39 protein-coding genes and 5 pseudogenes are annotated in these 44402 nt (G+C 63.7%); 24 read left to right on the forward strand and 20 right to left on the reverse strand.

Going from position 1 to position 44402, the window contains the following annotated elements; translation table 11 throughout:
- Positions 1-212: 212 nt before the first annotated feature.
- Positions 213-1127, forward strand: a pseudogene (locus DSD28_RS25115) (methyl-accepting chemotaxis protein); the annotation flags it as partial.
- A gap of 89 nt (positions 1128-1216) precedes the next feature.
- Here the strand turns inward: DSD28_RS25115 and DSD28_RS25120 are convergent.
- The 4 genes from DSD28_RS25120 to DSD28_RS25135 all read right to left on the reverse strand — a co-directional run bounded on the left by DSD28_RS25120 (position 1217) and on the right by DSD28_RS25135 (position 5260).
- The gene (locus tag DSD28_RS25120) at positions 1217-1591 is read right to left on the reverse strand and encodes a DUF779 domain-containing protein (protein ID WP_119259214.1); all 375 of its coding nucleotides are present in this window, start codon (positions 1589-1591) and stop codon (positions 1217-1219) included.
- A 136-nt stretch (positions 1592-1727) separates the two neighbouring features.
- Positions 1728-3236, reverse strand: a complete 1509-nt coding sequence (gene adh / locus DSD28_RS25125; RefSeq protein ID WP_119259176.1) for an aldehyde dehydrogenase — start codon at positions 3234-3236, stop codon at positions 1728-1730.
- Between the two features lie 151 nt (positions 3237-3387).
- Positions 3388-4347 (reverse strand): helix-turn-helix domain-containing protein, encoded by a 960-nt coding sequence (locus tag DSD28_RS25130; RefSeq protein WP_119259177.1) that lies wholly within the window; start codon positions 4345-4347, stop codon positions 3388-3390.
- A gap of 118 nt (positions 4348-4465) precedes the next feature.
- Complete coding sequence (locus DSD28_RS25135; protein WP_119259178.1) at positions 4466-5260, reverse strand: ABC transporter permease; 795 nt, start codon at positions 5258-5260, stop codon at positions 4466-4468.
- Between the two features lie 113 nt (positions 5261-5373).
- Here DSD28_RS25135 and DSD28_RS25140 point away from each other — a divergent pair, with 113 nt between their 5' ends.
- Together DSD28_RS25140 and DSD28_RS25145 are read left to right on the forward strand one after the other, a co-directional pair.
- Positions 5374-7488 (forward strand): 4Fe-4S binding protein, encoded by a 2115-nt coding sequence (locus DSD28_RS25140; protein ID WP_119259179.1) that lies wholly within the window; start codon positions 5374-5376, stop codon positions 7486-7488.
- Positions 7485-8360, forward strand: coding sequence for an FAD:protein FMN transferase (locus DSD28_RS25145; RefSeq protein ID WP_162911553.1), 876 nt, complete (start codon positions 7485-7487; stop codon positions 8358-8360). The genes DSD28_RS25140 and DSD28_RS25145 overlap by 4 nt, the downstream gene beginning before the upstream one ends.
- Before the next feature lie 18 nt (positions 8361-8378).
- On the opposite strand, the gene DSD28_RS25150 is transcribed toward DSD28_RS25145, so the two are convergent.
- Both DSD28_RS25150 and pedF read right to left on the reverse strand, forming a co-directional pair.
- Positions 8379-9275, reverse strand: coding sequence for a transporter substrate-binding domain-containing protein (locus DSD28_RS25150; RefSeq protein ID WP_119259181.1), 897 nt, complete (start codon positions 9273-9275; stop codon positions 8379-8381).
- A 6-nt stretch (positions 9276-9281) separates the two neighbouring features.
- Positions 9282-9968: a cytochrome c-550 PedF gene (gene pedF, locus DSD28_RS25155; protein WP_119259182.1), complete on the reverse strand. Its 687-nt coding sequence runs from the start codon at positions 9966-9968 to the stop codon at positions 9282-9284.
- Between the two features lie 245 nt (positions 9969-10213).
- Between pedF and DSD28_RS25160 the strand changes: the two genes are divergently transcribed.
- From DSD28_RS25160 to DSD28_RS25185, 6 genes are read left to right on the forward strand one after another with little or no spacing between them, the layout of a single operon-like run.
- Entirely contained in the window at positions 10214-11305 is a 1092-nt protein-coding gene (locus DSD28_RS25160) for an ABC transporter substrate-binding protein (protein WP_245424930.1), read from the forward strand.
- Between the two features lies 1 nt (position 11306).
- Positions 11307-12272 carry a YVTN family beta-propeller repeat protein gene (locus DSD28_RS25165; protein WP_119259184.1) on the forward strand — a complete coding sequence of 322 codons (966 nt, stop codon included), beginning with the start codon at positions 11307-11309 and terminating at the stop codon, positions 12270-12272.
- A gap of 21 nt (positions 12273-12293) precedes the next feature.
- Positions 12294-12752, forward strand: a complete 459-nt coding sequence (locus tag DSD28_RS25170; RefSeq protein ID WP_119259185.1) for a hypothetical protein — start codon at positions 12294-12296, stop codon at positions 12750-12752.
- Between the two features lie 5 nt (positions 12753-12757).
- The gene (locus tag DSD28_RS25175; RefSeq protein ID WP_119259186.1) at positions 12758-13471 is read left to right on the forward strand and encodes an ABC transporter ATP-binding protein; all 714 of its coding nucleotides are present in this window, start codon (positions 12758-12760) and stop codon (positions 13469-13471) included.
- A complete protein-coding gene (locus DSD28_RS25180) occupies positions 13468-14310 on the forward strand; it encodes an ABC transporter permease (RefSeq protein ID WP_119259187.1) in 843 nt (280 codons plus the stop codon). Before DSD28_RS25175 ends, DSD28_RS25180 begins: the two co-directional genes overlap by 4 nt.
- Before the next feature lie 14 nt (positions 14311-14324).
- The gene (locus DSD28_RS25185; protein ID WP_119259188.1) at positions 14325-14870 is read left to right on the forward strand and encodes a tetratricopeptide repeat protein; all 546 of its coding nucleotides are present in this window, start codon (positions 14325-14327) and stop codon (positions 14868-14870) included.
- Here DSD28_RS25185 and DSD28_RS25190 read toward each other — a convergent pair.
- Positions 14810-15490, reverse strand: coding sequence for an ABC transporter ATP-binding protein (locus tag DSD28_RS25190; protein WP_119259189.1), 681 nt, complete (start codon positions 15488-15490; stop codon positions 14810-14812). The two genes, DSD28_RS25185 and DSD28_RS25190, sit on opposite strands and share 61 nt — an antisense overlap.
- On the reverse strand, positions 15462-16436 hold the full coding sequence (locus tag DSD28_RS25195; protein WP_119259190.1) for an ABC transporter substrate-binding protein: 975 nt from the start codon (positions 16434-16436) through the stop codon (positions 15462-15464). Before DSD28_RS25195 ends, DSD28_RS25190 begins: the two co-directional genes overlap by 29 nt.
- Positions 16437-16627: 191 nt before the next feature.
- Between DSD28_RS25195 and DSD28_RS25200 the strand changes: the two genes are divergently transcribed.
- The 10 genes from DSD28_RS25200 to pqqE all read left to right on the forward strand — a co-directional run bounded on the left by DSD28_RS25200 (position 16628) and on the right by pqqE (position 26372).
- A complete protein-coding gene (locus DSD28_RS25200; protein ID WP_119259191.1) occupies positions 16628-18394 on the forward strand; it encodes a PQQ-dependent methanol/ethanol family dehydrogenase in 1767 nt (588 codons plus the stop codon).
- 77 nt (positions 18395-18471) lie between these two features.
- Positions 18472-19194: a response regulator gene (locus DSD28_RS25205; protein ID WP_119259192.1), complete on the forward strand. Its 723-nt coding sequence runs from the start codon at positions 18472-18474 to the stop codon at positions 19192-19194.
- Positions 19195-19289: 95 nt separating this feature from the next.
- Positions 19290-20441, forward strand: coding sequence for an FIST N-terminal domain-containing protein (locus DSD28_RS25210; protein ID WP_119259193.1), 1152 nt, complete (start codon positions 19290-19292; stop codon positions 20439-20441).
- On the forward strand, positions 20438-22630 hold the full coding sequence (locus DSD28_RS25215) for a hybrid sensor histidine kinase/response regulator (protein ID WP_119259194.1): 2193 nt from the start codon (positions 20438-20440) through the stop codon (positions 22628-22630). The genes DSD28_RS25210 and DSD28_RS25215 overlap by 4 nt, the downstream gene beginning before the upstream one ends.
- Before the next feature lie 83 nt (positions 22631-22713).
- Complete coding sequence (locus tag DSD28_RS25220; protein WP_119259215.1) at positions 22714-23154, forward strand: pseudoazurin; 441 nt, start codon at positions 22714-22716, stop codon at positions 23152-23154.
- Positions 23155-23251: 97 nt separating this feature from the next.
- On the forward strand, positions 23252-23353 hold the full coding sequence (pqqA, locus tag DSD28_RS25225) for a pyrroloquinoline quinone precursor peptide PqqA (protein WP_069063320.1): 102 nt from the start codon (positions 23252-23254) through the stop codon (positions 23351-23353).
- Positions 23325-24248 (forward strand): pyrroloquinoline quinone biosynthesis protein PqqB, encoded by a 924-nt coding sequence (gene pqqB, locus DSD28_RS25230; RefSeq protein ID WP_119259195.1) that lies wholly within the window; start codon positions 23325-23327, stop codon positions 24246-24248. Before pqqA ends, pqqB begins: the two co-directional genes overlap by 29 nt.
- The gene (pqqC, locus tag DSD28_RS25235; protein ID WP_119259196.1) at positions 24245-25015 is read left to right on the forward strand and encodes a pyrroloquinoline-quinone synthase PqqC; all 771 of its coding nucleotides are present in this window, start codon (positions 24245-24247) and stop codon (positions 25013-25015) included. Before pqqB ends, pqqC begins: the two co-directional genes overlap by 4 nt.
- Positions 25012-25284 carry a pyrroloquinoline quinone biosynthesis peptide chaperone PqqD gene (pqqD, locus tag DSD28_RS25240; protein ID WP_119259197.1) on the forward strand — a complete coding sequence of 91 codons (273 nt, stop codon included), beginning with the start codon at positions 25012-25014 and terminating at the stop codon, positions 25282-25284. The genes pqqC and pqqD overlap by 4 nt, the downstream gene beginning before the upstream one ends.
- Positions 25281-26372, forward strand: coding sequence for a pyrroloquinoline quinone biosynthesis protein PqqE (pqqE, locus tag DSD28_RS25245; RefSeq protein WP_119259198.1), 1092 nt, complete (start codon positions 25281-25283; stop codon positions 26370-26372). The genes pqqD and pqqE overlap by 4 nt, the downstream gene beginning before the upstream one ends.
- Before the next feature lie 689 nt (positions 26373-27061).
- Here pqqE and DSD28_RS25250 read toward each other — a convergent pair.
- Both DSD28_RS25250 and DSD28_RS25255 read right to left on the reverse strand, forming a co-directional pair.
- The gene (locus tag DSD28_RS25250) at positions 27062-27793 is read right to left on the reverse strand and encodes an SDR family oxidoreductase (protein WP_205536237.1); all 732 of its coding nucleotides are present in this window, start codon (positions 27791-27793) and stop codon (positions 27062-27064) included.
- Positions 27793-28299 (reverse strand): VOC family protein, encoded by a 507-nt coding sequence (locus tag DSD28_RS25255; protein ID WP_119259200.1) that lies wholly within the window; start codon positions 28297-28299, stop codon positions 27793-27795. The genes DSD28_RS25250 and DSD28_RS25255 overlap by 1 nt, the downstream gene beginning before the upstream one ends.
- Before the next feature lie 398 nt (positions 28300-28697).
- Between DSD28_RS25255 and gcvA the strand changes: the two genes are divergently transcribed.
- Positions 28698-29606, forward strand: a complete 909-nt coding sequence (gene gcvA, locus DSD28_RS25265) for a transcriptional regulator GcvA (RefSeq protein WP_119259201.1) — start codon at positions 28698-28700, stop codon at positions 29604-29606.
- Between the two features lie 47 nt (positions 29607-29653).
- On the opposite strand, the pseudogene cysG reads toward gcvA, so the two are convergent.
- The 7 genes and pseudogenes from cysG to DSD28_RS25300 form a co-directional block, all read right to left on the reverse strand.
- Positions 29654-30718: pseudogene (cysG, locus tag DSD28_RS25270) on the reverse strand (siroheme synthase CysG); the annotation flags it as partial.
- The gene (locus DSD28_RS25275) at positions 30690-33347 is read right to left on the reverse strand and encodes a nitrate reductase (protein WP_119259203.1); all 2658 of its coding nucleotides are present in this window, start codon (positions 33345-33347) and stop codon (positions 30690-30692) included. The gene DSD28_RS25275 and the pseudogene cysG, both read right to left, overlap by 29 nt.
- A gap of 1 nt (position 33348) precedes the next feature.
- Positions 33349-33678 (reverse strand): nitrite reductase small subunit NirD, encoded by a 330-nt coding sequence (gene nirD / locus DSD28_RS25280; RefSeq protein ID WP_119259204.1) that lies wholly within the window; start codon positions 33676-33678, stop codon positions 33349-33351.
- A 10-nt stretch (positions 33679-33688) separates the two neighbouring features.
- Positions 33689-36139 (reverse strand): nitrite reductase large subunit NirB, encoded by a 2451-nt coding sequence (gene nirB / locus DSD28_RS25285; protein ID WP_119259205.1) that lies wholly within the window; start codon positions 36137-36139, stop codon positions 33689-33691.
- 15 nt (positions 36140-36154) lie between these two features.
- Positions 36155-37381, reverse strand: a complete 1227-nt coding sequence (locus DSD28_RS25290) for an MFS transporter (protein WP_119259206.1) — start codon at positions 37379-37381, stop codon at positions 36155-36157.
- A 325-nt stretch (positions 37382-37706) separates the two neighbouring features.
- The gene (locus tag DSD28_RS25295) at positions 37707-38921 is read right to left on the reverse strand and encodes a CmpA/NrtA family ABC transporter substrate-binding protein (RefSeq protein WP_119259207.1); all 1215 of its coding nucleotides are present in this window, start codon (positions 38919-38921) and stop codon (positions 37707-37709) included.
- Positions 38918-39520 carry an ANTAR domain-containing response regulator gene (locus DSD28_RS25300; protein WP_119259208.1) on the reverse strand — a complete coding sequence of 201 codons (603 nt, stop codon included), beginning with the start codon at positions 39518-39520 and terminating at the stop codon, positions 38918-38920. The genes DSD28_RS25295 and DSD28_RS25300 overlap by 4 nt, the downstream gene beginning before the upstream one ends.
- 472 nt (positions 39521-39992) lie before the next feature.
- Here DSD28_RS25300 and DSD28_RS26345 point away from each other — a divergent pair.
- A pseudogene (locus tag DSD28_RS26345) lies at positions 39993-40169 on the forward strand (VOC family protein); the annotation flags it as partial.
- A gap of 140 nt (positions 40170-40309) precedes the next feature.
- Here the strand turns inward: DSD28_RS26345 and DSD28_RS25310 are convergent.
- A pseudogene (locus DSD28_RS25310) lies at positions 40310-40848 on the reverse strand (NapC/NirT family cytochrome c); the annotation flags it as partial.
- Positions 40849-40955: 107 nt separating this feature from the next.
- On the opposite strand from DSD28_RS25310, the gene DSD28_RS25315 reads away from it, so the two are divergent.
- Together DSD28_RS25315 and DSD28_RS25320 are read left to right on the forward strand one after the other, a co-directional pair.
- Positions 40956-41402 carry a DNA-binding protein gene (locus DSD28_RS25315; RefSeq protein WP_119259210.1) on the forward strand — a complete coding sequence of 149 codons (447 nt, stop codon included), beginning with the start codon at positions 40956-40958 and terminating at the stop codon, positions 41400-41402.
- Positions 41392-41970: a PIN domain-containing protein gene (locus DSD28_RS25320; RefSeq protein ID WP_119259211.1), complete on the forward strand. Its 579-nt coding sequence runs from the start codon at positions 41392-41394 to the stop codon at positions 41968-41970. The genes DSD28_RS25315 and DSD28_RS25320 overlap by 11 nt, the downstream gene beginning before the upstream one ends.
- Before the next feature lie 40 nt (positions 41971-42010).
- Here the strand turns inward: DSD28_RS25320 and scpB are convergent, their stop codons facing one another.
- Together scpB and DSD28_RS25330 are read right to left on the reverse strand one after the other, a co-directional pair.
- Entirely contained in the window at positions 42011-42694 is a 684-nt protein-coding gene (gene scpB / locus DSD28_RS25325; RefSeq protein ID WP_432430882.1) for an SMC-Scp complex subunit ScpB, read from the reverse strand.
- A 2-nt stretch (positions 42695-42696) separates the two neighbouring features.
- Entirely contained in the window at positions 42697-43662 is a 966-nt protein-coding gene (locus tag DSD28_RS25330) for a DUF1403 family protein (protein ID WP_119259213.1), read from the reverse strand.
- A gap of 112 nt (positions 43663-43774) precedes the next feature.
- Between DSD28_RS25330 and DSD28_RS25335 the strand changes: the two are divergent.
- A pseudogene (locus DSD28_RS25335) lies at positions 43775-44293 on the forward strand (integrase); the annotation flags it as partial.
- Positions 44294-44402 lie beyond the last annotated feature (109 nt).

Genomic DNA, 44402 nt, shown 5'->3' on the forward strand with positions numbered 1-44402 from the left:
TTTCGGCGATAGCAAGGAAATTCGCGACGAGCCGGCAGACCATTATGCGGGTTCGCGACGAGAGTTCACGGTCCGTTCGACCTTAGCGTGTCTGGGGGAACAAATCTTGTTCTGACCCCGGAAAGCTCGATCTGCTTGAAGCACGCATCGTCGGAGGGGCGTGATGTCATCGAGATTGCGTCAGAGCCCTTATTCCATGCCGAAACACAGCTGAGGTGCGGGCGCTGTCGCTGGAGACCTCCAGCACGACGGCCGCGATCCAGAAGACCCTGCAGGACCTGCGTGCCCGTATCGACCGCCTGGGAGCGGCGGGCGAGGGCGCGCGGGTTTCCGCAGAGGGCGTGAAGGTCACAGCCTCGGCCGTACAAGGCTCCTTTGCCGGCGTCGAGGAGGTGATGTCGAAGATACTGGACAGCGCCTCCACCCTTGCTGGGACGACAGGCGCGGTGGACCGCGAATGCAGCGAATTCGCCCGTTCTATCGGCGCGGCCTCGGCGGAAATCATCCGCTCGAACGAGGTGCTGCAGGACGCCTCCGGCAAGGTCGGTGAGGTAGTCGCGATCTCAGAGCGTATCATCCAGGTGACGGCGAGCGCCGGCATCGAGACACCGGATACGCCTTATATCCTTCTCGTGCAGCAGCTTGCCGGCGAGGTCTCCGACCGCTTCTGCGTGGCCGTGCGTAGTGGCGAGATCGCGCTCGACGCGCTGTTCGACAGGCAATATCGGCCCATTCCGGGAACGGACCCGGTGCAGATAACGACACGCTTTACCGATTTCACCGACCGTGTGCTCCCGGCGATCCAGGAGCCGGCGGTCACGGTGGACGACCGCATCGCCTTCTGCGCCGCCGTCGACGAGAACGGTTACCTTCCAACCCACAACCGTAAGTTCTCCCAGCCGCAGCGGCCGGGAAACTCGGCGTGGAACACCGCCAATTGCCGTAACCGCCGTATCTTCGACGACCGCGTGGGCCTGGCAGCTGGCCGCAATACCGAGCCGTTTCTTCTCCAGACCTACCGGCGCGACATGGGCGGCGGGCAATTCGTCATGATGAAGGATTTCTCCGCCCCGATCTTCGTTGATGGGCGGCACTGGGGCGGGTTCAGGCTGGCGATCAGGGTGTGACAACCCGGTTTCCAACCTGCGGGCGGCGCGATGCCAAACCTCCGGCGGCTACCGAATTGTGAGCGCCAAGGCCTGATTGATTTTGCCACTCAGGACCCCGGCAGCGGACACGTCCCGCTGCCTTCGAAGAGGCGCGAGCGAGTGAGGAAGCGCTTCTCCCGCCCGTTGTCGAGCGAGAACATGCCGCCGCGACCCGGCACGACGTCGATGATCAGCTGCGTGTGCTGCCACACGCCGAACTGGCTCTCGCTGATATAGACGGGCACACCGCCGATCTCCCCGAGCCTGACGTCCCGGTCGCCGACGATGTAGTCGTCAGCCGGATAGCACATGGGGGACGAGCCGTCGCAGCAGCCGCCGGACTGGTGGAAGAGGATATCGGGATAATCCGCCTGGATTTCCCGGATGAGCGCAAGCGCCGCATCTGTCGCGACGACCCGCGGCTGCGTGATGGCTTCTGGCATGTCTGTCATCGTGGCCTCCCGAAACAGGTTTCCCTCCCTCCGGAAAACGCGGAGAGAGGGGAAGGCAGGTCACGGAGAAAGCGCCCTGCCCTGCGGTTGCCTTCCCCGGGGGGGGTAGGAGAAGGCCGGCGGCGGCTCAGAAGAAGCCGAGCGCCTTGGGAGAATAGCTGACCAGCATGTTCTTGGTCTGCTGGTAGTGGTCGAGCATCATCTTGTGCGTCTCGCGGCCGATGCCCGACTGCTTGTAGCCGCCGAACGCGGCATGCGCCGGATAGGCGTGGTAGCAGTTGGTCCACACGCGGCCGGCCTGGATGTCGCGGCCGAAGTGATAGCAACGGTTGGCATCGCGGCTCCACACGCCGGCGCCGAGGCCGTAGAGCGTGTCGTTGGCGATGGCGAGCGCGTCCGCATCATCCTTGAAGGTGGTGACCGAAACGACCGGCCCGAAGATTTCCTCCTGGAAGATGCGCATCTTGTTGTTGCCGCGAAAGACGGTCGGCTTGACGTAATAGCCGCCGGCCAGATCGCCGCCGAGATCGTTGCGCCCGCCGCCGGTCAGCACTTCCGCGCCTTCCTGCCGGCCGATGTCGATATAGGAGAGGATCTTTTCGAGCTGCTCGGACGACGCCTGCGCGCCGATCATCGTCGCCGTGTCGAGCGGGTTGCCCTGCACGATCTTCTCGACGCGCTTGATCGCCTTTTCCATGAAGCGGTCGTAGATCTTCTCGTGCACCAGCGCGCGGCTCGGGCATGTGCAGACCTCGCCCTGGTTCAGCGCGAACATCGCGAAGCCTTCCAGCGCCTTGTCGAGATAGTCGTCGTCTTCGCGCATCACGTCTTCGAAGAAGATGTTCGGCGACTTGCCGCCGAGCTCCAGCGTCACCGGAATGAGGTTCTGGCTGGCATATTGCATGATGAGGCGGCCGGTCGTCGTCTCGCCCGTGAAGGCGATCTTGGCGATGCGCGGGTTGGAGGCGAGCGGCTTGCCGGCCTCGAGGCCGAAGCCGTTGACGATGTTGAGCACGCCGGCCGGCAGGAGATCGCCGATCAGCTCGGCCCAGACGAGGATCGAGGACGGCGTCTGCTCGGCGGGCTTCAGCACCACGCAATTGCCCGCGGCAAGCGCCGGCGCGAGCTTCCAGGCGGCCATCAGGATCGGGAAGTTCCAGGGAATGATCTGGCCGACGACGCCGAGCGGCTCGTGAAAGTGATAGGCGATCGTATCGTGGTCGACTTCGCCGATCGTGCCTTCCTGCGCGCGTACACACGAGGCGAAATAGCGGAAGTGATCGATGGCGAGCGGAATGTCGGCGGCCATCGTTTCACGCAGCGGCTTGCCGTTGTCCCAGGTCTCGGCGCGGGCAAGCAGATCGAGGTTGTCCTCCATGCGCTGGGCGATCTTCATCAGGATATTGGCGCGCTCCGTCGAAGAGGTGCGGCCCCACTTGTCCTTGACGGCGTGGGCGGCGTCGAGCGCCAGCTCGATATCGGCGGCGTCGGAGCGTGCGACTTCGCAGAGCTTGCCGCCGGTGATCGGCGTGATGTTGTCGAAGTAGCGGCCCGCGACGGGCTCCTTCCACTCGCCACCGATGAAATTGCCGTACTTCGCCTTGTACGGATTCTCGACGATCTTCTGATGCAGCATTGTCATTCCTCCCATGAAGGGCCCGGATGGGCCGTCGAGAAAGATGGTGCTGCGCTTCTGGCGGGTACGAAAGGGGCTGACCGGCGATGGCAGGCGCGACTGTTTCAGAATCGAGACAGGACAATGCGACAGGCTGTGCTGCGCCGCAGCATCAGTTGATCGAGAGCTTCTTCATCTTGCGATAGAGCGTCGCGCGGCTGATGCCGAGCAGGTCAGCCGCCTGGCTGATATTGCCGCCGGCGCGCGCCAGCACGCGGCGAAGCGCGGCGCGTTCAGCGACGTCGAGGTCCCGCCCCTCTTCCAACCGGTCCTCCTGCAGGAGATCGGATGCCGCGACGCCCGAGGCGATGCGCCGGTCGTCGAGGCCGAGCGCCAGCCGGGCGGCGCGGGTGGCTCCGACCACGAGGTCGTCGCGGTCGACGGCCAAAAAAGCCGGTGCCGTGCGCCCCTCGACAGGCACGAGCAGAATGCGGGCGGCGGAGAAGACACGGCGGAAGAGGCCCGCCTCGATGCGCGCCGCGGCATCCCGCACAGCTTGCGACAGGACCGCCATCGTCATCTCGTTCGCATCGTCTCGGCAGGTGGAAATGTCGAGGGCGGCGGCGATACGGCCGGTATGGTCGCGGATCGGCGCCGTGGTGCAGGACAGGCCGGTGTTCTGCGACAGGAAATGCTGATCGCGGAGGATCACCACCGACCGCTCGTCGGCCAGCGCCGTGCCGATGCCATTGGTGCCCACGCTCGCCTCGCTCCAGACCGTGCCGGACCAGAGGCCGACGCCGCGAAACTCTCGGTCGTCGCCCGCCGCCCCGCGCCGCTCGAGCGCGATGCCGTTCTCGTCGGTCAGCAAAAGGCAGCAGCCGCCCTTTCCCACAATTGCGAAGAGCCGGTCGATTTCGGCGCCTGCCTCCTCGATCAGGACACTCGCGCGAGCCCGGACCTGCCGGAACTCCGCCTCGGTCAGCCGCCAGGGCGTCCGGTGCTCTTCCGGGGAAAGACCGTAGAGCGTCAGGCAGCGGCGCCATGAGGCGGCGATGGGAGAACTGGCCGCCGCCGAGGCATGACCTGCAATGGTATGCACATGATCTGCGTGGTCAAAAGACATGGACATTCGCTTTCCTCCCGAATGATTCCGGCCCAGGGACCGACCGGAAAAGCCGCAGGGCTATAGCGACCCTGCTTCCGGCGGCCACCTCGGCCAGTCAACTGTGACTTGATGTGTGCATCGCCTACCCCCCGGCCTCGCCTGAAAGCGACTTTCGTTTCCAATGGGTCGCGCGGCTCTCCCAGGGCTGGATCAGGCCATGCTCTACCAGAAGCATCACGGCCACGAAGGCGAGGGAATATACGAGGATATGGGCGACGTCGAATTGCTGGAAATACAGATGGATCCGGAAGCCGATGCCGTTTGACCGACCGAGGAATTCGACCACCAGCACAATCTTCCAGATGACCGCGATACCGTTTCGCGCCGCAACCGCCAGCCAGGGCGCAAGCTGCGGAAAAACCAGATGCCGGAAACGCTCGCCCCGAGTCAGCCGGGCAACGAAGGCGAGGTCCGCGAGGGCGGGATCGAAGGTGCGCACGCCCTGCCGCACGGTGACCATGACCATGGCGGTCTTGTTGAGCGTCACGGCGGCGACCGCTGCCACTTCGTTGAGACCGATCCAAAGATAGCACAGGACGATCAGCACCAACGCCGGCAGGTTCATGAAGATCGTCACCCAGGGATCGGCCCAATGATTGAAGCGTCGGTAGCTTCCGAGAAGAATGCCGAGCGGCATGCCGAGCGCCATGGCGAAGGCGAAGGCCGCGGCAACACGGGAAAGTGTCGCCAGAAGATCGCGGATAAGCCGGCCGGACGCGAGCTCTGCCTGAAGCACGCGCGCGACTTCGAGCGGATCCGGCAGGACCGTCCGGTCGGCCTTCAGCGCCGAGAGCCCCGCCCAGAACACGACGAACAGGACAAGGGACAGGATGAACACGCTCCTGGGAGCGCGATCTTCTACACTCTTCTGCAACATGGGTCATCTCCCGAGCGCATTATAGCGGCGCGGACCGTTCACCCATCCACGACCTTGGTCGTATGGGCGCCCGCCCGCCCGCTGCATAGAAATCGGAGCGGGAGGAACGCGCGATGGGGAGAGGCTTTGGGCTATATGCAGCGCTGCAGCGCGTTTTTATTATCCTGGTCCTGACCGGCGGAAGCCTGATTGCCGGACTTCAGACCACTCTTGCCGCACCACTCGATCGCGAGGCGCTCCAGGCGATGATCGTGCCGCCCTATGCCCTTGGCGAAGCCGTGAACGACAAGGGTGTATGGACGCTTCTCAATTCCGGCGGCGCGGAGGCCGGTTATGTCTTCGAGACCGGTCCCCTCGCCCCGCTTCCCGGCTTTTCCGGCGCGCCCATCGATATGCTCGTGACCATCGACCTCGATGGCCGGTTTCTCGATGTCAGGCTTGTCTCGCACAATGAACCGATTTTCGTATCCGGCCTCGGCGAAGCACCCCTTCATGCATTTCTGAAGCAATACCGCGGCCATTCGATCCATGAGCCGCTGGTCGTCGGCACGCCCTATGGCGATGCCGGCAATGGCTCGGACCTCGTCTATCTCGACGGTGTGACCAAGGCGACGGCCTCGGTGCGTATTGCCCACGAATCGATCCTGGCCGCAACGCTCGCCGTCGCACGCGAGAAGATGCAGGGCGTTGCAAGCGGCCCGCCCGCTTACCCCGACCCGGCGATCGATGAGGCGCTCGACTGGGCGACGCTCGTCGAGCGCGGCTATGCCCGCAACCTCAAGGTCACCAACGCGAAACTCGACGCAGCCTTCCGAAAGACCATCTGGGCGCATGACGATCCCGACGCCGCGGCGGACCCCGAGGGCCTCTATCTCGATCTGTGGGCCGTCGACATCGGGCCTCCGGCCATCGCCAGGGCTGTGCTGAGCAACGACAGCCTTGCCGATCTTCAACGCCTTCTTCGGGTTTCGCCTGACGACGAACCCGTCCTCGTCATCGACGCAGGCCGCCACGGCCTCGTCTCGCAGGATTTCGTGCGCAATACGGCGCCGGACCGGCTCTCGGCAGAACAGGACGGCCTGCCCCTCGCGCTGCGTGACGCCGACATGCTGGTGGAGACGCAGGACGGCGTGCCCCACGGCACGCGCATGGTCCTGCGTATCGACCGCCGCCTCGGCTTCGACCCAACGCGGGAGTGGACGCTGGCGGCGCAGGCCGTGCGCGCGCATGGGATGCTGAAGCCGGAAAGCGGATCCGCCCATTTCCCGCTTACCCTGAAGGCCGACGGGCAGTTCTTCGGTCGCCCGCAGATCTCAGTTGCCCTGCCCGCATGGCAGGCGGCGATGGTCTCTCGCAAATGGGATCTCGCCCTTCTCTTTCTTTTGCTTGCCGGCCTGTTCGCCGCCGTCGGTCCGGGCATGCACAGACTTGCAAGGCCTGCGCAACTGCGCCCTGCGCGGCTCGGCTTTCTCGCCCTCGTCATCGGATTCGTCGGATGGTGGGGCCAGGGCCAGCTATCGGTCGTCACACCGCTTGCCGCGCTTCGGACGGCAATGGGTGGCGGCAACCTCGCCGTGCTGCTGTACGACCCGTTCTCGCTCATGATCTGGAGCGCGACCATCATCGGCTTCCTGCTCTGGGGGCGCGGCCTGTTCTGCGGCTGGCTCTGCCCCTTCGGCGCCATGCAGGAATTTGCCCACCACGCCGGCCGCCTGCTGCGACTGCCGCAATGGAACCCGTCCCCGGCGTGGGACGCCCGGCTCAAGGCCGGGACATGGCTATCGCTCGCGGCCCTCATCGCCATTGCCGTGTTCGCACCGGAAAGGGCGGAAACGGCGGCCGAGATCGAACCCTTCAAGACGGCCGTCACCACCGGGTTCCAGCGCGAATGGTACTATGTCGCCTATGCCCTCTTCTGGCTGGCCCTCGGTGCGATCACCTTCAAGGGCTTCTGCCGCTACCTCTGCCCGCTTGGCGCCCTGATGGCGTTGGGCGGCCTGCTCCGCACCCGCAGATGGATCCCGCGACGCGTGGAATGCGGCTCGCCGTGTCAGCTGTGCCGCGTGCGCTGCCCCTATGGCGCCATCAAGAAGACAGGCCATATCGCCTATTCCCAATGCTTCCAGTGTCTCGATTGCGTGTCGATCCATGACGACACGGCGCAATGCGTGCCGCTGGTGCTTGCAGCGAGAAAGCGCGCACCGCAGCCGGCGGGAGCCCAGCCATGAAGCGGCGGCGCTTTCTCTTCATCGCCGCGGCGGCGGCACTTGGCGGCCCTGCGCGGGCCGAGATCACGACATGGCAGGCCGATATGCTCGGCGGTACGGTGCGTATCGACCTGCGCGGCCCGCGCGCGCTTTCCGCAGATGTCGTGCGCAATGTCGGCGCCACCATAGCCGAGGTCGAGGCCGCAGCCAGTCTGTTCAAACCCGCCTCGGCGTTGAGCCGTCTCAATGCCGCCGGCCGTCTTGACGAGCCGCCCGCCGCCTTGCTCGATCTGTGCAGCTTGGCCGATGATCTCTACCGTCGTACCGACGGGCGCTTCGATCCGACGGTTCAACCGCTATGGCGCGCCCTTGCCGAAGGCCGCGATACCGCGGATGCAAGGGCCGCGATCGGCTGGAACCGCGTGCGGATCGGAACGCCCATCCGGCTCGACGACGGCCAGGCGCTGACCTTCAACGGGCTTGCACAGGGGTATGCGGCGGATCGGGTACGCGCCCTGCTTCGCAAGGCAGGCTATAATCAGGCTCTTGTCGAAATGGGGGAATACGCAACCATCGGCGGACCATTCACCGTCGCAGTGGAAGATCCGGCCATCGGTGAAGTTGCGGTCCGGCGGCTGACGGGAAATGCCATCGCGACCTCCAGCCCGGCCGCCATGCGCATTGGCGGCAGCTTCCATATCCTCGGACCGAAGCGTGAGGCCCCATGCTGGTCAACGATTTCGGTGGAAGCGGAAAGCGCGGCAATGGCAGACGGCTTTTCTACAGCCTTCTGCCTGATGTCCGCCGACGATATCCGCAAGGCAATTGGAAAGGCCCGCGATGTGATGCGGGTGACGGCGGTGGATTTCGCCGGCGACGTCTCCACTTTCTGAACGCTTGAGCCCGTTGGCTCAGCGTTGCGGCGGCGTGTATGTCAGGCCGTATCGTTCAAAAATACGGGCGATTTCACCTTCGGCAAGCGCATTCTCGATCGCCTCGTCAACCGCATAGGCGAGATCCCTGTGCTGGAAATTGATGCCGACGCCGATGGTCCAGTGTCCCCGCGCAAAGCCGACCAACGGTGGGGAATGCACCGCCAGTCCATCTTTAGGATGGCGTATCAACCCCGCTTCCAGTTCAGCGCGCGGCCCCATTGCCGCCTTTGTGTCGCCTTTGGCCAACCCATCCACGGCGGCGGCTGTGGAACGGAAGCGGTGGATCTTGTCGACGGCCCCGATCAGCGAGGTGAGATAGAAGTCGGCAATCGAGTCATTCTCGACAGCAACGGGGTCAAACCGGAAGAAGGGCGGTGTGGGGCCCTTCTCCTCGTAGTCGGTGGTGCGATAGGCAATCGCGATATTTTCCGCCGCATATTGCCCGGTGAAGACGACCTGCTCGACTCGACAGACGAGCGCGCTGTCATAGGGCACATGCAGCATGACATCGCTGACGCGGCCGCCGACGGCAGCCCCCTTCCAGACATAGTTGAGCAGATCGGCCTCGAGATTTTCGCCGGATGCCACGAGCCGGAACTTGGCCTCGACGCCGAGGGCCTTGGCGATCAGCCGGCCGATTTCGATATCGACGCCAGCCGCCTTGCCCTTTTCCTCATAGGACCAGGGCGCGTAGTCGTCATAGACCGCAAACTCGATCCATCCCTCCTCAACGATCCGGTCGAAGCTTCGCCCGACATCCTGCGCGAAGGTGTTCTGAGGCTTCGGCTGGGGTTTGTAGTCCTCGCAACGCGCAAAGGCGCCGCCCGGAAGGGCGGCGCCGATGATGAAGGCCAGAAGGGTTCTACGCAGCATGACAGTTTACTGCGTGGCGGAAAGGCCGACGGTCAGCACTTCCGCCGCCTTCTTCCAGGTCTCGGGCGCGTCGGTGAGGATGCGTGCCGCCTCATAGGTCACGCTGTCGGCGATCGGTGCGCCAGAGGCCGTCTTCACTTCGGCGGCGATCGTCTCCAGTTCCTTCTTGAGCGCGCCGGTATCGGCGACCTTGCCACTGCCCAGTTCATCGCGAATTTCGTGCAGGCGCTTGGCGTGCTCGTCGAGCGCACCGTCCTCCGGCCGCGTTTCCACATAGGTACGGATCGCCCAGGCCGCCTTTTGGCCGAGGATATCGCCAAAGGCCGGCATCTTGGTGGTGCCGTCCTGTGTATAGCCGTGGCGGAAGCGCTCGATGAACCACTCGTCACCCGCCTCTTCCGCTTCGAGGAAGCGCAGGTCCGGTGCAAGTCCGCCGGATACGGCTCCGAGACCATGACAGCGCGCGCAGTTCTGGTTGAAACCGGAGGAGCCGATTTCCACGGCCTTCAACCAGACGTCATGGCCGGCCTTCGCCTCACGATAGGGATTTTCTGTCAGCCACTCCTCGCCCACCTCTGGCAACGCGTCCGTATTGACCGGCTGCGGCGCCACATCGCCATGGGCGATCACCAGGCTCGTCGTTGCCAGAAGGATGGCTGCGGCGATCCCGCCGCGAATGATGTTGGCCGACATGCGGTCCTCCCTCGCATTTAAAACTGCCACTTTCTACGGCAGACCCCACACGCTGCGATATGCGACCTAGGTCGCTAAAGCTCATGGCACCAAGGTCGTATTTCCGTTGCGCCAGCCAGACGACATTCTGGCCAATGGGAGGAAATGATATGCTGGCAAGTCTCGCAGCGCGCCATCGAGGTCTATATCTCGCGGCAGCGGTCGTCTGTCTGGCGTCGCCAGCTGCGGCGGAAATCGCCATACCAATGACCTATCTCCGGCAGGAAGTCGCGGCACCGCCGGTGCTCTCCAATCTCGATCCCATCCCCGACGATCGCGGCCTCGCGGGAGCGGAGGTCGCCCTCACGGACACGAAGACGACCGGCAGCTTCATGGGCCATGCCTACAGCCTCGCCGTCGTCTCGGTCGAACCAGGCGGTGACTTCCTCAATACCGCGCGCAAGGTGCTCGCGGCCTCAAAAGTTCTGTTCATCGACGCGACACCAGAGGGCATGCTCGCCGTCGCGGATCTCCCAGAAGCAAAGGGCGCCCTGCTCTTCAACGTTGCCTCGGGCGCACGGCGGCTACGCGATGCGGATTGTCGCGCGAACCTGCTGCACACCATAGCCGAAGACGCGATGCGTACCGACGCGCTGATGCAGGTGCTGAAAGCCCGGCGCTGGACGCGGACCGTCCTGATCGTCGGTCCGAAGCCGGAAGACAAGGCCTATGCCGAGACGTTGCGTATCTCAGCCCAGAAGTTCGGCGTCGATATCCTCGCCTCCAAGAACTGGACCTTCGACACGGACCTGCGCCGCGCCGCCGGCCAGGAAATCCCGCTCTTCACCCAGGATTTCCCCGACCATGACGTCCTGCTGATCGCGGACGAGGCGGACGATTTTGCGCGCTATGTCCAGGACAACACCTGGCTCCCGCGTCCCGTTGCCGGCGCGGATGGTCTTCGTGGCGAGGGTTGGGCGCCCGTGCTCGAGCAATGGGCCGCCGTGCAGTTGCAGAACCGCTTCGAGAAGGCGACAGGCCGCGACATGGGTTCGCGCGACTATGCTGCCTGGACGGCGCTGCGCACCGTTGGAGAGGCGGTGACGCGCACCAATTCCGCCGATCCCGCGGTGCTTCGCGCCTTCATCCTTTCCGACAAATTCGCACTCGACGGCTTCAAGGGGCGCAGCCTCAGCTATCGCGCCTGGAACGGCCAGCTTCGGCAGCCGATAGCGGTCGTCAATGCCCGGGCGTTGGTCGAGCTGACACCGCTCGACGGCTACCTGCACCAGACCAATGAAATGGACACGCTGGGGCTCGACCGGCCCGAAAGCGCCTGCACTGCCTTTGGAGATTGAGATGAGATTCCTTCCTTTGTTGATCGCCCCCCTGCTGGCGGCCGCGCCCTTTCAGGCTTTTGCCGGCGAGATATGGGTGACGAACGAGAAGGACGATACGATCTCCGTGATCGACACGGCGACGCTGGAGGTGGTGCGCACTATCAAGACCGGGGAGCGGCCCCGCGGCATCACCTTCAATTCCGACGGCAGCCGTGTCTATATCTGCGCCTCGGACAGTGACACGGTGCAGGTGATGGATCCGGCGACGGGCGAAATCCTGCACGACTTGCCGTCGGGCGAGGACCCGGAGCAGTTCGTGCTCGCGCCCGATGACAAGCATCTGTGGATCGCCAACGAGGACGACGCGGTAACGACCGTCGTCGATGTCGAGACGCGACAGGTGGTAGCCCAGATCAATGTCGGCATCGAGCCCGAGGGCATGGCCGTATCGCCGGATGGCAAGATCGTCATAACCACCTCTGAAACGACAAACATGGCGCATTGGATCGACACGGAGAAGAAGACCATCTTCGCCAACACGCTCGTCGATTCCCGCCCACGGCATGCCGAATTCGCCAAGGGCGGCAGGGAGTTGTGGGTCTCCTCGGAAATCGGCGGCACGATCACCGTCTTCGACGTCGCAACCCAGGCGGAAAAGGCAAAAATCCGTTTCGAAATTACCGGCGTCAATGCCGACCTCATCCAGCCCGTCGGATTCGAATTCACGCCCGACGGCAAGAGGGCCTTTGTCGCGCTCGGCCCGGCAAACCATGTGGCCGTCATCGATGCCGAGACCTTTGCCATCGAGAAATACGTGCTTGCTGGCCGCCGCGTCTGGCATCTCGCCTTTTCACCTGACCACAAGCAGCTTTTCACCACCAACGGGGTCTCCGGCGACGTGACCGTCGTCGATGTCGCGACGCTGGAGCCCATGAAATCCATCAAGGTCGGGCGCTTCCCCTGGGGCGCGGCGACCCGGCCATGACTTTTCGAAAGGGAGGATAGAATGAAGAAAGCACTTTTCGCCGCCGTGGCGCTCGCCGCGATGCCATTCGCAGCGCTGGCAGACGACGATGACGACGCCAGGCCAGAGGCCGGCATGGGCCTTGCCGGCGTTCTCTCGAAATCCAACCGCGAGACTTTGCCGGAGCTGACACTCTCGGCCGGACAACCCATTGCCAAGGGTCCGCTGACGCTGAAATCCGGCAAATACTACACGCTCAAGATCGAGGCGGACGGCAGCCAGGAACTGGCGCTGGAGGGCGCAGGGTTCTTTCGCGCCATCTGGGTCAACGAGATCGTCATCGAGGGCATCGAGATCCGTCCGCTCGGCGTCGATTCCATCGAATTCGACGAGGCGGGTGAGGCCGAAATCAGCTTCGTCGCGATCAAGCCTGGTAGCTACCACCTGAAAATTCCCGGTAGCACCGGCGACACCCAGCAAGTCGCCATCACCATAGAGTGAGCACCATGAGCGGCTTGACGGTCGAGGGCATCAGCCATGACTGGGGCGCGCGGCGTGCGCTCGATGGCGTGTCGTTTACGGTTCAGTCTGGCCGCTTCTGTGCCTTGCTCGGTCCGAACGGCGCCGGGAAATCGACGCTGTTCGGCATGCTCACGCGGCTTTTCACACCGCGGGCGGGGCGCATCACCGTTGCCGGGCACGATATGGCCCGCAAGCCCCGCGCTGCACTCGCCCGTATGGGCGTCGTCTTCCAGGCATCGACGCTCGATCCGGACCTCACCGTCAAGCGCAACCTCCTCTATTTCGCGGCCCTGCATGGTCTGTCGGGGTCGGAGGCGGAGACGCGAGCAATGGCGGCGCTCGAACAGCTCGGCATGGCAGAGCGCGCCGGCGAAAAGGCAGCGAAACTGAACGGCGGCCACCGCCGGCGCATGGAGATCGCACGCGCCCTCCTCCACAGGCCGCAGGTCCTGCTGCTGGACGAGCCGACGGTCGGGCTCGACGCGGCCTCGCGCGCAGCAATCACCGCGCATGTGCATGATCTTGCCGCTGGCGGTTTGACCGTGCTCTGGGCGACCCATTTGGTGGACGAGGTACGGGAAAAGGACCGCCTCGTCGTTCTCCATCAGGGCCGTGTGCTCGCCGATGGCGAGGCCGGCGAGATCGGTGGCGACGATCTCACAGCCCGCTTCCTTGCATTGACGGGAGAGCGGAGATGACTGCGGAACCATTTCCAGCAATCGAAGAGAAGCTAAGCGACGTTCCGCGCACCCGTCCTTTCGTTGCGCTGAGAGCTATCCTTTACCGGGAGGCGTTGCGTTTCCTTGGTCAGCGCGGTCGGCTCGTCGCGGCGCTGGTGCGCCCGCTCGTCTGGCTGTTCGTCTTCGCAACCGGTTTTCGCGCGGCACTCGGCCTGTCGATCACACCACCTTACCAGACCTATATCACCTACGAGATCTACATCGTGCCGGGGCTTGTCGGCATGATCCTGCTCTTCAGCGGCATGCAATCATCGCTCAGCCTGGTCTACGATCGTGAAATGGGCTCGATGCGCCTCCTCCTCGCGGCGCCGCTGCCGCGCTGGTGGCTGTTGTTCTGCCGCCTGCTGGCCGGCAGCCTGATTGCCGTTCTGCAGGCCTATGCCTTCCTCGCCGTCGCCGCGCTCTACGGCATCCGATTCCCATGGGTCGGCTATCTCGCCGCCGCCCCCGCCATGGCCGCGGCCGCCATGATGCTTGGCGCACTCGGCCTGCTGCTGTCCTCCTTCATCCGCCAACTCGAAAATTTTGCCGGCGTCATGAACTTCGTGATTTTCCCGATGTTCTTCCTGTCCTCCGCGCTCTATCCGCTGTGGAAGATGGCCGAGGCCTCGCCGCGCCTACGTGATCTGTGTGCGCTCAATCCCTTCACCCATGCCGTCGAACTGATCAGGTTCGCCCTCTATGCCAAAGGCAATCTGACGGCGCTCGCCGTCACACTCGCCGCGTTCGTCGTCTTCGGTCTTGTCGCCATCTGGGGCTACGACCCCGCCCGCGGGCTCACCGCCCGAAAGGCCTGAACAGGAGAACCGCCATGCGCCTTGCCATCGTTACCGTCAGCCTGCTGATCTTCGCCTCTGACGCGATGTCCCAGACGGATGCCGACGCCGGCGGCACGCTCAATCCGGAGGAATTGACGTTGAACCGGGTCATGAAGGACGTTGCCGAAGGGCACACCGGTATGACGATCTGTGCGACCGGCTACTACATCACCAAATCCGGTCGGCACGAAATGGCACGCGAGCTCTTCGAGCGCTGTGCCGCCGCCGGCTGGACCGGGGCCATGACCTGGATGTCGCAGCTTGACGACAACGGCCTCGGCAGCGTGGAAAACCCAGATGCCGCCGCCGAATGGGATCGCCGCGCCGCTGAAGCCGGCGACCCGGTCGGCAAGCTCAACTACGGCCTGGACCTGATGCGCGGTCGCGGCGTCGTGGAAAACCGCGCGCTCGGTCGCCAGCTCGTCGATGAGGCTGCGGAGAGCGGCCTTCCCACGGCGCGGCGCCTGAAGGGAGCCGGTTACGACCTCGATGTCGTGACGCCTGACGCCGACAACTGGAAATACGCGCCGGCCTTCTGATCGTCCTCGATAAGCCGCGCCGGACGCCCTTCGAGACGCAGGATGCGCCCGGCAAGCCGTTCGGCTTCGGCCTGCACATGCGTAACGATGAGGGTTGCGCAGGGGCGTGCTGCCCTCAGGTCTTCGAAGACGCGCATCATATCTGTGGCAAGCACTGGATCGAGACTGACGAATGGCTCGTCCATTAACAGGAGGTCCGGTGCGCCGGCAAAGGCGCGCGCGAGCGAAAGCCGCCGCTGCTGGCCAAGGGACAGCGCGCCGGGAAACCGGTCACCGAAACCGGCAAGACCGACTTTCTCAAGCCAGACCTGCGCCTGGTCTTCGGTTATTCGGGCGATGATAATCAAATTCTGAAGGGCGGTGCGCCAAGGAAGGAGAGTGGGTTCCTGGAAGACGACGGCGAGCCGCTCCGTAGCCTCACGGTGCCCGCGAAAGGTCCCGTCAAGGCCAGCGGCGATCCTCAGCAGCGACGTTTTGCCGACGCCGGAAGGTCCCGTTAGTGCGACCGTCTCGCCAGGCAACAATGAAAGGGCGATCGGGCCAAGCACGCAGCCGGGGCCGCCATGGTCGAAATCGAGCCGTAGAACCGGCTCAACTGCCGGGACGATAGAAGATGCCATCGGGTAGTTCCCTGAGGTTCCCGACAAGATCCGCGCCGCCGAGTTCGGCCATGAGGGCGAGCATCCGGGCGGCAGCCTTCTCGTCCACCGCGCCACTCTTCGGCGTGCCGGCAAGAAAGCCTGCCTTCAGCGCTTCGAATTCGGCGTCGCTCTCCACCTTCATCATCGGTCGGATGCGTTCGAAGGCGGACGGATCGGAGGCAAGTTTCTCCTTGGCCGCGTGCGAGGCTTTGGCGATCGCCGCGCCGAGACCGGGATGCGCCTTGAGCACGGTACCGCGCACCACATAGCCGACGAGCGGCGTTTCCGGATCGAGCCCGAGCGCTTCCGCCGCCTTTTCGACCGGGAGCAGCACGCGCATGCCCGCCGCCTGCATGCGCGCACCGAAATTCCAGAAGTTGAGCGCGCCATCGACCTGGCCGTCGAGCGCCGCCTTGTAGATCAGCGGGGGCGCACCGAAGACCTGCTCGCTTTCAACGGCGAGATCAAACCCCTCCACCTTCTGGGCATAGGCGCGCATAATCAGCCAGCTCTTGTCGATGGGGCTGCCGGCGACACCGATCTTCCGCCCCTTGAGATCCGCAAGAGCCTTGGCGGAACTACCGGGCGCCACCATCAATCCGCCGACGGCGCGGGAATAGGGAATGAAGACCAGATCGCGACCAGCCGCGCGTTCCCGCGCCACCCAGAGCCAGTCGGAAACGATCATGTCCACTTCGCCGGCAATCAGCGCGATCTGCGCCGCCGGTGCACCGGCAATGTCCGTGACCTCCATCGAAAAGCCGTTCGCCTCGTCGAGGCGGTAGTGGCGGATCGTATCGGCTTCCCAGTTCACCGTACCCGAGAGCTGGAGCGCGGTGCGGACGATCGGTCGTTCGGCAAAAGCAGGCGCAAAGGAAAGGAGCGCGGCGACGAGCGCGCTCGTGAGCGATCTCATAAAAGTCATTGTTTCTCCTCCCGCAACCCCGACAGCCTACCGAGCGCCAGGACAAACGGAAATACGACCTATTGGTGGGGTCCCGAATGGCCGGTAACGGGTATTTTACGACCAAGGTCGAATTCATGCGTCGGGGAACTGCGCCGATCATCCGACTGTGAAGCCCGCGTCCTGCTGCGGGCATGGAGTGGGAGGATGCCATGAGGAAATTCATTCTGGCCGCAATCGCGGCCATCGCCTGTTCGAGCGCCGCGTATGCCGGCGTGACGGAGGCCGATCTTGCGAAGGATGCAGAAACCGTCGGCGATGTCCTGACCAACGGCATGGGCCGCAATTTGCAGCGCTTTTCGCCGATGGAGACGTTGAACACCAAGAACGTCAAGAATCTCGTTCCTGCCTGGGCTTTCTCGCTCGGCGGCGAGAAGCAGCGCGGCCAGGAAAGCCAGCCGATCATTTATGACGGCATCATGTACATCACGGGTTCCTACAGCCGCATCTACGCCATCGACGTCAAGACCGGCAAGGAAGTCTGGCAGTACGATGCCCGCCTGCCGGAAGGCATCCTGCCCTGCTGCGACGTGGTCAACCGTGGCGCGGCCATTTACGGCGACAATATCTATTTCGGTACGCTCGACGCGCGCCTCGTCGCCCTGAACCGCAAGACCGGCGACGTCGTGTGGAACAAGAAGCTCGCCGATTACAAGGAAGGCTACAGCTATACCGCAGCTCCGCTGATCGTGAACGGCCTCGTCGTGACGGGCAATTCCGGCGGCGAATTCGGCATCGTCGGCGAGGTGCAGGCGCGCAACGCTGAGACCGGCGAACTCGTCTGGACACGCCCCGTCATCGAAGGCCACATGGGCACCTTCAAGGGCAAGGAAAGCACGATGACCGGGACGCTCAACGCGACCTGGCCCGGCGACATGTGGAAGACCGGCGGCGGCGCGACCTGGCTCGGCGGCTCGTATGACGAGGACACAAAAACGCTCGTCTTCGGTGCTGGCAACCCCTCGCCCTGGAACAGCCATCTGCGCAATGCCGGCAAGCCAGTCGAAGGCAACAAGGGCGACAACCTTTATGCCGCCTCGCGCCTAGGCATCGACCCGGAGAACGGCGAGATCAAGTGGCATTTCCAGACGACGCCCCGCGAAGGCTGGGACTTCGACGGCGTCAACGAGGTCGTTCCCTTCGTCGACAAGGACGGCAACAAGCGCTTCGCCACCGCCGACCGCAACGGCTTCTTCTACGTGCTCAACCGCGAAGACGGCAAGTTCGTCTCAGCCCATCCCTTCGTGAAGGACATTTCCTGGGCCAAGGGCATAGATGAAACCGGTCGCCCGATCTACAATGAAGACAACCGGCCCGGCGATGCCGCTGAAGCAGCCGATGGTGCCAAGGGCCAGCAGGTCTTCGCCGTGCCGTCGTTCCTCGGCGGCAAGAACTGGATGCCGATGGCCTATAGCCCGAAGACCGGCCTGTTCTACGTGCCCTCCAACGAATGGGGCATGGACATCTGGAACGAACCGATCACCTACAAGAAGGGGGCTGCCTATCTCGGTGCCGGCTTTACCATCAAGCCTCTTTTCGACGATCACATCGGCAGCTTGAAGGCAATCGATCCGAACACCGGCGAGATCAAGTGGGAATACAAGAACGGCGCCCCGCTCTGGGGTGGGGCGATGGCCACCGCCGGCGGCCTGGTGTTCTTCGGTACCCCTGAGGGTGACTTCATCGCGCTGAACAACGAGACGGGCGAGGAACTCTGGAAGTTCCAGACCGGCTCGGGCATCGTCGGCCAGCCGGTGACCTGGGAACAGGACGGCGAGCAATATGTCTCGATCATCTCCGGCTGGGGCGGCGCCGTTCCACTCTGGGGCGGGGAAGTTGCCAAGAAGGTCAATTATCTCAACCAGGGCGGCATGGTCTGGACGTTCCGTCTGCCAAAGCAACTGGCCTCGCTGAACTGAGATCTGGAGCCGGGCGGAAACGCCCGGCTTTTCTGCTTTCGCCCTGAGCAATAGGCCGATGAAGACGGACGAATTCGATGCTAAGCTATCGCCAGCCCTATCGGGAATTTCGCATGTTACCAGTTGTGATGCCGGAAAAACCTGTGCGAGTGCTGAAATCGGCGCTGATCGTAGATGATCATCCGTTGTTCTGCGACGCGCTGGCGATGACCCTCACCGGGCCGGTGGGCATCCCCGATGTCGAGGCTGTCGGCACCCTCGAGGCGGCACTGACGCGGCTCAACGCCGGGCCACCGCCCGACGTCGTGGTGCTCGACCTCAACCTGCCGGACGTCAATGGGCTCGATGGCGTGGTGCGCCTGCGCCATGCCGCGCCGGACACGCCGATCGTCGTCGTGTCGTCCCTTGACGAGGTCCGCGTCGTGCGCGCGGCACTGAAAGCCGGCATCAATGCCTTTGTGCCGAAACACGCCTCGCGCGAAGAGTTCCGCGAGGCGTTTTCGGTCATCGCTCGCGGAGAGATCCACGCGAGCCGACTTGCACTTGAAGCTTCCGCGTCGAGCCCTTCCGAGGAGGCCGTCAAGCGGCTCGCGCTGCTGACGCGTCAGCAGGCGCGCATCCTGCAACTCGTTTGCGCAGGGCGTATGAACAAGCAGATCGCCTATGAGCTCTCTATCGCGGAGACGACGGTCAAAGCGCATGTGACGGCGATCATGCGCAAGCTCGGCGTGCAGACACGCATGCAGGCGGTGCTCTTCGCGCAGGAAGCCAGCTTTGCTACGATGGTGACGGACGTCTAAGACCATCGGCTAAGAACCTCATTCGACGCTGGCGCGGAGCCGAGCCGGATGCTTTAAAGTGGAGGACGGGGGAAAGGCGGAGGAGGCCGTCACCCGTGGATGAACGTTACATAGATCGCGCGCTGGTTTCCGCGCACGAGACCTGTCCGATCGAACGCTTGGCCGAGCGCCTGGGTGCCGGGCCGTTCTCGCTCGTGCTGCTTTTCGTTTCGCCCGAAGCGGACGTCTCCGCCGTCGTTGCCGAGGCTGAGAACGCCTGGCCGGGCGCGAAGATCGCCGGCTGCACCACTGCGGGCGAGATTTCTGGGGATGGCTACGGCGATGAAAGCATCGTCGCCATCGGCTTTCATGCACGCCACTTCGCTGCCGAGACGCTGCTCGTTCCCAACCTCTCGGAACTCGCCGCCGGCGAGCTTACCGATACCTTGCTGCATATCCGCCAGGCGCTCGCCCGTGACCATGGGCACCTTCCGGAAGAGTTTGCCCTGCTTTTCGTCGATGGCCTTTCTGCCCGCGAGGACGAACTCGCTTCGGCACTGGCCGCCGCCACCGGTGCGATGCCGCTGATCGGCGGCTCGGCGGGTGACGGCACGCATTTTCGCGAGACGCTGGTTTTCGACGGCACGCGGCTTCTGGCGAATGCCGCAGTGATTTCCGTCATCCGCGGCGCCTGTCCGTTGCGCCCGTTCAAGATGGATCACATCAAGCCGACCGAGCGGCGCATGGTCGTGACGGAGGCCGAACCCGCCGCCCGCATCGTGCGGTGCATCAATGCCGAGCCGGCCGTGCACGAATATGCCCGCCTCATCGGCATGGAACCGGAAAGCGTCAACACGCTGACCTTCGCCATCCATCCGTTGACAGTTCGCATGGGCGAGCGCCACCACGTCCGTGCGATCCAGCGGGTCCTGCCCTCCGGCGAGCTTCTGTTTTTCTCCGCGATCGACGAAGGCATGGTCCTGACCATTGCCGAGCCGCACGATCTGGTCGGACATCTCTCTGCTGAATTGCAGACACTCAAGGGACCGGCGGACCCGATCGCCGTGCTCGCTTTCGATTGCATTCTCCGGCGGATCGAGGCGCAGGAACGGCAGATGACCAGCCGTGTCTCCGAACTCCTTCGCCAGCACGGCGTGATCGGCTTTTCCACCTATGGTGAGCAGTTCGGCCCGATGCACATCAACCACACGATGACTGGCCTGGCTTTTTATCCGCCCGGAACCATCGTACCGGAAAGCGCCTCATGAGCAAACGGATATCCGAAGATTTGCTTGACAGAGGGGACGGCGAGGCACGCAATCTTGAAAAGATGCTCGTGATCGCTGACGCCCTCATGCGCCAGGTCGAGCAAAGCACAGGCGAACGAGGCGCCGCCTTCGAGCAGTTCCGCCGCGCCGCGGTGCTGGAGGATCGGGTACGTCAGCGCACACACGATCTGGAAGCGACTCTGAAGCTTCTGAATGAGGCCAATAGTGCCGCTGAGCGCGCGCGCCATGACCTGTCGCAGGCCATCGAGGCGATCGAGGAAGGGTTCGCACTCTTTGATCCGGCGGAAGTCCTTGTAATGTGCAATTCGCGCTTTTGCCGAGATCTTACGGATGTGCGGGAGAAGTTCCTTCCAGGCATCACCTTCACCGATTATGTGGAGGCGGCCAGCCGCTCGGCCGTTCTTGCTCTTCCGAAGGGTATGACAGCGAAAGCCTGGGCGGCTGAGCGTATTCGGCTGCGCCATACGCGTCAGGTATTCAATGTCGGCCTTAGGGGCGACCGCTGGCTCCAGGTCAGCGAGCAGCGCACTGCCGACGGCGGTACCGTGATCCTCCAGACCGATGTTACGGATATCATTCGCATGGAGCGATCAGAGCGGGGCAAGCTGCTGGACGATCAGGCCCGCATGATTCGTGCCACGCTGGAGCACATCAACCAGGGCGTCGGAATCTTCGACGCCAACCGGTGCCTCGTCGGATGGAACAGCCGCATCGCCCAATTGCTCGACATTCCCGCCCGCCTCCTGCGGCGCGGTATCTCATTTGAAATGCTGGCCAACCATATCCGACATGCCATTACGCTCGGCGACGGCTTTTCCAGCGAGATGCTGCGCCAATGGATCGATGGCGGATTGCCGCGCCGCCCCCTCTCCTTCGAGTTCACCCACGCGTCCGGCATCATCCTTGATGTCTTCGCGCAGGAGATGCCCGGGCGCGGCTTCGTGATGTCCTTTGCCGACGTGACGCGCGAGCGGCAGGCAATCCACGCCATGATCCGCGCCAACAACTCGCTGGAAGCGCGCGTCGCCGCCCGAACGGGAGATCTCGCAGCGGCATTGGCGGAGGCCGAGCGCGCGAATACCGCCCGTGTTCGCTTTGTCGCGGCCGCCAGCCACGACCTTCTGCAGCCGCTTTCGGCGGCCAAGCTGTTCGTTGCCGCGGCACGCGACGACGCGGAGCAGACCCCGCTGCGCGGGACGCTGGAAAAGGCGCACAACGCTCTTGTCAGCGTCGAGAACATTCTGGGGGCCCTGCTCGACATCTCGCGCCTGGAGGCTGGCGGCACGGCGATGGATGTCGGCCCCGTCTCGCTTTCGCTGCTTCTGCGCCAGCTCACCGACGAATTTGCGCCGATCGCAGCCGGCAAGGGGCTGCGGCTCGACATCCTGCCCTGCGCGCTCACCGTATCAAGTGATCCGACCTATCTGCGCCGCATTCTGCAGAACCTGATCAGCAATGCGATCCGCTATACGGCCAGCGGACGCATTCTTGTCGGTCCGCGCCGCGCTGGCGGGCAGGTGCGCATCGAGATCCACGATACCGGGCCGGGCATCGCACCCGACCAGCAGCAGGCGATCTTCCGCGAGTTCCATCGCGTGCAAGGCTCCGCCTCGGCGTCGGAGGGCATGGGGCTCGGCCTGGCCATCGTCGAACGTGCCTGTGCGCTTCTCGGACATCGGTTAGCCTTGATCTCGCGGCTCGGGGGCGGCACCTGCTTTTCCGTGGAACTGACCCCTATGGCGTATCACGCAAGCCCGACCTATCGTGAGGCGACGCCGGTCATTCCCGACGAGCCCGGCGACAACAGCGACCGTATCGCCCTTCTCGTCGAAAACGACCTCGATTTGCGCCGGGCGATCGCGCTGCTGCTCGAGCGACGCGGCGTCAGCGTTCTGGAGGCCGCAAGCGGTGAGGAAGCGCTCTCGCTGCTGGAGGAAATCGGCATCGTACCGGACCTCTATCTGGTCGATCAGCAGCTTGACGGCGTCATGACCGGCATAGAGACCGTCGAGGCCCTGCATGCGCAACATGGCGAACGTCCGACCCGCATTCTGACGGCCGATCGCAAACCGCAGACGCGGATGGCGGCCGAAGCGGCGGGCATCGAGATCATGTACAAGCCAATTGCCGCCGATGCGTTGGAGGCCTTCGTCCTGCATGCCGGGTAGGCCGCGAGGCTGGCACCAAGGTCGCATTGCGAGGCCAGCCGACCCGTGAGACACCCCTCCAAACTGACTTGGAGGAGATGGACATGAAGAATTTCATCACAATAGCAACCGTAATGGTCCTTGCAAGCGGCACAGCCCAGGCTGCCGAGCATGTGGTCAAGATGATGAACAAAGGCGACAGCGGCAACATGGTCTTCGAACCCGCCGCGATCGCCGCCGCCCCGGGCGATACGATCCACTTCATCCCGACGGACAAGAGCCACAATGTCGAGAGCATCAAGGGCATGCTTCCCGATGGCGTCGAGCCCTTCAAGAGCAAGGTCAACGAGGAATATGTCCTGACCGTGTCTTCCCCCGGCATCTACGGCGTGAAGTGCTCGCCGCATTTCAGCATGGGCATGGTCGCGCTCATCAAGGTCGGCGACAGCCCGGCCAACCTGGAGGCGGCAAAGGCCGTCAAGCTGCCGGCAAAGGCCGGCGAGCGCATGAAGGCGGCCTTCGAAACACTCGCCGCCGCGCAATAGGTCCGCCCCATATAGAGACCTTGGTCGCATTGTGGAGCGGGCCTGAGGTAGCGCAACCTGCTGCGGTGGCTGTTCCACAAACCTGGAGGAGAATTTCATGGCTTGGAAGAAACCCGTCATCAAGGACATCGCCTGCGGCATGGAAATCAACATGTATGGCCCGTCGGAAGATGACCCGCGTCCGGACCACCCGTTCTGAGGCAACGGTGCGTATCATCGTGCTCGGGGCAGGCGCCGGTGGTGGCCTGCCCCAGTGGAATTGCGGCTGTGTCCAGTGCGCGGCCGCACGCACGGGCGCGATCGCGCCCATGACGCAAAGTACGCTCGCAGTCAGCGTGGACGGTCGAAACTGGGCCTTGCTCAATGCATCGCCTGATTTGCGCCACCAGCTTGCCGCCTCGCCCGCCCTCCATCCGACCGGTCTTCGCGACAGTCCGATCAAGGCGGTTGTGCTGACCAACGGCGATGTCGACCATATCGCGGGGCTTCTGACCTTGCGTGAGAAGACGGGTTTTACCCTTTTCGCAACGGAAGCAACCCACCAGATCCTGTCGCAGAACACGGTCTTCGGTGTCCTGGACCCCACGTTCGTGCAACGCGAAACAATCGCTCTCGACACTGATTTTTGTCCGCTTCCGGGCCTGACCGTCGCCGCTTATGCCGTTCCGGGCAAAATACCACTCTATCTCGAAGGCGAGGCGCCCGACGTGACGATGATGGGTGAGCAGACAATCGGACTGCGGCTGCGGTCCGGCGATCGCGAGGTGCATTATGTGCCCGGTTGCGCGGCCCTGCCCGACTGGCTTGTGAGCCTCCTGGAACCGGCAGATGCGGTGCTGTTTGACGGTACGATCTGGCGCGATGACGAAATGCCGCGTTCCGGCACCGGCACGAAAACAGGAGCCCGCATGGGGCATCTGGCCATGGGCGGTCCCGATGGCTCGCTCGCGCGACTGCGGTCGCTGCGCGGGCGTCGCATCTACACGCATGTGAACAATACGAATTCGGCCTTGATGCCGGATAGCGCCGCCCGTGCGGCCGTCACCGCGGCGGGGTGGGAGATTGCTCGGGACGGCATGGAGATCGCGCTATGAATTCGATCGTGAACCACAACGAACTGCCGTTGAGCCGCGCTGAATTCGAGGCGCGGCTGCGGCGGGTCGGGGTCGAGCGCTATCACGACAAACATCGCTTCCATGATCGGCTGCATAGCGGCGGCTGCACGATGGATGAGGTGCAGGCCTGGGTCATCAATCGATGGCAGTATCAGTGCTCCATCCCGATGAAGGACGCCGCTTTCCTGTCGCGCTGCCATGACCCGGATCTGCGGCGCGTCTGGCGCTCGCGTATCGAAGACCACGACGGCGGCGTCGAAGACGGCGGCGGCATCCGGCGATGGTTGCGGCTCGCCGAAGGTGTCGGCCTCGACCCGGCCTATGTCGCCTCGGGCCACGGTGTCATGCCGGCGACGCGCTTCATCGTGGACGCCTACATCCGCTTCGTACGCGACGAGCCGCTCATCGCCGCCATGGCGAGTTCCCTGACGGAAATGTTTGCCCCCGCCATTCACACCCGCCGGATCGACGGTCTTCTGGAGCATTATGATTTCGCGGACCGCGAGACGATCGCTTATTTCCGTCATCGCCTGACCGAAGCCCCGAAGGATGTCCGCTTCACGCTCGACTGGGTGTTGACCCATGCTGTCACCCGCGCCGATCAGGAGGCGGCGATCGCAGCGCTGACATTCAAGACGGATGTGCTTTGGGCACAGCTCGACGCACTATGGAGCGCCTATGTCGACGGACATGTGCCGCCTGGAGCCTGGAAGCCCGGCGAGGCACAACTGGCAGCACGGCCATGACCGACGATCCCGTCCCCTGCCTTCCGCGAGGAACGCGCCTGCATCATGACCGCGTCCGCGACACGATGGTGCTTCTCGTTCCGGAACGGGCGCTGCTGCTCGACGAGACCGGCAACGCCATCCTTCGCGAGGTCGACGGTCGGTCCACGGTGAACACGATTGCCGCCCGGCTCGCCGAACGCTACGGCGCACCCGAGGCGGCGGTTATGTCGGACGTCCGCGATTTTCTGGGCGGCCTCGTGGCGCAAAGACTGGTGGATTATCGATGACGGAGCGACCTGCCCCACCCATTGCCCTGCTTGCGGAACTGACGCACCGTTGTCCGCTGTCCTGCTCGTACTGCTCCAACCCGCTTGAGCTGACCGCACGCGAGAAAGAATTGCCGACCGAAATCTGGGCGGATGTCTTCCGGCAGGCGGCGGACCTTGGCGTCCTGCAATTGCACCTTTCCGGCGGAGAACCGGCGTCGCGACGGGACCTCGAGACGCTTGTGGCGGTAGCGCGCGATGCGGGCCTTTACGTCAATCTCATCACGTCGGGCATTGGGCTATCCCCCTCTCGCCTCGATGCCCTGGAAACGGCAGGCCTCGATCATGTGCAACTTTCGCTGCAGGCGACGCGTGCCGAAAAGGCCGACTGGATCGGTGGCTACAAGGGTGGCTTCGCCCGCAAACTCGCCTTTGCCGATGAGGTTCACCGGCGCGGTCTTCCGCTCACCATCAATGCTGTCATGCACCGGCACACGATCGACGATATCGACGCGGCGATTGAATTCGCCGCAAGCCTCGGCGCCCGGCGCATCGAGGTCGCCTGCGTGCAGTTCTACGGCTGGGCGCTGGCAAACCGGTCGGGGCTGCTGCCCTCCCGAGACCAGGTTCTCCGCGCGAAGGAAGCAGTGCTCGCGGCGCGGCGTGCCTATGCCGGCCGGATGACGATCGACTTCGTACCGCCCGACTATTATGCGGACTATCCCAAGGCATGCATGGGCGGCTGGGGCACGACCGGCATCAATATCGCCCCGGACGGAACGGTTCTGCCCTGTCATGCCGCCGCGACGATCCCCGGCCTCGCTTTCGACCGGGTGACCGAGAAACCGCTCTCGGCCATCTGGTATGACGGATCCGCCTTCAACGCGTTTCGCGGCTACGCCTGGATGAAGGAACCTTGCCGCAGTTGCGCCCGCCGTGACAAGGATCATGGCGGGTGCCGCTGTCAGGCCTTGGCTCTTGCCGCCGATGCCACGGCGACCGATCCGGTTTGCCGCCACGCGCCCGGTCGTCCCGTCGTCGATGACATCCTTGCCCGCGAAGCCCCCTTCGAAACTCAACTGGTTTACCGAAACAGCAAAACCAGGTAACGGAATGAGCCTCTTGGCGACAATGGGGATTTCGTCGATGCCGACCGGCGGTCAGTTGCCAAGGGCGGCGCATCCAAAACTGCGGTATTCGAGCTACGCAAGATTCGTCGGTCGCTCTATTAGGATAGAGTTGACCTTCTAAAACCCTTCTTTCCCGGTTTACGGGGTCTATGCCAGCATGGTTCTCTCAATTTTGGGTGGGTGGGATTGCGCGAACGAGGCGGTATCTTGGCGCTGCTCTATAATGGACGCTGACCCGAGGAATGACTATGCTATTCTAACGCCTTCGGCGCGGTTCCAAGAACCACTTGCCACTGAGGATCCACCCGCGCGATCAGCGGAATCGTGCAGCAAATGGAGGAGCGCCGACTTACCGACGACCCCGCCCGCTCGCAGCCCATCGCGCTCGCCGGATTCTCAAACTGGCACACGCCCGCTGCCGCGAACGTCCGGACGTAGGATAGCCGCTTATCATTTCTGCAAGCTGCGCGGCCCGATGTGGTGCTCAAGCCGCATCGGTCACGCAGGGGACCGGTCGAGCGATACGAGGCGCTCCCGGGTCCTCATTCCCTCCAGGACAGCAAGCCTCCAGGGCTGCCTTGGTCAGGCGACAGAGACAGATTTGCGCGTCCGCAGATTCAAGCGAACCAGATACTTATGAGGGGATGAGCGGTCCGGTTGCCCGCCTATCAAATGAGGCTCTGGCCGCCATCGATATGAAGGGTCTGGCCAGTGGTAAAATCGCTTTCCATCGCGTGAACATAGGCAGGCGCGATATCGGCCGGCGTTGCAATGCGACCAACGGGCAAACGGGCGGCCATAGTGTCGAAATACCCTGCCTTCGCCTCGCCGGCCAATGCGTCGAACATGGGGGTGTCCACCCAGCCCGGTGACACGACGTTCACGCGGGTTGGCGCCAGTTCAAGCGATAGCGCGTGGGCCAGATAGCTGAAGGAACCAGCAATCGCCGCGACGACCGCGCCTCCCGGGACCGGTGGCTTGTCCTTGTTGATGCCCGAGGTGAACGTCATGGACCCACCGCGCGTCAATCGGCGAGCCGCGTGTTTTGCAAGAAGAACGGCACCGACAAACTTGTTCTCGATGAAGTCGCGAACGGCATCGATGTCCGTCTGATCGATCGGATCGCCCGGTGGAGGCGACCCGGCCGTCGAGACGAGATGATCGAATGTGCCCACGGCATCGAAAAGCCGGGCGATTTCGCGCTCCTGCGTCATGTCGGCGGCAAGGGCGGTAAGACGATCCTCAGCGGCGAGTGTCTCTCGCGCCACCTTCAGCCTCTCCATCGAGCGACCGACGATGACCACCTGTGCCCGGGCTTTCACCGCGGCGGAGGCGACGCCGAGACCGATACCCGAACTGCCGCCGACGATAATGACTTTCCTGCCCATAAGCGGTGCCATCAGGTTCTCCATATTCTGCGTTGAAGATAATTTTTCCGGTGAAGCGGAACGCGTCCGCCGCGATAGGCGTGCTCGAGATCGGCGATGACGATCTTCTTCATTTTGTACATGGCCTGCATCACGCGGTTGGCTTTCTCTTGGTCGGGATCGGCGAGCATGCGTAGGAGTACCCGCGGCGTGACCTGCCAATAGACGCCGAACTTGTCCGTCAGCCGCCCGCAGGGCTGTTCCTTGTCGCCGTCGGCGGTGAGCGCGTTCCAATAATAGTCCGTCTCCGTCTGATCGTCGGTTTCGACGAGGAAGGAGAAGGCTTCGTTGTACGGCACCCACGAGTTGGCGTTTAAAGCCGCAACCGGCAGCCCGGCAAGCGCGAACCGCACGACAGACAATTCCGGATCGGGCAATAGGATGCGTTCGAGGACCGTGGAATCCTTGAAGACGGACAGGTAGAACGCCATGGCCTCCTCGGCTTGGCCCTGGAACCAGAGATGAGGATAGATCTTCATTTGCCTTCTCCTTGACTGGCGGCCGCAGACCGGGGGCGGATTGTCCCGTCCCAGTCGCGTTCGAAGCCGATGTCATCAAGACGGCGGGCCGAAAAGCGCGGGATGCGCCGCATGGCAAGGTGTAGGCGAACCGCATTCCGTGGCCGGGCCGCCAGGCGTGCGACGAACGCGAACAATGATGTCAGCGCCTTTCGGGCGTCAGGCGCGGAAACCGGCACAAGGCTGCCGCACGGAGCGTCGTAGGTGTGAATGATACTCACAGCGTTTTTCCTTCTCAAATCGCGCCCCCCGGGGAGCGGCCGTTGAATTCAAATCGATGAGGAAAAACTGCGGCAAAACCGGCTGGACGACAAACGAGTAATCGTCGATGATTTGTGATCAAGGCTCACAGGTGATCCATGGCCCGCAAACTTCCTCCGCTGACGACGTTGCCAGCCTTCGATGCTGCTGCCCGGCATCTGAGCTTCACCCGCGCAGCCGCGGAATTGAACCTGACGCACGGGGCGATCAGCCGAGCTGTGCGCAATCTCGAGGGGATGTTGGGCGTCCGGCTCTTCGAGCGCGGCACGCGTTCGGTCAGGCTGACGCCGGAGGGAGCGGCCTACGCCGCCGAAATCGGCGCCGCACTTGACCGCATGGGTATCGCGACCATCGCAGCAACAGCCTCAAGATCGGCCGGTGTTCTCAATGTCAGCACCTCGGATGGCTTTGCCGGGAGGTGGCTTGTACCCCGCCTCCACAGGTTCCATCGGATTCACCGCGAAATCGACGTGCGTCTTTCGACGTCTGGAACGCTCACCGATTTCATCCGCGATGGCATCGATATCGCAATCCGCTACGGCGAGGGCAACTATGACAAGGTCGTATCGGAACTTCTGGCGGAAGAGGATGTCAGCCCCGTCTGCAGCCCGGAGCTGCTGAAGGCAGACCGCCCGCTGCGCAGCCCGGAGGACCTCCGGCACCACAGGCTCATTCACGACAATTTTCGCATCGACTGGGCGACCTGGCTCCAAGCCGCCGGCCTTTACGGCATCGATCACACCGCGGGCATAAAATTCGAATCCGCCGCCTATGCGGTCGAGGCGGCCGTGCAGGGCGAAGGCGTGCTTCTCGGCAGGAGCGCGCTCGTATCAGCGGACCTCGCAGCGGGACGGCTGGTGCGGCCCTTCGACCTGGCCCTCAAATCGCGCTGGAGCTACTACGTCGTCTATCCGGAAGGCGCGTTGCGGCACCACAAGATCAGGGCGTTCCGCGACTGGCTGTTTGATGAGATGGCGGCACACCCGGCAGCCCGAGTAAATCCGTAAACCCTATTGAAGGGAGTCGATCCAACCGCACTTCAACGGTTCACTTAAGCCGTGGTGTTGGCAGCCGTGACGCCGGGAATAACGTCGACGGGAATGTTTTCGCGATCGAGATGAGCGATCTCCTCGCCGGCCCGGCCGAATACCATGGGGTCGCCAGACTTCAACCGCACCACGCGTTTGCCCGCCCTGGTGAGGCTGACCATCGTGGCAGTGATGTCTTCCTGCCGGCAGCTCTCGCGGCGGCCGCGTTTTCCCACCAGCATGCGCTTGGCCTCGCGGCGGGCAAGCTCCAGCACGTCGGCGGAAACCAGATCGTCGAAGAGGATGACATCGGCCGCTTGCAGCGCGCGCACGGCCTTGAGCGTCAGGAGTTCCGCGTCGCCCGGCCCGGCGCCGACGAAGGTCACGCGACCGATGGCGGGGGCTTCCGCGAGCCGTTCGGCCTCAGCAAGAAGCTCCCCGCCCACGTCCTCCTCCGGCGTATCCAGCGTGGAAAAGACCCGGTCGCAAAACCGCTCCCAGAAGACGCGGCGCGGATGACCGGGCTTGAGACGCAGGTTGACCGCCGCACGAAGCGACTGTGCCAGTGCCGCCCAGGTCTTGAGGCTGCGCGGCAAAAGCGTCTCGATCTTGCGGCGGATCGTTTGCGCCAAGATGGGTGCCGCGCCGTCCGTCGAGATCGCCACGACCACGGGCGAGCGGTTGACGATCGAACCGAACTGGAACTGGCAGAAGGCCGGCTTGTCGATGACATTGACTGGCACGCCCGCGGCGCGGGCGGCGGCAGCGAACGTGTCCGCATCGTCCTCGCAATCGCCGATCGCCAGCACCGCGTCCGAGAGATCGGATGGTGTCCAGCACCGGGCATGCCGCGTCAGGCATGCAGCCGGATGATCCGGTATGCGGGCGAAGAGCGCCTCGAAGGCCTCGCCGAAGGTTTCCGCATAGACATCGACGCGGGCGCCGCAGGCGGCCAGCAGTTCGGCCTTCCACATCGCGGCATCCGTGCCGCCGGCTACCATGACACGCTTGCCCTCCAGCGCCCAGAAAACGGGCAGCTTGGCGAGCGGCTCCATGCGGGCTTCACTCCGCGGCGGCTGCGAGACATCCATCGACGATCCCCCTGATCTCGGCCCGGCAGGAGCCGCAATTGGTTCCGGCATTGAGCGCCTTGCCGACGGCCTCGACGCTGTGGCAGCCACCGCGCACGGCGGCGACGATCTGGTTGACGCCGACGCCGAAGCACGAACAGACGGTGGCGCCGGGCTCCGGCTTGTCCGCGCCCGGCCGGCCGGCGACGAGCGCGAAGCGCTTGCGCAGGTTGGCGTGTTCGGCAGTGAGCTGCGCGATCGCCCAGTTACGGGCGACGGCGACGGGTTCGCGCGCCAGGAAGAAGGCCGCGAGAAGCCGCGTGCCGTCGAAGAAAGCGAGCCTGACATCGCCGGTCTGCGCATCCGCATAGCCGAGTGGCTCGACACCCTCGGGAACGGCGAAGGTGCGGCGGCACCAGTCCGCCCAGGCTTCCACCGGCGCGGTGAAGGCCAGTTCCAGCCGCCAGCCGCCATCGGCCCTTGCGAGCGCCCAGTAGGCTGCGTCCGGCTCGGCCGGCTTCGCCTGCGAGACGGCGAAGGCATAGTGCTGCACCCTGAACCGCCGGGCCGCGACGGCGACGTTTTTCGAGGCGGGCTGGCCGGAGAAGCGGTCGGTGATGGCAGGCACGACGGCATCGATGCGGGCCCCGGCGGCGAATTGGTCGTTCCAGTGCATGGGGGCGAAGATGCTGCCCTGCGCTTGACGTTCGGTGATCAACGCGCGTACCACGGCGCTGCCCAACGGACTCTCGAGCTCGACCAATCCGGCGTTGCCGACGCCGATCTCGATGGCATCGCGCGGATGCAGTTCCGCGAAGGGTTCGGCGATGTGGGACGACAGGCGCGCGCTTTTGCCGGTGCGCGTCATGGTGTGCCACTGGTCGCGAATGCGGCCGGTATTCAGCGTGAAGGGATAGTCGGGATTGGTGCGGTCGGTTTCGGCAGGCTCAACCGCGACGAAGCGCGCCTTGCCGTCCGCATGGTAGAAACCGCCATCGGCGAAGAAGCGGGTTTCCGCACGCCCCTGCCCTGCCGGCTGCGGCCATTGGAAGGGGATGAGCACATCGTAATCATCGCGCCCGATGCCGTGATGGGAGCCGATGTCGAAACCCCGGCTGCCGTCGTTCTCGAAGGCCGAGAGTGCGGCATGTTCGGAGAAGATTTCCGCGGGTGTTTCATAGGCGAAAGCGTCCGCAAAGCCCATGCGGCGCGCGACTTCAGCCAATTGCCACCAGTCCGCCCGTGCAGCGCCGGGCGCCGCGAGGAAAGCGCGCTGGCGGGAAATGCGGCGCTCGGAATTGGTGACGGTCCCGCTCTTCTCTCCCCAGCCGAGCGACGGCAGCAGGACATCGGCGTGACGGGCGGTGTCCGTCTCCTTGAGGATGTCGGAAACGACGACGAAGGGGCAGGCCTTGATTGCCGCCTCGACGGCGCTGGCATCGGGCATCGAGACGACGGGGTTGGTCGCCATGATCCACAGCGCCTTGATGCGCCTGTCCGCCACGGCCTGAAAGAGATCGACGGCCTTGAGGCCCGGCTTTTTCGCGATGACGGGGGAGGCCCAGAAGCGCTGCACCCGGTCGCGGTCCTCGGCGCGTTCGATGGCCATATGGGCGGCCAGCATGTTGGCGAGCCCGCCAACCTCGCGGCCGCCCATGGCGTTGGGCTGCCCCGTCAGCGAGAACGGCCCCATGCCCGGCTTTCCGATCCGGCCGGTGGCGAGGTGACAATTGAGGATGGCGTTGACCTTGTCGGTGCCGGATGAGGACTGGTTGACGCCCTGGCTGTAGCAGGTGACGACTTTCTCGGTCGTTGTGAACAGCCGGTAGAATTCGCGAAGCTGCATGGCCGGAAGCCCTGTGCGCTCCAGCACCTCGCCGAAGGAAACATCTGCGGCCGTCGCGAAGGCGTCGGCAAAGCCCGACGTGTGTGCCGCCACATAGTTCTGGTCGACGGCGTTGTTCGAAACGAGATGCGCAAAGAGGCCGACGAACAGCGCCACATCCGTATCGGGGCGAATGGCGAGGTGCAGATCGCAGATATCGGCCGTCATGGTGCGGCGCGGATCGATGACGACGACCTTCATGCCCGGCCGCCGCTCCTTGGCGGCGGCAAGGCGCTGGTAAAGCACGGGGTGACACCAGGCGAGGTTGGAGCCGGTTAGGATGACGAGATCGGCCAGCTCCAGGTCCTCATAGGTCCCCGGCACCGTATCCGAGCCGAAGGCGCGGCGATGGCCGGCGACCGAGGACGACATGCAGAGCCGCGAATTCGTGTCGATATTGGCCGAGCCGAAAAACCCCTTCATCAGCTTGTTGGCGACGTAATAATCCTCCGTCAGCAGCTGGCCGGAGACATAGAACGCCACGGAATCGGGGCCGTGCTCGGCAATCGCAGCAGCGAACTTTGCCGCGACGAGGTCGAGCGCACTGTCCCAGGACGCCGGCTCGCCATCGATTTCGGGATGCTGGATGCGACCGTCGAGATCGATCGTCTCGGCAAGTGCCGAGCCCTTCGAGCAGAGTCGGCCATAGTTGGACGGATGATCGGGATCGCCCTTGACGGAGACGGCGCCGTCTTCCGCGACCGTCGCGATGACGCCGCAGCCGACGCCGCAATAGGGGCAGGTTGTCTTGACCGTCTTTTCCATCCTATTCGGCCGCCACCATCAGGCTTTCGAGCGCGATGAACAGCTCGCCGCCGTCATTCTTCAGCGCGATGGTCTTCACCGCGCCCTCGTCCGCACCGAGCGCCTTGCCGGTCTCCAGCGAGATCACCCAATTGTGCAGCGGGCAGGTCACGGCCTTGGCATGAACGATGCCCTGGGAGAGCGGACCACCCTTGTGCGGGCAATGGTCCTCGATGGCGAAAACCTCGTTTTCCGCGGTGCGGACCACGGCGATCTTGCCCTGCGGGGTCTTCACGCAGCGTGCGCCGCGCAGCGGAATGTCGGCAATGTTTCCGATGGCATACCAGTTCATGTCCGACCTCCTATTCCGCTGCCTGTCCGTAGCCGATGGTCGCCATCGGCCGAAATTCATGTTTGTCCTTGCCGGAGACGCGCTCCGACCAGGGATCGACCTGGGCGAATTTCTGGGAGAAGACGAAGCGGTCGTAATAGGCCTTGCGCTTCATCGCATCGCCCAAGATCTGGCGGCGGATCTCATCGAGACCGATGCGTTTCGCCCATTTGTAGATGCGCTCGAGATAACGCGCCTGTTCGCGGTACATCTGTGTCAGCGCCACGATGTGCTCCAGCGCCTCGTCCTCGCTTTTCACGAGGCCGAGCACCTCCGTGCCCTTGATGTCGAGGCCCGCCGCACCCGCAAAATGGATCTCGAAACCACTGTCGACGCAGATGACGCCGATATCCTTGCAAGTCGCTTCCGCGCAGTTGCGCGGACAGCCAGAGACGGCGAGCTTCAGCTTGGCCGGCGTCCACGAGCCCCACATGAATTTTTCGATGCGGATTCCGAGGCCGGTGGAATCCTGCGTGCCGAAGCGGCACCAGTCGGAGCCGACACAGGTTTTGACCGTGCGGAGGCCTTTCGCGTAAGCCTGTCCCGAGATGAAGCCGGCCTTGCCGAGATCGGCCCAGACGGCCGGCAGGTCCTCCTTCTCGATGCCGAGCAGGTCGATGCGCTGGCCGCCGGTCACCTTCACCAGCGGGATCTCGAATTTGTCGACCACGTCGGCGATGGCGCGCAGTTCGCGGGAATTGGTGACCCCGCCCCATATCCGCGGCACGACGGAATAGGTGCCATCTTTCTGGATATTGGCGTGCACGCGTTCATTGATGAAGCGCGACTGGTAATCGTCGGCATATTCGTCCGGCCAATCACAGACGAGGTAGTAGTTCAGCGCCGGGCGGCACTTGGCGCAGCCGCAGGAGGTTTTCCATTCCAGTTCCTGCATGACGGCCGGAATGGACTTCAGCCCCTTCGCCTTGATCAGGCGGCGCACGTCGTCATGGCCGATATCGGTGCAGCCGCACATCGGATGGACAGCGGCGGGATTGTAGCTGTCACCAAGCGTCAGCGTCATCAGCTGTTCGACGAGGCCGGTGCAGGAACCGCAGGATGCCGATGCCTTGGTGTAGGCCCGCACCTCGTCGAGTGCGGTCAGGCCCTTTTCCGTGATGGTCGAGACGATCTTGCCCTTGCAAACGCCGTTGCAGCCGCAGATCTCCGCATCATCCGGCAAGGCTGCAACGGCCGCCATAGGGTCCAGCGGAGCGCCCCCCTGAAAGGCCTGGCCGAAGATCAGCGTCTCGCGCATCTCCGAAATGTCGGTCTGTTTCTTCTTCAGATCATTGAACCAGGCGCCATCGGCGGTTTCGCCGTAGAGCACGGTGCCAATGATCTTGTTACCCTTCAGCACCAGCCGCTTGTAGACGCCGGCCGAGGCATCGCGCAGCACGATCTCCTCGCGATCGTCGCCATCAGCGAAATCACCCAGCGAGAAGAGCTCGATACCGGTCACCTTCAGCTTGGTCGGCGTGTCCGAATGCACGAAGGCCGCACCCTGCTCGCCGGCAAGATGCGAAGCCGCGACACGCGCCATCTCGTAGAGCGGTGCGACGAGGCCATAGACCATGCCGCCCACTTCCGCACATTCGCCGAGCGCCCAGATGCTGCCGTCGGAGGTATGCATGCCATGATCGACGACGATGCCGCGGTTGACGGCGAGCCCTGCCTCCCTGGCGAGCCCGACGCTCGGGCGGATGCCGACGGCCATGACGACGAGCGTCGCCGGGATGATCCGGCCATCCTCCAGTTCGATACCCTCGACCTTGCCGTTGCCGATAATGGCCTTGGTATTGGCCTTGCAGAGGATCTTGATGCCGCGCCCTTCGAGCTCCTTCTGCAGCAGATAGCCGGCGGCTGGATCGAGCTGCCGATCCATCAGCGTCGGCATGACATGGAGCACGGTCACATCCATGCCGCGCCCTGCAAGACCGGCGGCGGCCTCAAGACCGAGCAGGCCGCCGCCGATAACGACGGCCTTTTCGCGCGACTGGGCGGCCAGCAGCATGGCCTGCACATCATCGAGGTCACGGTAGGTGATGACGCCGGGCAGGTTGTTGCCCGGCACCGGCAGGATGAAAGGCACGGAACCGGTGGCGATGACCAGCTTGTCGTAGCTCTCGGTCACGCCGTGATCGGATGTGACCGTCTTGGCATCGCGGTCGATGGCGACGATGCGGTGGCCCTTGTAGAGCGTGATGCCGTGCTTGATGTACCAGCCGTCGCCGTGGATGATGATCTCTTCATAATCCTTCTCGCCCGACAGCACCGGCGAGAGCATGATGCGGTCGTAATTGACGCGCGGCTCGGCGTTGAAAATGGTGACCGCGTATTGGCCCGGTGCCTTTTCGAAGAGATGCTCCAGCATGCGCCCCGGCGCCATACCATTGCCGATGATGACGAGTTTCTCGGTCATGATCTTTCCTTGCGATTATGCTGCGACGGCGGAGACGGAGGGGCGCTCCATCTGGCGGATGGAGAGGTGCATCCAGGTCAGTGAGACGGCGACGACGGCCAAAAGCAGCAGGAAACAGCTCGACCAGAGGCCGGTCGCATCCTTGAGCAGACCGAAGGCGATGGGCAGGATGAAGCCACCGAGACCGCCGACCATGCCGACAATGCCGCCGACCGGACCGACGCTGTCGGGATAGTAAGCCGGGATGTGCTTGTAGACGGCGGCCTTGCCGAGGCTCATGACGAAACCGAGCACGAAGACCACGACGATGAAGACGGCGGGCGTGATGCCTGATGGCAGCGACAGGATAAGCGTTGCCACGGCCGAGACGGCGAACATGCCATACATGACGGAGCGCGCGCCCTTGCGATCGGAAAGCATGCCGCCGAGCGCCCGGAAAACGCTGCCGGGAATGGAATACGCAGCGGCGACCATGCCGGCGGTTGCGATATCGAAACCATAGACACCGACGAGATAACGCGGCAGCCAGAGCGCGAGCGCCACGAACCCACCGAAAGCGAAGAAGTAATAGAGCGAGAAGCGCCAGACCTGGGCCTTCTTCAGCGGGGCGAATTCCTCACGCAGGCTGCGCTTGGGCGCCTTGCCGTCACGACGGCTCGCGAAAGCCGGATCGTCGCTCGTCGTGAACCAGAACAGGCAGGCCGTGAAGAACAACGCGGCCGCCCAGATTTCCGCAACCATCTGCCAGCCGGCGGCGACGAGCACGAAGGGCGCGACAAATTTCGTGAGGGCGGCGCCGACATTGCCCGCGCCGAAGATGCCGAGCACCGTGCCCTGCTTTTCTGCCGGGAAGAACGGCGAGACATAGGCCACGCCGACGGCGAAGGATCCGCCGGCAAGTCCCACACCGAGGCCGGCCAGCAGCATCTGCGGAAAGGTCGTCGCGTGCGACAGCAGGAGCGTCGAAAGGGCTGCCGCCAGCATGGTCAGCGTATAGACGAGGCGACCGCCGAAGCGCGGCGTCCAGACGCCGAGCAGGATGCGCACCAGCGAGCCCGTCAGGATCGGCGTGCCGACGAGCAGGCCGAACTGGGCTTCCGACAGGCCGAGATCGTCCTTGATGCGGATGCCGATGATCGCAAAGATCGTCCAGACGGCAAAACAGATGGTGAAGGCGAAGGTGGACATCCAGAGCGCGACAGCGCGTTCGCGTGGGGATGTGGGCTGCTTGATCTCAGACATGACTTCTCCGAGGCCCGACAAGGTCGTGCCGCTCCATCTTGGGGGTGAAAAACAAAAGGCCGCTGGCCAGGCACGGCCGCACGGTCGCTCCGTGCGGACAGAATCCTGATCAGCGGCTTTGCTGGTGGTGTGCCCGTCGTTGGACACCGATTTCGTGGCCCTGCGGCCTGACTACTTAAAAGCAATCGGCGTGCCAGTTTTAGCAAGCCATTGTTTCAAAAAGAGAAGAAGAATTTTCCAGCGTGCAGCATTCAACGAACGGCGCTCAATCTGTGCAGCGCAGAGCCAAATTTTGTGCAGCGCGCATAAATTAAGCGCCGCCTGTTCAGCCGGTGGACTGGGAGGCGATATAGGCCTCCACATCGTCAGGGTCGAAAAGCCCGCCGTCGAAGAACCCGTCCGGTCCGAGCGTCAGCGCGCCGGAGGAACCGACAGGCGTCGCGGCGGTCAATGCCCCCTCGACCTTGGCGCTGGCCGACGGCATGGCGATTCCGAGGTCCTTCAGCGCGGCGCGGTAGATATCCGGCCGGTAGGTTTCAGCGGCAATGCGCTGACGCTCCGCCGTATGTTCGATCTGCCGCCAGCGGACCATCTGGGTGTAGAACCACAGGGCGTGGCTCTTCCAGGGGAAGGTCGCCGCCTTAGCGTTGGGCACGAAGAAATCGCTGACCGCCTGCGTCGCCCCGTCACCGATGAAAAGATTGCCGTTGAGCGCCGGAAGAAGAAGTTCCACGTCACGCCCGACATAAGCGGGCCGGGCTAGAAGTGCGGCGAGCGCCTCATGATTGTCAGGCCGAGCGCACCAGAGCGACGCCTGATGCAGCGCGACCAGCAGCGCCGCCATTGCCTCGGGATTTGCCTTGCCCCAGCGAGCGTTGACCCCGAGCACCTTTTCCGGGCTCGACCGCCAGATCGCCGCCTTAACAGTCGCAAGATGGCCACCGCGACGCAGCACGCCGAAGGTATTCCAGGGCTCACCCGCGCAATAGCCGTCGATCACCCCTTCGGCGAGCGCATCGCCCATATCCGGCGGCGGCAACACGACGATCTCAATGTCCTGATCGGGATCGATGGCGCTGGCGGCCAACCAATAGCGCAGTTCGTAGTTATGCCCCGAATAGGGATGTACGACACCAAAACGCAGCGGCATGTCCGAGCGCGCCTTGATGACCTTGCGCAGCGCTGTTCCGTTCGCGCGGGCATCGAGATCCGCCGTTGCACCATTTTCCGCCATCGCCCGCCAGAGCGCAGGAGAAACGGTCACCGCATTACCGCCGAGGCCGAGAGCTATGGGCACGATCATGTCGGGTGCAGGCACGTTGAGGCCGAGATTGCAGGCGATCGGCACGGGGCCGAGGATATGCGCGACGTCGATATGGCGCACGGCCAGCCGGTCGCGGATACTCGCCCAGGACCGCTCGCGCAGCAGGGTGAGGTCGACCGCCTGCTCCTCGGCAAAGCCCATCTCGCGGGCGACGACGAGGAGTGCGCTGTCGAGCAGCGGCACGAAACCGGCGGTAATGGCATGGCGCGTCGTCATTGCGTCCCTCCGGGATCAAGCAGGCTGGACGCCGTGACAAGGCTCTGGGCGATCTCGACGATCTTGCGATTCTGGTTCATCGCCGTGCGGCGCAGCAAGGCATAGGCGTCTTCTTCCGACAGCCCGCGCGAGCGCATCAGAAGGCCTTTGGCGCGGTCGATGACCTTGCGGTTTTCCAGTTCGCCGCGCGTTTCCTCGAGCTCGCGGTTGAGGCGGGAAAAGGCGTTGAAGCGGCTGATCGCCATTTTGAGGATCGGGCGCACCCGTTCCTGTTTCAACCCGTCGACGATATAGGCCGAAACGCCCGCCTCGACCGCCGCCTCGATGGAGGCCTCGTCGGACCTGTCGACGAACATCGCGATGGGACGCTTTACGGCGCGCGAGAGCTGGAACATGCTCTCCAGCATGTCGCGGTTGGGATTTTCAAGATCGATTACGATGACATCGGGATTGAGATCGGCGATGCGCCGCGCCAGGCCATGCATAACGTCGATGACCGCGACCTTTTCATAGCCGGCCTCCCGCAGCCCCTCTTCGATGATGGCGGCACGGATGCGATTCTCGTCGATGACCAGTACGTTCAGTCCGCTCGGTTTCATGCAAAGACCGTGATGACCCCGCGCTGCCGGATCGCTGCATCGTCATTTCGCAATGCAACATCTTCGAGACAATAGCAAGGTGCTAACACCGGTGCATTATGAGCTCCTGAAAAGATTGGGATCAGCGCCCCGATGAACATCGTCCATTCAACCGACCACTCGATGGCAACGCTTCTCGGGTGGATCAGGATCGAACCCCGCGCCAATTCATAGCCGCTTTCGCCGTTGGCGCCATCGACGGCGCCGACAGCCGCCCGGCTTGCGGCTCCCTCTTGATGGATGTGTAAGGTGAGAACCAGGACCTGTGTATGTAGTCGGCTCCGTGTGACCTGTGTCGGCGAGCCGGGGCAGGTTTCACTGTGTCATTGCCTTGTCTGACAGCTGATCGGAATAGGAGGAGCCGGTGAAGGTTTTCGATTATAAGGAATAGTCGTCGCCCTTGGTATCGCCGTGTTGGCAAGCCCTGCTAGCACATGGGCGGCGCAATCTTCTTTTGTATTTCGAGCGCGAGGATATTGACGCGGCCTTCGCGGGGATCCCACGCCATGTGGACCTGAGCCATCCCGTCACACGGCGGGCATGGGGAGAGCGCGTATTCCGCTTTTACGATCCGGACGACCATACGGTCGAGTTCGGCGAGTTGCAGAACTCACATCTTCGGGCGATCCGCAGGAGATATGACATTTTCTGGCGCCCGCACCGCAAGAAGCGGCGCGCGGGAAAGACGTTCTATACGGCCCTAGAGCCTGTCCAAACGCAAAACCTCTACGCACTTTTGCTGAAATTAGCTTAGAACGTCATCGCGCGATGCGCGCTTGCAACAGCCTTGCGCAGATCACCGATGGCGTCGTTCGAGGCTGCGGGCAACTCTTCCCCTTCAAGCTCCGGCGGCATCTTCCATCCAGGATCGACACCCTTCATGTTCGGCAGCTCGTGCGCGATGCCCTTGTGGCAGTCGATACAGGTCGCCTTACCCGTCAGAAGGTATTTCGAGTGGATATCGGCGGCACGCTGGGTCTGCTTGGTGAAGTCCATCGCGACGGCGGAATGGCAGTTGCGGCATTCAAGGCTATCGTTCGCCTTCAGGCGCGCCCATTCGTGTTTCGCTTCTCGCGCGTGTTGATGGTGCCGAAGATCTTGCCCCAGACCTCCTTGGAGGCCTGCATTTTGCGGGCGATCTTGTCGGTCCACTGGTGCGGCACGTGGCAATCCGGACAGGAGGCGCGCACCCCGGAGCGATTGGTGAAGTGCACCGTATTGGTCAATTCCTGATAGACGTTGTCCTTCATCTCGTGACAGGAGGTGCAGAACTTCTCCGTATTGGTCAGGGCCTGCGATATCGATAAGACGACACACTCGCATAAGGCCATCTGCCGATTTCAGTTATTGCAGTTAGGCATCCCAGCTACTATATTGCTGTCAAGGAGACCGCATCATGGCCAGCCAAATCATACACTTCGCCGGGTTGTCGGATCGGGACCGCAGGGTAGCCTCGCCGCTGCCCAAGCTTACTGCCGGCGACAGGCTGGAGCTTCACGTCCATCACGAGGGCGGCCGCGAGCACAAGCTCTCGATTCCGCCGTCGGCCGCCGCTGCGGTTGAAGCCCTTCTGGCCCACATGTTGCGCGGCGAGCGCGTTGCCGTCCTGGCCGAGGATCAGGAATTGAGCCCAACAGAAGCATCCGCGATTCTGGGCATCTCCCGTCCCCTGGTCGTCCTTAGGATGGATCGCGGCGATCTGCCGTTCCGTTACGTGGGCAAGCATCGTCGCGCTCTGCTTAAGGACGTGCTTGCACTGAAATCCAAGCTCGACACCCGCCAGTCCGCGATGGATGCGCTCGCCGATGACACAGAGGACCTCATTCAGACCCATGGCCTCTAACCCGCCCGTCGCGGTGTATGATGCCTGCGTCCTCTATCCATTTCACCTGCGCAACGTCCTGATCCAGTGCGCTTTCGACGGACTTGTCGAAGCACGCTGGACGGACAAGATTCATGATGAGTGGATCCGCAATCTCGCGGCCAACACGCCGGCGTTGCCCATCGAACGCCTGATCGCAACACGCGACAGGATGAAGGCAGTCTTGCCGGACGCGGACATCACGGACTACCGCCACCTCATTCCGGAGCTCCGTCTGCCCGATCCTGACGACCGGCATGTCTTGGCCGCCGCCATCGCCGGCAAAGCCGCGTATATCGTCACCTGGAATCTCAAGGACTTTCCGGCGAAGGATCTAGCCTCTCATGGCGTGGCAAGCCAGTCCCCGGATGCTTTCCTCACTGGCCTCCATGCGACGTTTCCCGATGCGCTGATCTCCAGCATCAAACGAGCGCGGCAAAATCTCCGAAAGACGATGCCCTCGGTCGACATGTTTATCGATGGACTTCAACAAAGTGGCCTGAAGACTTTTCCGGCACTGCTTCGTCAGAAGATCGGCGGGCTGATCTAACTGACAAGCGACTACGGGCTCCCGCTACCCTAGTTATCGACTATTCCTCTTCGCCCCCGGCCGTCTCCTGGGCTCCCTCCTGCATACCCTTCCGGCTGAGCAACCCCCCATCCTCCAGCGCTTCGATGTCGGGCAGATCGCGCAGCGTCTGCATGCCGAAGGCGGTGAGGAACTGTTTGGTCGTAACATAGGTGTAGGGCGCACCCGGCGTCGGGCTGCGCGGGCCGGAGGCGAGGAAGTTGGCATTGCGCAGACTGGCGATCGTGTCGCGGCTGACCTCCTTGCCGAAGATTTTCGACAGGTCGCCGCGGGTGATCGGCTGGAAATACGCGATCGCCATCAGCACCATGGCCTCGAAGTCGGACAGTACGGGCGCCGCGCTGCGCGTCGAAGCCTGCGACGCCCGGATCGCGGACGCGTAAGCCGAACGGCTTCGGTGCTGCCAGCCGCCGGCGACGAAGACGATCTCATAGGGCCGGTCCCGCAGTTCCGCGCGCAGATCGTCGATCAGAAGGTCGATGCTGCAGTCCTTGCCGACGACACGCGCCAGCGTCTCGCGGCCGACCGGCTCGGCCGCGGCAAAGATCACCGCCTCGACGCGCAGCATCCATTCGCGCCAGCGCAACTCCGGCGGCAAATCCGCCAGCTCCCGATCCAGCAAGCATTCGCTTGCGTCCTTTGTCCGAGACGTTCGTGTTTTGCCCGCTTCCTCCGGTTCAGCCATCGTCATAGCCCATAGATCCGGAACGAACTACGACCGGACAGTTCGCGCACGGCGTCAAAGCCTTCCAGCCGGTCGAACAGCCGGGTCGCCGCCCAGCGCGAGAGATTGCTGCCGGGCGCCGAGGCCGCCACCGCGTCCTCATCAAGCAAGGCCTGGATGACGGCGCCAGCGCCTTTCGTCCGGACCTTTGGCGCCGCGGTACGCAGCGTTTCAGAACGCCGCGCGATCTCGCCGGCGGTGCGCAGGGCCGCGCCTGTTCCCTCGGTGAGGGCAAGGCAGACAGCGCGGGCGAAGGCCGGCTCGCCTGGGCGCACACGGCCTCTGCCCCCAAGCGTCTTGAAGGCCGGCCCATAGCGCTCGGCCATCAGCAGCGGCACGGCACAATCCCATTTCAGCAGCCCGGCGATCAACATGTCGGCCAGCAGCCAGGCGAGCGGCTCGGCATCTGGGCGCACGGCATGCATGGCCGTGACCAGGTCCGCCGCGGCGAATGGCGCCGGGCGGCCGGATTGCAGCGCGTCGTCGGCATGATCGACCGCCGCGGTGAGCCGATCGTCCCAGGCGAGGCCCAACAGATCGGCAAGCTCCGCCACCGCCTTCGAGGAGAAAGCGGGTTTTCGAGTGGAAAGTCTTTTATAGGCCAAAAACACCTTTCCGGCCGGGCCGGGATCGTCACCGGCGGCGGTGAGCAGAACGGCATCGCGCAACGCCGCCTCGTCCTCGCTGCAGCCCATCAGCCGGACCGCGACGGCGGCACATTTCAGGGCCTGGCGGGACCGCCAGCAGCCGGCCCAGGCGGGCGCGGAGCGGACAAGATCGTCCAGCGATTTCAACGCGATGCCGGCGGCAAAGGCGGCGGCGAGTTCGTCCGGCTGGCGGCCACGCGGCAGGGTCCAGCCGGGCAAGGCGGGGATGAGCGCCGGAGCGGAAACGGGTGAGGCGACAGGCGAATCCATGACCGACAGCATAGGCCAAACGTGCGGATTATGCCAACACTATACGCAATAACCGCACGGCTTGTCTTTCATGCATAATGATCGATAAGATTGCATTATCTTTCATTTTTGTCATTATAGAGAAATGACCCGAATCGTCGACAAAAACAGCGAAAATCACCCTCCGGAACCTTCCGCGCCGCCGCACAGCACGCCGGCGGCCGATGGCAATTCCAAGACCGTCGTCGCCGCGCCGGCGCCTCCTCCCCTGCCGGCCCACCTGCAGGACCTCACCGACCGCGCTCGGGGTTACGTCGAAGCGGCCAGCTCCGCCAACACCCGCCGCGCCTACACCGCCGACTGGACGCATTTTACCGCTTGGTGCCGGCGCCAGAACCTATCCGCCCTCCCCCCGGATCCGGAGGTCGTCGGCCTCTACATCACCGCCTGCGCCTCCGGCAGTGCCGTTTGCACGGCTACGCGCGGCGCCAAGCCGAATTCGGTCGCGACCATCGAGCGGCGCCTCGCCGCCATCGGATGGAACTGCGCGCAGCGTGGGACGCCGCTCGATCGCAAGAACCGAGCGATTGCCACGGTGATGGCCGGTATCCGCAACAAGCACGCCGCCCCGCCCCGGCAGAAGGAAGCCATCCTGGGGTCAGAACAAGATTTGTTCCCCCAGACACGCTAAGGTCGAACGGACCGTGAACTCTCGTCGCGAACCCGCATAATGGTCTGCCGGCTCGTCGCGAATTTCCTTGCTATCGCCGAAA

It is taken from the genome of Shinella zoogloeoides (genome assembly GCF_003574625.1).
In the GTDB taxonomy this organism is placed as follows: Bacteria; Pseudomonadota; Alphaproteobacteria; order Rhizobiales; family Rhizobiaceae; genus Shinella; species Shinella zoogloeoides_A.

Bases quoted from the DNA above. Each gene is read 5' to 3' on its own strand.
- DSD28_RS25120 (WP_119259214.1), bottom strand. From the start codon at position 1,591: ATGCCAGAAGCCATCACGCAGCCGCGGGTCGTCGCGACAGATGCGGCG.
- adh (WP_119259176.1), bottom strand. From the start codon at position 3,236: ATGCTGCATCAGAAGATCGTCGAGAATCCGTACAAGGCGAAGTACGGC.
- DSD28_RS25130 (WP_119259177.1), bottom strand. From the start codon at position 4,347: ATGTCCATGTCTTTTGACCACGCAGATCATGTGCATACCATTGCAGGT.
- DSD28_RS25135 (WP_119259178.1), bottom strand. From the start codon at position 5,260: ATGTTGCAGAAGAGTGTAGAAGATCGCGCTCCCAGGAGCGTGTTCATC.
- DSD28_RS25140 (WP_119259179.1), top strand. From the start codon at position 5,374: ATGGGGAGAGGCTTTGGGCTATATGCAGCGCTGCAGCGCGTTTTTATT.
- DSD28_RS25145 (WP_162911553.1), top strand. From the start codon at position 7,485: ATGAAGCGGCGGCGCTTTCTCTTCATCGCCGCGGCGGCGGCACTTGGC.
- DSD28_RS25150 (WP_119259181.1), bottom strand. From the start codon at position 9,275: ATGCTGCGTAGAACCCTTCTGGCCTTCATCATCGGCGCCGCCCTTCCG.
- pedF (WP_119259182.1), bottom strand. From the start codon at position 9,968: ATGTCGGCCAACATCATTCGCGGCGGGATCGCCGCAGCCATCCTTCTG.
- DSD28_RS25160 (WP_245424930.1), top strand. From the start codon at position 10,214: ATGACCTATCTCCGGCAGGAAGTCGCGGCACCGCCGGTGCTCTCCAAT.
- DSD28_RS25165 (WP_119259184.1), top strand. From the start codon at position 11,307: ATGAGATTCCTTCCTTTGTTGATCGCCCCCCTGCTGGCGGCCGCGCCC.
- DSD28_RS25170 (WP_119259185.1), top strand. From the start codon at position 12,294: ATGAAGAAAGCACTTTTCGCCGCCGTGGCGCTCGCCGCGATGCCATTC.
- DSD28_RS25175 (WP_119259186.1), top strand. From the start codon at position 12,758: ATGAGCGGCTTGACGGTCGAGGGCATCAGCCATGACTGGGGCGCGCGG.
- DSD28_RS25180 (WP_119259187.1), top strand. From the start codon at position 13,468: ATGACTGCGGAACCATTTCCAGCAATCGAAGAGAAGCTAAGCGACGTT.
- DSD28_RS25185 (WP_119259188.1), top strand. From the start codon at position 14,325: ATGCGCCTTGCCATCGTTACCGTCAGCCTGCTGATCTTCGCCTCTGAC.
- DSD28_RS25190 (WP_119259189.1), bottom strand. From the start codon at position 15,490: ATGGCATCTTCTATCGTCCCGGCAGTTGAGCCGGTTCTACGGCTCGAT.
- DSD28_RS25195 (WP_119259190.1), bottom strand. From the start codon at position 16,436: ATGACTTTTATGAGATCGCTCACGAGCGCGCTCGTCGCCGCGCTCCTT.
- DSD28_RS25200 (WP_119259191.1), top strand. From the start codon at position 16,628: ATGAGGAAATTCATTCTGGCCGCAATCGCGGCCATCGCCTGTTCGAGC.
- DSD28_RS25205 (WP_119259192.1), top strand. From the start codon at position 18,472: ATGCTAAGCTATCGCCAGCCCTATCGGGAATTTCGCATGTTACCAGTT.
- DSD28_RS25215 (WP_119259194.1), top strand. From the start codon at position 20,438: ATGAGCAAACGGATATCCGAAGATTTGCTTGACAGAGGGGACGGCGAG.
- DSD28_RS25220 (WP_119259215.1), top strand. From the start codon at position 22,714: ATGAAGAATTTCATCACAATAGCAACCGTAATGGTCCTTGCAAGCGGC.
- pqqA (WP_069063320.1), top strand. From the start codon at position 23,252: ATGGCTTGGAAGAAACCCGTCATCAAGGACATCGCCTGCGGCATGGAA.
- pqqB (WP_119259195.1), top strand. From the start codon at position 23,325: ATGACCCGCGTCCGGACCACCCGTTCTGAGGCAACGGTGCGTATCATC.
- pqqC (WP_119259196.1), top strand. From the start codon at position 24,245: ATGAATTCGATCGTGAACCACAACGAACTGCCGTTGAGCCGCGCTGAA.
- pqqD (WP_119259197.1), top strand. From the start codon at position 25,012: ATGACCGACGATCCCGTCCCCTGCCTTCCGCGAGGAACGCGCCTGCAT.
- pqqE (WP_119259198.1), top strand. From the start codon at position 25,281: ATGACGGAGCGACCTGCCCCACCCATTGCCCTGCTTGCGGAACTGACG.
- DSD28_RS25250 (WP_205536237.1), bottom strand. From the start codon at position 27,793: ATGGCACCGCTTATGGGCAGGAAAGTCATTATCGTCGGCGGCAGTTCG.
- DSD28_RS25255 (WP_119259200.1), bottom strand. From the start codon at position 28,299: ATGAAGATCTATCCTCATCTCTGGTTCCAGGGCCAAGCCGAGGAGGCC.
- gcvA (WP_119259201.1), top strand. From the start codon at position 28,698: ATGGCCCGCAAACTTCCTCCGCTGACGACGTTGCCAGCCTTCGATGCT.
- DSD28_RS25275 (WP_119259203.1), bottom strand. From the start codon at position 33,347: ATGGAAAAGACGGTCAAGACAACCTGCCCCTATTGCGGCGTCGGCTGC.
- nirD (WP_119259204.1), bottom strand. From the start codon at position 33,678: ATGAACTGGTATGCCATCGGAAACATTGCCGACATTCCGCTGCGCGGC.
- nirB (WP_119259205.1), bottom strand. From the start codon at position 36,139: ATGACCGAGAAACTCGTCATCATCGGCAATGGTATGGCGCCGGGGCGC.
- DSD28_RS25290 (WP_119259206.1), bottom strand. From the start codon at position 37,381: ATGTCTGAGATCAAGCAGCCCACATCCCCACGCGAACGCGCTGTCGCG.
- DSD28_RS25295 (WP_119259207.1), bottom strand. From the start codon at position 38,921: ATGACGACGCGCCATGCCATTACCGCCGGTTTCGTGCCGCTGCTCGAC.
- DSD28_RS25300 (WP_119259208.1), bottom strand. From the start codon at position 39,520: ATGAAACCGAGCGGACTGAACGTACTGGTCATCGACGAGAATCGCATC.
- DSD28_RS25315 (WP_119259210.1), top strand. From the start codon at position 40,956: ATGGCCAGCCAAATCATACACTTCGCCGGGTTGTCGGATCGGGACCGC.
- DSD28_RS25320 (WP_119259211.1), top strand. From the start codon at position 41,392: ATGGCCTCTAACCCGCCCGTCGCGGTGTATGATGCCTGCGTCCTCTAT.
- scpB (WP_432430882.1), bottom strand. From the start codon at position 42,694: ATGGCTGAACCGGAGGAAGCGGGCAAAACACGAACGTCTCGGACAAAG.
- DSD28_RS25330 (WP_119259213.1), bottom strand. From the start codon at position 43,662: ATGCTGTCGGTCATGGATTCGCCTGTCGCCTCACCCGTTTCCGCTCCG.